Below are 55824 nucleotides of genomic sequence, written 5' to 3'. Positions count from 1 at the left end.
GTCTGGCAGTTCGTCCTGGTCGGCTACACCTTCTCGCTGGCGGGCCACGCCGCCGACCGCGGAGCCCGCGCGGGGGCCGCCGCCGACGGCGGCGCGGCCGCGTGCCACACCGCCGCGACCGAGGACCTGCCCAGCGCCTGGCACGGCACCGCCTCCTGCGGCCCGTCCGGCGACGGCCTGTGGAAGGCGAAGGTGACGGTGAAGGTCCCGGTGCTCATCCCCGGCGCCGTCGACTTCCCGTTCAGCGTGACGGGGACGGCGGGCGCGGTGGAGGAGGCGCGGGACCGGTGACCACGCGACGGCGAGACGAGGAGCGCGTGCGCGCGACGCGCGCTGAAGGAGCCCAGGGGGAGTTGGTGTGTGGGGAGCCTGCGCACGCGACTCCGGCTTGCGAGGATGCGGCGCGTAGGGGACCTGGGCACGCGGCATCGGCGCGTACGGGACCCGGGCACGCGGCATCGGCATGTACGGAACCCGGGCACGCGGCATCGGCGCGTACGGGACCGCCGCGCGCGCGACACCGCGTCGCGCCTGCGGCGGCTCAGTCCTGGGGTCCAGGAGTGGAGCCCCTGTTTGCGGGGAGGGGCGGGGCAGGGGAGAAAGCCCCCGCGCCCCGCATCCGCCGCACCCGGCGCCGGCCGTCCGACCGCGGCATCGTCTCCATCGAGTTCATCGGCTTCCTGCCGATCCTCCTGGCCGTCGCGCTCGGCGCGGTGCAGTTGGGGCTCGCCGCGTACGCCGCCCAGCAGGCCGGGACCGGGGCCCGGGCGGCGGCTCGTACGGCGTCGTCGGACGAGGCGGTGGCCAGCCCGGAGGGGGCGGGGCGGGCGGCGATCAGCGGGTGGCTCGCCGACGAGGCGTCCTTCAGCGTCAGTGAGAGCGGCGACGAGGCCCGCGCCACCGCGCGCGTGAAGATCCCCTCGGTCATCCCCGGCTTGGACTTCGGCACCGCCCAGCGCACCGCCGTCATGCCGCGCACGCCCGACACCCCGGCGGACGACGCGGCCGTCCCCGGCACCCCGGCGGACGACGCGGCCGTCCCCGACACCCCGGCGGACGGCACCGCCGGCGGCTACGCCATCGGCCCGGGCCATGGACGGAGCCGCCCGTGAGCCTCCGCGCGCGGATCGCCGCTCCCGAGACCCCGGCCGAGGGCCGTCAGGACGGCCACCTGGTCGCCGTCTACCGCATCATGCTGCTGGAGGAGATCGACCTCGCCGAGATGTCCTCGCTGGCCGCCGCCGAGCGGCGCACCCGGCTGGAGCGCGTCCTCGGCCACATCATCAGCCGCGAGGGCCCGGTGCTGTCCACCGCCGAGCGCGACCGGCTCATCCGCCGGGTCGTGGACGAGGCGCTGGGCCTCGGCGTCCTCGAACCGCTCCTCGAAGACGCCTCCATCACCGAGATCATGGTCAACGGGCCGGACCAGATCTTCGTGGAGCGGGCGGGCCGCGTCGAGCTGGTACCCGTACGCTTCGCGTCCGAGGAGCAGCTGATGCAGACGATCGAGCGCATCGTCTCCACCGTCAACCGGCGGGTCGACGAGTCGAATCCGATGGTCGACGCCCGGCTGCCGAGCGGCGAACGCGTCAACGTCATCATCCCGCCGCTCTCCCTGACCGGCGCGACCCTCACCATCCGCCGCTTCCCGCGCGCCTACACCCTCGCGGAGCTGATCGGGATGGGCACCCTGGACGAGCAGATGACGCTGCTGCTGGCCGCGCTGGTGCGGGCCAAGTTCAACGTCCTGGTCTCCGGGCCCACCGGCTCCGGCAAGACCACCCTGCTCAACGCCCTGTCCGGGCTCATCCCCGAGGGGGAGCGGATCATCACCGTCGAGGACGCCGCCGAACTCCAGCTCCAGCAGACCCACGTGGTCCGGCTGGAGTCCCGGCCGCCCAACGTCGAGGGCAACGGCCGGATCACCATCCGCGATCTCGTACGCAACTCACTGCGCATGCGACCGGACCGCATCATCGTCGGCGAGGTGCGCGGCGGCGAGACCCTCGACATGCTCCAGGCCATGTCCACCGGCCACGACGGATCGTTGGCCACCGTGCACGCCAACAGCGCCGAGGACGCGCTGATGCGGCTCCAGACCCTGGCCTCCATGTCCGAGGTCGCCGTCCCGTACCAGGCGCTGCGCGACCAGATCAACAGCGCCGTCGACTGCGTCGTCCAGCTCGCCCGGCACGCCGACGGCTCCCGCAAGGTGAGCGAGATCGCGCTGCTCGACAGCCACGGCCACGAGGAGTACCGGATCACCACCGTCTGCCGCTTCGACACCCAGCCGATCGGCGCCGACCGGGTCGTACACGGCCGGTTCGGGCACTTCCCGCTCCCTGAACGGGCCGCGACCCGGCTGCGCCTGGCGGGCGAGCCGGTCCCGCCCGCCTTCGGCGTCGCCGCCTCCCCGGCCCAGCTGACCACCCGCGGCGCGGGCCCGGCCGACGACCCGCGGCGCGCGGGAGGCCACCGTGGCTGACCTCGACCTCGCGTTCCGCACCCCGGGCGGGCGGTCATGACCGACCTCGCGCTCCTCACCCTGGGCGGCACCGTGCTGTGCGGCGCGCTGGCCGTCGCGGGAGCCCATCTGTACGCCGCCGGGCGCGCCCAGCGCCAGGCCCTCGTCGACCGGCTCTCCGACACCGGCCGGGACCCGGCCGGGCCGCAGCGCCGCTTCGCCGGCCTGGACCGGTGGCTGCGCGGCACCGGGCCCGGCCGGCGGCTGGCGCGGCGGCTGGCCGCCACCGGCCTCGACCTCACGCCCGGCGAGTTCGCCGCGTACACCGCGCTGGCGGCCGCCGGGCTGTGGCTGGTCGCCGCCGCCGCGCTCGCGGCCTTCTTCGGCCCGATCGCCGCGCTCGTCACCGTCTGGTCGGCTTTCGCCTATCTCAACTGGCAGCGGCAGAAGCGGATCGAGAGGTTCATCAACCAGCTCCCGGAACTGTCGCGCATCCTCGCCAACGCCACCCAGGCCGGGCTCGCGCTGCGTACCGCACTGGGCATGGCGGCCGACGAGATGGAGGCTCCGGCGGGCGAGGAACTGGCCAAGGTCGCCGCCAAACTCGCCGTCGGCCACTCCATCGACGACGCGCTGGGCGAACTCGCCGAGCGGCTGCCCTCACGCGAACTCGTCGTCCTGGTCACCACCTTGGTGCTGTCCAACCGTGCGGGCGGCACCGTCGTCTCCTCGCTGCGCAACCTCACACAGACCCTGGAGGAGCGCAAGGAGACCCGGCGCGAGGTCCGCACCCAGCTCTCCCAGGTCACCGTCACCGCCTACGTCGTACCGCTGATGGGTGTGGGCACCCTGCTGCTGATGGACAAGATCGCACCCGGCTCCATCGAGCGCATGACGTCCGACTTCTGGGGCCAGGCGGCGGTGGTCGTCGCCTTCGCGCTGTACGGCCTCGGCTTCTTCCTCATCCGCCGGCTGTCGAAGATCGACGTGTGAGGGAGACGACGGACCGATGACGGGACTGGGCTTCCTTCTCGCGCTGGCCATGGGCCTGTCCGTGGCGGGCATCGCCTACGGAATCGCGCTCTTCCGCAGCGAGGCCAAGCTGCCGCCCGACCTCGCGGTCGCCCTGGAGGTCGGCGCGACGCGCACCACCGCCGTCGGCTCGGCGCTGGACCGGTTGGGCATGCGCTGGGCCCCGCTGGTGCTGCGGCTGATGGGCGACAAGCGGGTGGCCAGGGTCCGCCGCCGGATCGACCTGGCGGGCAACCCCGGCGGCCTGACAGTGGACCGCTACGCCGCGCGCCGCGCGGTGTACGGGGCGCTGGGCTTCGGCGGCGCCGTGGTGATGCTGACGGAGGGCCAACTGCTGCTGTCGGCCCTGATGGTCGCCTTCGGGCTGTTCTGGATCGAGGTGGGCATCTGGGCGGCGGTCCGCGAACGGAAGGACGCGATCGAGCGAACCCTTCCCGACTTCCTCGATGTTCTGGCGGTCGTGGTCAGCGCGGGCCTGAGCTTCCGGCAGGCGCTGGACCGGGTCGCCGAGAAGTACGAGGGCCCGTGGGCGGACGAACTGCGCATCACCCTGCGCCAGATGGACATGGGCGTCAGCCGCCGCCAGGCCTTCGAGGAATTGCGCAAACGCAACGACTCCGAACAAGTCGCCCAGTTCGTCACGGCCCTCCAGCAGGGCGAGGAGCTGGGCGCGCCGATCGTCGACACATTGATCGCCATCGCGAACGACATGCGCCGTACGGACGCGCAGAACGCGCGCCGCCGGGCGGCCCGCGCCGTACCGAAGGCGACGATGGTCATCACCACCTTCATGGTGCCGGGGACGATGGTCCTCCTCGTCGCGGGCTTCTTCATCGGCTCCGGCACCGACTTCGGCTCCATCACGGGGGACTGACCGCACGAGGCCCGGTACGAGAGGAGACCCCACGATGCCGGAGAACTCCCAGCACATCTCCGCTCACCACGACCAGCTCGGCGCGACGGCGGCGGTCTCGAAAGTGTTGCCCTTGGGGCAAGAGTCTTCGCGTATGCAACGAGGTGTGACACAGTCGACCCCGCGCCACCCCGTACCGCCGGACCCGGGCGGCCCCGGGGAGCGGCCGGCCGTCGCGGGGAGGGGGTGAGAGGGGTGCGGGCATGCCTGGGGCACTGTTCCGCCACTGGTGTTTCGGCGTACGTTTCTCGTGCCGCGAGCGGCACCACGGGGGTTGAAGAGCCGGACCGGAGGGGGACGGCCACCCATGGAGGGGAACACGATGGGAAAGCGCGTTGTGGGGAACGACCGGGGACAGACCTCGATCGAGTACCTGGGCATCATCGCCGTGGTGGTGGCGATCATCCTGGTGCTGACGACGACGGACTTCGGCACCGCGATCGCGGACGCGATCACCGACCAGATCGCCAAGATCACGGGTTGACCCCGCAGGTGAGGACGGACCATCGGTACGGGGACGCGGGGCAGGCGTTTCCGATCTACATCACGGCGGTGGCCGGACTGCTCTTCCTCGCGCTCGTCTTCTTCGCGGTCGGCCAGGCCGGAGCCGCCCGCAACGGCGGGCAGACGGCCGCCGACGCCGCCGCTCTCGCCGCGGCCCAGAACTACCGCGACCAGCTGCGGACACGCCTCATCGAGTCCATCGGCTCCGGCGGCCGGGACTGGAGCGACATCCTGGGCGGGCGAGGGGTCCGGGCGGACGGCGCGTGCGACGACGCGCGGTGGTTCGCCGGCCGGAACGACGCGGAGGTGACCGCCTGCCGGCCGGGCTACCTGCCGGCGTCCTTCACCGTGACCATCAGGACCCGGCACACCGTGGGCAAGTCCGTGATCCCCGGTACGGAGCGCAAGCACGCGACGGCGAAGGCCAAGGCGGTGGTCGAACCGCGCTGCGCGCCCGGCGGCCCGGAGACGCTCCCGGCCCCGAAGACGGGCGATGAGGAGCGGGACGGCGACAAGGGCGAGAAGGGCAAGGGCAAGGAAAAGGACGACGGGGATACGGGCGAGGACGGGGAAGACGGAGATCAGGGCAAGGGTGAGGACGACGAGGACGCGAGGCCGCGGGTCGGCCTCAGGTGCGACGGCCGCGACGTGACCATCGACCCCGCGCGGCCCGACGCGTTCCCGGAGGCGAAGGACCTGTTCCGGGTGAGCCTCGCCGACTGACCAGCGAACGACGAGCAGCGAAGGACAGCCATTGATGAGCGTGCGGCGCGTGACGAGGGCTCGGACGGGCGCGGCTGCGGCGTTACTCGTGGCCTGCATGGCGTTCGCCACGGCCGGTTGCGGCGGCGGGGACGAGGACGCGGCGGAGAAGGAGACGCCGCGGCCGTCCTCCGACGCCACGGGACGCGAGGACGACCGCCCGAGCGAGCGGCCGGGCGAGACGCGGGACCAGGCGCCGGGGGACGAGTCGAGCGGGGCGATCGGCGAGGCCGAGGGGCCGGACGGCATCGTGTTGTCGATCCAGTCGGCCACCCGTGACGACGGTGGCTTCGTCACCGTCAGCGGCACGGTGGCCAACAACGGCGACCGGACCTTCAACGCCTCCCGGTGGCGCTCCAGCGAGACGGATGTCAAGTCCCGTTCCTCGATCTCGGGTGCCTCCCTGGTGGATCAGCGCGGCAAGAAGCGCTACCTGATCCTGCGGGACACGGACGGCGAATGCCTGTGTACGACGGGACTTGCCAATCTCAGGCCGGGCGAGAGCCGCCCCGTCTTCGCGCAGTTCCCGTCACCGCCCGCCGACGTCACCCGCGTCGACTTCCAACTGCCCACCATGCCGTCCATCAGCATTGAGATCGCCGGGTGAGCAGGTCATGACCAGGACCGAGGCCGTGACCCGGACCCGCGTGCGCCGTGGCACGGCCGTGGCCGTCGTCGCGTCCGCCGTGCTCGTCGTCGCCGTGGCCGCGCCCGGCCGCGCCGACAACGGCCCCGGCGCGCCCGCGGACACCACGCCCCCGGTGCGGATCGACGCCCGGGACCCCGATCTGCGGCTGGCCGAGGGCGCGACCCTCGCGCCCGGCCGGGTCCTCGACATCAAGTCCGTGGTAGAGACGGACGACGGCGACGAGCGGCGCGAGGACACCAACGCGAAGGTGAAGTTCGCCCTCCAGGCCGAGGTGCTCTTCGGCAAGGACAGCGCCGGGCTCAGCGGCGACGCCACCGCCCGGATCGCGGCGATCGCCGACGAGATCAGGCGGCAGGGCGCCACGAACGTCCGGGTCTTCGGCTTCACCGACAGCCTGGGCTCCTCGGCCCACGGCGACACGCTCTCGAAGAAGCGCGCCGACGCGGTGCAGCGGCAGCTCGCCAGGAGCCTCGATGCCACGGTGCGTTACGAGATCCGCGGGTACGGGGAGCTGTACCCGATCGCGGACAACTCCACCGAGCAGGGGCGCAGGAAGAACCGCCGGGTCGAGGTGAGCTTCGCGCGCGGCGCGTGAGCCGCGGGCGCGGGCCGGGGGCTGATCCGAGCGTTCTGTATCGATCGGTTCAAAACGTGGTACGGTCATGACATGGCCCGACCGAGGATGTTCGACGAGGAGCGGGCGGTCGACGCCGCGCTGGAGGCGTTCTGGGCCGCCGGGTACGAGGCGACGTCCACACAGGATCTGTGTGAGGCCACCGGCCTGGGGCGCAGCAGCGTCTACAACACCTTCAAGAGTAAGCACGATCTCTTCCGGCGCGCCCTGGCCCGCTACATGGAGCGCAGGAACGCGTGGCTGTTCGAACTGCTGGAGAGTGAACGGCCCCTGCGGGAGAAGGTCCGCACCCTGCTGTACGTCGTCGTCGACGAGGAGTGCGGGGAGGCGGCGGACCCGTGGGCCGCCGCCGGGCGCGGGTGCCTGGTCGTCAACACCGCCGTGGAGCTCGCCGATCGGGACCCGGAGATCGCGGAGCAGCTGCGCCGCGACTACCAGGCCCGGTTCACGGCGCTGCGGGCGGCGTTCGAGTCCGCGCGGCGGGACGGTGACATCGCGTCCGGCCGGGATCCGGGCGCGCTCGCGCACTTCGTCATCGCCGGCGTCGGCGGTATGCGCGTCTCCGCTCGGGCCGGTGCCGGGCGCGCCGAACTGACCGCCATCGCGGACACGGCCGTGGCTGCGCTCTAGTCCGTCCGGGCTCGACAGGGCCCGGGCTCGAAGCCATCCATCCTCCTCCAAGCCACCCGTCGTCCGGGCTCTGTGTCGTCCCCCAGTCCGCGGCCTTCGTGTGCCCATGTTTTGTACTGTCCGTTTCAAAACCTGTGAAGGATCGATCCGTGCCAGTCGCCGTCTACATACTCGGCCTGGGCATCTTCGCCCAGGGCACCTCCGAGTTCATGCTCTCCGGGCTGCTGCCCTCGCTCGCCGACGACCTCGGCGTCTCCGTCCCCGACGCCGGGCTCCTGATCTCCGCCTTCGCCGTCGGAATGATCGTCGGTGCGCCACTGCTGGCCGTCGCCACCCTGCGCTGGCCGCGCCGTACCGCCCTGGTGGTCTTCGAGGCGGTGTTCGTCGCGGGGCACGTGGTCGCCGCGCTCGCGCCCGGGTACGGGGTGCTCTTCGCCACCCGCGTGGTCAGCGCGGTGGCGTACGCCGGGTTCTGGGCGGTGGCCGCCGTCACGGCCGTGGGTCTGGTGCCCGCGAACGCCAAGGGGCGGGCCATGGCCGTCGTCTCCAGCGGGCTGAGCGCCGCGACCGTCGTCGGCGTGCCCGCCGGCACGTTCCTGGGCCAGCATGCCGGATGGCGCGCGGCGTTCTGGGCGGTGGCCGCGCTGACCGTCCTCAGCCTGATCGCCGTCCTGGCCGTACTGCCGGGCGGGCGCGGCGCCGAGGAGCCGCCACCCGCCCTGGGCCGCGAACTGCGGGCCATGCGCCGGGGACGCCTGTGGCTCGCCTTCGGCACGACCGCGCTGAGCTTCGGCGCCGTGATGGCCTCGTTCGGCTACCTCGGCGCGCTGTTGGAGGAGACCAGCGGCATCGCGGAGGGCTGGGTGCCCGCCGTGCTCTCACTCTTCGGCGTCGGCGCGTTCGCCGGGCTCTCCATCGGCGGGCGCATGGTGGACGCGCGCCCGTACCTCACCCATGTCATCGGGCTCACCGGCCTGGTCGCGGTCTCCGTGGCGCTCGGGCTCACCGCGACCAGCGCGTCCGCCGCCGTGACCCTGGTGTTCTTCCTCGGCCTGGCCGGGTTCATCACCCAGCCGGCGGTCTCCGCGCGGGTGTTCACGATCGCGGGCGACGCCCCGACCCTGGCGGGGGCGCTCAACACCTCGGCATTCAACGTCGGGATCACGGTCGCGCCCATGCTCGGCGGACTGGTCATCGGCGCGGGCCATGGCTACGCCTCGGTGGCCTGGGTCGGCGCCGGGCTCGCCGCGCTGGCACTGGTGGCCGTCGCGCTCGCGGCCCGGCTGGATGCCGGGGCCGGTTCGACGGAGACACGCACGCCCCGCCGCACCCCCCAGCGCGCCAACGCGCCCGCCTCGGCCTCCAGTACGTGACGTGAGCGCGGCCTGGGCAGGCCGACCCGGCCGGGGCGCATGGTCCGTACGGCGAGTACGGTCATCCGGCGGTCGAGATAGGCGACATCGATCGCGAAGCGCATCCCGAACGTGTGGACACCGCTCGCGGGGGTGAGGAGCAGCGCGCCGTCCAGGCGGTCACGGCCGAGCAGCCCGCGGCTGCGGGCGCGGTAGGAGGCGGCGACCTCCAACGAAACCCGCACGCCGCCAACGCCCGACCCCGCCTCACCGCCCGCCCCGGCCGCCTCGTGAACCACGGCCGCGCCGACTGCCGCGGCCGTCCGGCCCGGTGCGGATGTCCCGGCCGCCTCGTCCGTCCCTTCCGGTGCCGGACCTGGTATCCGCAGCACCGCCGCCCCGTCCCGCCACCGCCCCATACCGCCTCCGCTCCCGCTCGGCCATGCCCGGTGGATCATTCCCCTATCCCGCCCCTTCCCGGCTGAGTCTGACATGCGGCTACCGCCGCGTGGGGGGCTCCGCCCCCAGCCCCCGGCGCCAGACCTCGGGGCGGGCAGCCCCTGGCTTTCAGGGGCTGGGGGTGAAGTCTCAGCGTGCGGCCGCTGGGTGGCGGCTCCTCCTTTTAGTCATCGAGGCCCCGGCCCCTGGTAATGGAAGGGAAGGGGTGGGGCGGGGAGAAGCCCGCCGGAGGCGTCGCCGTGGGGCGGGGGTTTGGGGCGCGCCCCGCATCATCGAGCAGCAGGGGGAAGGGGCGGGGCAGGGGAGAGGGGCGCCCTTCCGTAGGCTCGGGCCGTGCATCCCCTGCTGACCCTCGCCGCCGCCCTGTACGGAGCCGCCGCCGGGCTCCTCGTGCCGCGCCCCCTGCACCGGCTCGCGGTCCAGCCCGGTGAACCCTGGCGCGGTGCCTGCCCCGACGGCCACGCGATCACCGGACCCGCGGGCGGCTGGTTCGGGCTCGCCAACTGCCGCGCCTGTCCCGCCGACGCGCGGGGCTACGGCGTGGCCGCCGTGTGGACCGCCGGCACCGCCGCGCTCGTGTGCGGCGGGCTCGCCGCCGCCGTCGGGCCCCGCCCCGAGCTCGGCGTATGGCTGCTGCTGGTGCCGCTCAGCCTGCTGCTGGCCGGAGTGGACCGGGCGGTGAACCGGCTGCCTGACGTGCTGACCCTGCCGATGGCGGGCGGTGCCGCGGCCCTGCTGGGCCTGGCCGCTCTGCTGCCGCACAGCGCGGGCTCGTGGCGCCGGGCCCTGCTCGGCGGAGTGGTGCTCGGCGGCGCGTATCTACTGCTGTTCCTGATCAGTCCCAGCGGCATGGGCTTCGGAGACGTCAAGCTGGCGCCGACTCTGGGTACCGCTCTGGGGTGGTACGGCTGGGATGTGCTCTTCCTCGGTGCCTTCGTCGGGTTGCTCCTCGGCTCCTTCTACGCTGTAGGCCTTGTGCTGACGCGGCGAGCGGGCCGTAAGACGGCCATGGCCTTCGGGCCTTTCATGATCATCGGGGCCGGTGCGGGACTGCTTCTCGGGGGTCTGGGAGCCGCCTGACGTCAGCACGCGGCGCGCGGTCACCCCTGTCGATGCACACAGCACTCTTTATGAAGGGTTATGGTGGAAGCCCCCCCTCGGGCCGGTCCGTATCCCCCCACGGACCGGCCCGCTTTATTTCCCGGGACCCTCTACCTGGCGGAAAACCTGCCCTAGACTGCCGCGCTGTCAAGGTGTGACGCGGCCGAGTGGCCGGAAATGATCTGGGGGAGAGAGCCATGGCATCGGGGGGATGGGGGCCGGGAGCCGGCCCCGGACAGCCTGGCGGCAACGGGCCGGGCGGGCAGGGCTGGGGCGATCCATACGGCCCGCCGCCCCCGGCGCCCCGGCCCGCGCCCCGGCGCCGCAGCCCGCTGCGGCACATACCCCTCGTCAACATCGCCGCCGCCGTCATGCGCTCCGCGCACCGCGTCGCCACCCGGCTCTTCGTCCAGGAGGGCGACGGCCAGATCGCGGACCGCACCGTGGAGCGGGTCCAGGTGGCCCGCACCGTGCTCGGTGTTCTCGCCAGCCTCGCGCTGATCTACGTCTACGGCGTGGAGGAGGACCGCTGGAAGAACGCGGCGGACGACAGCTTCGGCAACATGATCATGACCCCGGTCCTGCTGATCTGCACCGGACCGCTGGTCATTCTCGGATTCATCCTCTACGCGCCGCCCCACCTCCGGCCGCGGCTCCGCTCCCGGCTCGGTGCCCCGCTCAAGGCCGTCGGCTGGTATCTGCTGGCCATAGTCGTCTTCGGCACCGTCGTCTACCTGGCGGGCCAGACCGGTCTCTTCAAGGGCCTGGACGGCTGGCAGGCCGGGCTGGCGGCGGTCGTGGTGCTGGTCGTGGTGGTGTGGGGGCTGCCCTTCCTCTTCCTGGCGTCGCTGTACTCCGCCCGCAGCGCCTTCAACACCGCCCACGTCCACCCGATGCTGCCCGCCGTGGTCACCGGCGTACTGGTGTGGGTGCTCGCCGTGTTTAACGTGATCGTCAACGGCCTGCCGGAGGGCCCGCTGCCGGTCCAGCTCAGCTCCCTGCTCGGCGGCCCGCTCTCGGTGACCGCCGTCTCACTGTGGGAGCTGCGGCGGATGCGGACCCGGTTCGGCGTCACCGTTCGGGACTGAGTCCCCGAGGCGGAGTCCCCGGGCTGAGTCCCCGAGGCCGAGTCCCCGCCCGGACCGAGCCCGGACCGGGCCCCGGGCCGAGTCCCCGAGGCCGAGTCCCCGAGCCCGAAGCCGAATCCCCGGGGCCCGGGTCCGAGCGGCCCCGGCCCCCGCGGCCCGAGCCGGTCCAGCCACCCCGCACCCCGCGCCCCCCGCACCCGCCGCCGCTCAGCCCCGGCGGGCCCAGATGTTCACGCCCTCCGTCGTCGTCGCGAACGCGTCGATCTCCGCCAGTTCCTCGCCGGTCAGCTCCGGACCGCCCAGCGCGGCCACGTTCGCCTCCAGCTGCGCCACGCTCGACGCCCCGATCAGCGCCGAGGTCATCCGCTCGTCCCGCAGCACCCACGTCAGGGCGAGCTGGGCCAGCGACTGGCCGCGCCGCTGTGCGATCTCGTTCAGCCCGCGCAGCCGCCGTACGGTCTCGTCCGTCAGCAGCCCCGGGTCCAGCGACTTGCCCTGCGCCGCACGCGAGCCGGTCGGTACGCCGTCGAGGTACTTGTCGGTCAGCAGCCCCTGGGCCAGCGGCGCGAACGCGATACACCCCATGCCCTGCGCCTGGAGCGTGTCCAGCAGCCCGTCGTCCTCGATCCAGCGGTTGAGCATCGAGTACGACGGCTGGTGGATCAGCGCGGGCACGCCCATCTCCCGCAGCAGCCGGGCCGCCTCGCGGGTCTGGCTCGCCTTGTACGAGGAGACGCCCACGTACAGCGCCTTGCCCTGCTGGACGGCGGACGCCAGCGCGCCCATCGTCTCCTCCAGCGGCGTGTGCGGATCGAAGCGGTGCGAGTAGAAGACGTCCACGTAGTCCACGCCCATCCGCTTCAGCGAGGCGTCGAGGGAGGACAGCAGGTACTTCCGCGAGCCCCACTCCCCGTAGGGGCCCGGGTGCATCTCATAGCCGGCCTTGGTGGAAATCACCAGTTCATCCCGGTATGGACGGAAATCCTGCGCGAGCAGCTTGCCGAAGTTCAGCTCGGCGGAGCCGGCCGGCGGGCCGTAGTTGTTGGCCAGGTCGAAGTGGGTCACGCCCAGGTCGAAGGCCCGGCGCAGAATGGCGCGCTGCGAGGTCAGGGCGCGGTCGTCGCCGAAGTTGTGCCACAGGCCGAGCGAGACGGCGGGCAGCTTCAGCCCGCTGCGCCCGCTGCGCCGGTACGGCATGCTGTCGTAGCGGGTGGCCGCGGCTTGGTAAGGGGATGTCGTGTCGTTCACGGCGGAATCCTGTTCGAGTCGCTGTCGTAAGGACGCTATAACGTCACGACGCCAGGGGTTCGCCACTGCGCCCACCCCCGCAGTAGGGTGTCGCCCTTGGGGCGACCGCCATGGTGAGGCACGGAGGGGCTGGAAGACGTGAAGTTGCGCGACCTGGTGTACGGGCTCTACGCGCGCCGGGTGGAGGGCCGCCTCGACCACGACCAGGTGCCCAAGCACATCGGCGTCATCCTCGACGGCAACCGCCGCTGGGCGCGGGCCGACGGCCGCACCCTCGAACAGGGACACCAGGCCGGCGCCGACAAGATCCACGACCTGCTGGGCTGGTGCGCGGAGACGGACGTCGAGGTCGTCACGCTGTGGATGCTGTCCACCGACAACCTCAACCGGCCGGAGGAGCAGCTCAGCCCGCTGCTGGGCATCATCGAGGACACGGTGCGGAACCTGGCGGCGGACGGCCGCTGGCGCGTCCACCATGTCGGCACGATGGACCTGCTGCCCGCCCGCACCCAGCGGGTGCTCAAGGAAGCCGAGCAGGCGACCGACCACATAGGCGGCATATTGGTCAACGTGGCCGTGGGTTACGGGGGTCGGCAGGAGATCGCCGACGCCGTGCGGTCGCTGCTGCTGGACCACGCGGACAAGGGCACCACCTTCGAGGAACTCGCCGAGATCGTGGACGTCGACCTGATCTCCGAGCACCTCTACACCCGCGGCCAGCCCGACCCCGATCTGGTCATCCGTACCAGCGGTGAACAGCGCCTGTCCGGCTTCATGCTGTGGCAGAGCGCGCATTCCGAGTACTACTTCTGCGAGGTCTTCTGGCCCGCGTTCCGCAAGGTCGACTTCCTGCGGGCACTGCGCGACTACGCGGCCCGGCACCGGCGGTACGGCAACTAGCCGCCCTTACGCGGCGTTCGACGGGACTTAACCGAAAAGCCGCCTCGTGTCCCCCCTTGGGATGCCTTGAACGGGCTGGATTTTCCCACGCGTCATATGCCAGTGCATGGCGGCGAGCGTTCGAGGGAATACCCCCGTCAGGTCGACGCCCGCATGCACGGTCCACTGGGCGTCGAACTGCCAGCGGGCGGCATGGGGCCGTCCGCCCGGGAGGCCCTTTGCAGACGTCACGACAGTGCGGATCGTGCGGATGCCGCGGAGGGCCGGTGCCCCGGCCCTCGAAGGGCCGAAGGCCCGGTCCATTCCCCCGCGACGTCGTCGCGCACCTCTCCCGAGGGGGTCCGTCCACCCGTGGTGACCAGCACGAAGCGCCGTGAGCACGACCGGCGCACCTATGTCCTCGACACCAGCGTCCTGCTGGCCGACCCGAACGCAATGGTCCGCTTCGACGAGCACGAGGTCGTGCTCCCGGTCGTCGTGGTCACGGAGCTGGAGGCCAAGAGGCACCACCCGGAGCTGGGCTACTTCGCCCGGCAGGCCCTGCGCCTGCTGGACGAGTACCGTGTCCGCTTCGGCCGCCTCGACGCCCCCATCCCGATCGGCGACCTCGGCGGCACCCTGCGTGTCGAGCTCAACCACTCCGACCCGGGCGTCCTTCCCGCGGCCTTCCTGAACCATGGCGGCCGCCCGGGGGACAACGACTCGCGGATCCTCGCGGTGGCGAGAAACCTCCAGGCGGAGGGGTACGACGTCACCGTCGTCTCCAAGGACCTGCCCCTGCGCATCAAGGCGTCCTCGGTGGGGCTGCTCGCCGAGGAATACCGCGCGGAGCTGGCCGTCACCGACTCCGGCTGGACCGGCATGGCCGAACTGGGGGTCAGCGCCGACCAGGTGGACGATCTCTTCGCGACCGAGACCGGGCTCGTACCGGAGGCGTCCGGACTGCCCGTGCACACCGGGCTGGTGCTCCAGTCCGAGCGCGGCAAGGCGCTCGGCCGGGTCACCGCCGACGGGCGGGTGCGGCTGGTGCGGGGCGACCGGGAGGCGTTCGGCATCCACGGGCGCAGCGCGGAGCAGCGCATCGCGCTGGACCTGCTGCTGGACCCGGACATCGGGATCGTGTCGATGGGCGGCCGGGCCGGCACGGGCAAGTCGGCGCTCGCGCTGTGCGCCGGGCTGGAGGCCGTGCTGGAGCGGCGGCAGCACCGCAAGGTGATGATCTTCCGCCCGCTGTACGCGGTCGGCGGCCAGGAACTGGGCTATCTGCCGGGCACCGAGGCCGAGAAGATGAGCCCGTGGGCGCAGGCGGTCTTCGACACCCTGTCCGCGGTCACCACGGCGGACGTCATCGAGGAGGTGGTGGGTCGCGGGATGCTGGAGGTGCTGCCGCTCACCCACATCCGCGGCCGCTCGCTGCACGACGCGTTCGTGATCGTCGACGAGGCGCAGTCGCTGGAGCGCAATGTCCTGCTGACTGTTCTGTCCCGTATCGGGGCCAATTCCCGTGTCGTGCTGACCCATGACGTCGCCCAGCGCGACAACCTCAGGGTCGGCCGGTACGACGGGGTGGTGGCGGTCGTCGAGAAGCTGAAGGGGCACCCCCTCTTCGCGCACGTCACGCTCACCCGCTCCGAGCGCTCGCCGATCGCCGCGCTCGTGACCGAAATGCTGGAGGACGCCCACATCTGAGGCAGTTGGGGACGGAAGGCGCCGCGCGGAGGGCCAAGTAGCTTAGCCGCGCGGCGTCTTGCTGCGCCGAACTTTCCGGAAACCCGCAGGCGTAAACGGGGTGTGAGCTTTCCCACGCAACGGAGAATTGCCTCAGGGTGTCGCCATCCGGCAGGGTGTGGGTCCTGTCAGGCCCCGCATACGGCACTTCCACACCTCCAGGGGTGCGGAACCACAGCAGAACCAGAACTGAACAGAGTTCGCCGTATGCCGCCCGAGCACCATGCGGACCTCCCTTGGGGAGGGCCCACCGGGCCCGTGCTTTCTGTGACTGACCGCCCCCGACGCGTCATCAGGGGATCCGGAACAAGAGGAAGCCAGCGCCAGGGGCACGATTGCGTCCGCGAGGTCACCTAAGCGGGCGACGCTGGAAGGAAACCGTGTGAGCCGGATTTCGGTCCGGGGATTCGCAGTGGCTTCGGCCACCGCGGTCACCACTGTCGGCGCCGTTGTCGGTGTCGCCGCGGGCGGCGAGCAGGGCTCGTCCGACCCGGTCGAGGCGACTGCCGCCGACGCGTCACTCCTCGCGGAGATACCCACCGGGCAGCAGGCCCAGGTGCAGACAGCTTCCCTGACGCAGCAGGCGGACATCCAGTCCACCGCCGCCGACGCCGAGGCGCGGAAGGCCGCCGAGGAGTCCGCGCGCAAGCAGGCCGCGGAGGACGCCAAGGCGAAGAAGGAGGCCGCCGACAAGGAGGCCGCCGAGAAGCTCGCCGAGGAGCGCGCGAAGAAGAAGGAGGCAGAGCAGGCCGCGAGCCGCTCCGCCACTCGTGACGCCGACAGCTTCACGCCGCAGGCTTCGTACACCGTCGCCGAGGTCCAGGCCATGGCCCGCCAGATGGTGCCCGGCGACCAGTTCCAGTGCTTCAGTAACATAGTGAACCACGAGAGCACCTGGAACTACCGCGCCACCAACCCCTCTTCGGGGGCTTACGGCCTGGTGCAGGCGCTGCCCGGCTCCAAGATGGCATCCGCCGGAGCCGACTGGCAGACCAACCCGGCCACCCAGATCAAGTGGGGCCTGAACTACATGAACGAGCGCTACGGCAGCCCGTGCGGCGCCTGGTCGTTCTGGCAGGCCAACAACTGGTACTAAGGCCAACAACCGGTACCAGGCGACACGCCGGTACCGGCACCGTCGCGCGGAGCGTGACTCCGACCGTGGCGTTCCGACTTCGCGAAGCCCCCGACCTCATTCGGCCGGGGGCTTCGCGTGTCCTCCGGTAACGTTTCTTCGACGGCCGAGGGGGATGGGGGTAGGGGAAGACAAATGTCCAGATTGCCAGGGTTGGTCGGCAGGCTGGGGGGCGGTCTCACGCGGCTCGCCGAGCGCCTCGACAGGAAGGGCGACGCAACGGGCGGTGACGGCGGCCCGGAGTCCGGCCGGGCGGGACCGGAGGCTCCCGCGCCCGCGGTGGCCGACGGGACGACCGCGTCCGGCGCGGCGACCGCCACCGCCACCGTTCCCGCGACCGCCACCGCCGCCGACCCCGCGGCCACCACCGCGCCCGCGACCGCCGCCGGTCCGGCGACGGCTCCCGCGGACGCCCCGCCCGCCCGCCGCGTGCCCGCTCAGGTCCCCGTGCCGCCCGGCTACGCCCCGGCCGTCACCGCCAAGCCCGACCCGGTCTCCTCAGTGCCCTGGGGGATACGGGTCGCCGCCGAGGCCGGCTGGCGGCTGCTGGTGCTGGCGGGCACCGTCTACGTACTGATGCGCGTGATCAGCTCCGTCGAACTGGTCGTGCTCTCCTTCACCATCGCCCTGCTCATCACGGCGCTGCTGGAGCCCTCCGTCACCCGGCTGCGCCACCTCGGCGTACCGCGCGGCCTGGCCACCGCCATCGTCTTCGTCTCCGGCTTCGTCGTCATGGGCCTGGTCTGCTGGTTCGTGGTCTGGCAGGTCATGGAGAACCTCGACGACCTGTCCAAACAGGTCCAGGACGGCATCGACGAGCTGCGCCGCTGGCTGCTCAACAGCCCGTTCCATGTGACCGACAAGCAGATCAACGAGATCGCCAAGAACCTGCGCGAGGCGATCGGCGCCAACACCGAGGAGATCACCACCGCGGGCCTGGAGGGTGTCACCGTCATCGTCGAGGTGATGACCGGCATCCTGCTGGCGATGTTCAGCACGCTGTTCCTGCTGTACGACGGGCCGAAGATCTGGAACTGGGTGCTCAAGCTGGTCCCCGCCCCGGCCCGTGAGGGCGTCGCGGGCGCGGGCCCGCGCGCCTGGGCGACGCTGACCGCCTATGTGCGGGGCACGGTGATAGTGGCTCTCATCGACGCCATCTTCATCGGCGTCGGCATCTACTTCCTCGACGTGCCGATGGCGGTCCCGCTGGCCGTCTTCATCTTCCTGTTCGCCTTCATCCCGCTCGTCGGCGCCGTGATCTCCGGTGCGCTGGCGGTGGTCGTCGCGCTGGTCACCCAGGACGTCTTCACCGCGGCGATGGTGCTCATCGTGGTGCTCGCCGTCCAGCAGATCGAGGGCCACATCCTCCAGCCCTTCATCCTGGGCCGCGCGGTGAGCGTGCACCCGCTGGCGGTCGTCCTCTCCGTCGCGGCGGGCTCGCTGATCGGCGGCATCGGCGGCGCGGTGGTGGCCGTCCCGCTGGTCGCGGTCACCAACACGGTGGTCGGCTACCTGCGCGCGTACAACAAGGAGACGGCGATGCACGCGGTACCGGCGCAGCAGGGGGCACCGGCGGTGGAGGCCGCGCCGGAACCGTCCCCGCTGGAACCGTCCGCGCCGGCCCCGGCCCCGGAGGCCCCCCAGGGCTGACGGCGCGAGCCGCACAGGAACCGAAAGGGCCCCGCGAGGCGCAATGCCTCGCGGGGCCCTTGTCCGTACGGAGCGTACGGGGCGACTGCCGGGACTACTCGGCCAGGACGGCCTCGGCGTCCAGGGTCGCGCCGACCGCCTGCAGCACCGAGGCGATCTTGAACGCTTCCTGGATCGTCTCGCGGCTCACGTCGGCCTTGCGCAGCACCTGCTCGTGCGAGTCCAGGCACATGCCGCAGCCGTTGATCGCGGAGACCGCGAGCGACCACAGCTCGAAGTCGACCTTCTCCACGCCCGGGTTGCCGATGACGTTCATCCGCAGGCCCGCGCGCAGGTTGCCGTACTCCGGGTCCGACAGCAGGTGCCGGGTCCGGTAGTAGACGTTGTTCATCGCCATGATGGCGGCGGCGGCCTTGGCCGCGGTGTACGCCTCGGGCTTCAGGTTGGCCTTGGCCTCGGGCTCCAGCTCGCGCAGCACGCGCGGCGAGCGGGTGGCGATGGCGCAGGCCAGCACCGTGCCCCACAGCTGCTGCTGCGGGAGTTCGGAGTTGCCGATCACCGAACCGAGGTTCAGCTTGAGGTCCTTGGCGTAGTCCGGCAGCGCGGACTTCAGCTCATCGAGAGCCATGCTCACTCACCGGCCAGCAGCTTGACCGGGTCGAGGGTGTCCTCACCCTTGCTCCAGTTGCACGGGCACAGCTCGTCGGTCTGCAGGGCGTCGAGGACCCGCAGGACCTCCTTGGGGTTACGGCCCACGGAACCGGCGGTCACCATGGAGAACTGGATCTCGTTGTTCGGGTCCACGATGAACACGGCGCGCTGCGCGTAGCCGTCCTCGCCCTGGACGCCGCAGGCCTGCATCAGCTCGTGCTTGGCGTCGGCCAGCATCGGGAAGGGCAGGTCACGCAGGTCGGCGTGGTCCTTGCGCCAGGCGTGGTGGACGAACTCCGAGTCGCCGGAGACGCCGAGGATCTGGGCGTCACGGTCGGCGAACTCGTCGTTCAGCTTGCCGAAGGCGGCGATCTCGGTGGGGCACACGAAGGTGAAGTCCTTCGGCCAGAAGAAGACCACGCGCCACTTGCCCTCGTAGGTCTTCTGGTCGATCTGCGCGAACGCGTTGTCCGCGTCGAGGCTGACGCAGGCGGTCAGGTCGTACTCGGGGAACTTGTCACCGACAGTGAGCACGCGGTCTCCTAGCAGCGTAGAAAGTCCCTCGTTGCGGACTTTCCTGTGGGTTGGACGTCGACCACACTGCCACAGGAGGCATTGATCAGTGAAATAGCTAGACTTGGTGATGTTGATCGGAGGTGGTTATCAGTGGTTCAGAATCATGGGGCTGGGGGAGCCGCGGGAAAGCCGCGGACGCCCAGCCTGTCCCAGTTGCGGGCGTTCGTCGCCGTCGCCGAGCATCTGCACTTCCGGGATGCCGCCGCCGCCATCGGCATGAGCCAGCCCGCGCTCTCCGGAGCCGTCTCCGCCCTGGAGGACGCGCTCGGGGTGCAGCTACTGGAGCGTACGACGCGCAAGGTACTGCTCAGTGCGGCGGGGGAGCGACTGGCGGCCCGGGCCCGGGCGGTCCTGGAGGCCGTCGGCGACTTCATGGAGCAGGCCGAGGCGGCGCGGGCCCCCTTCACGGGTGTGCTGCGGCTCGGCGTCATCCCCACCGTCGCCCCGTATCTGCTGCCCACCGTGCTGCGGCTGGTGCACGACAGCTATCCCGACCTCGATCTCCAGGTGCACGAGGAGCAGACCTCATCGCTGCTGGACGGCCTCGCCCAGGGGCGGCTGGACCTGCTGCTCCTCGCGGTGCCACTGGGCGCGCCCGGCGTGACCGAACTCCCCCTCTTCGACGAGGACTTCGTCCTGGTCATGCCCAAGGGCCACTGGCTGGGCGGGCGCGGCGACATACCGCGTGACGCGCTGAAGACGCTGGACCTGCTGCTGCTGGACGAGGGGCACTGCCTGCGCGATCAGGCGCTGGACATCTGCCGCGAGGTGGGCCGTACGGAGGGTGCCCGCGGGACCACCAGCGCGGCCGGGCTGTCCACCCTGGTGCAGCTGGTCGCCGGCGGACTCGGGGTGACGCTGCTGCCGCGTACGGCGGTGCCGGTCGAGACGGGCCGCAGCGCGGAGCTGACCACGGGGTACTTCAGCCATCCGGCGCCGTCGCGGCGGATCGGCCTGGCGATGCGGACGGGGGCGGCACGGGCGGAGGAGTTCGGGGCGTTCGCGACCGCGCTGCGCGGGGCGTTGAAACCGCTGCCGGTTCGCTTCGCGTGCTAGCCCTGTCCGGTGCTCTTCCCCGGCCCTGCCCCCAGGAAAGGGGCGGGGCCGGGGAGTGACTCACTCCGTGCGGAGGCCGTCCGGGCGCATCATGCGCCACAGCGGCGGCAGGCTCACCAGGGTCACCAGCGCGATGACCCCCGCGCCGAACCCCGTCATCGTGGCCAGGCTCGACCAGTCCACGGCCACCGGCCTGTCGACCATCTTCAGCAGGATGGCGCCGAGTGCGAGCCCGCCCGCCACCGAGACCGCCAGGCCGATGACGACCGGCACCGCCGTCTGCCAGAGCACGGACCAGCTGAGCGTGGAGCGCCGCGTACCGAAGGCCACCAGGACGGACAGCAGGCGCTTGCGCTCACGCAGTTGCTCAAGGGTGGACACGATCATGCTGGCACCGATCAGGAGCAGCGTCGCCGTCGCGCCGATGAACAGACCGTTGCGGATCATGGAGAACTCGCGCTTCTCCGTGGTGCCGACGATCGAGTACCCGTCCAGCTTCCCGTCCACAGCGGCATCGGTGTTGCGCGCGTACTCGACCGCGTCCTTGGTGTCCGGGTCGAGCTCCAGCATCGCGGTCACGTACGGGTCGTCGAGCTCGGAGACCTTGAGGGCGCCCGGCGTGGCCAGGATGCCGTTGCGCATCAGGCCCGCCGGGTCGAGCTTGAAGCCCACCACACGGGCGGATTCGGGGATGGTCCACAGCTTCCGCTTGCCGCTCGGGGGCCCGTCGCCGTCCTCGCTGAGGAGGTTGACCCGGGCGCCGGGGACGGCGAAGGACCGCTCGTCCTCCGGGGCGTCGGACTCGTCGGTGAGGAAGACGTCGCCGTCCTTGCAGTCGCGCACCTGGGCGATCTCGCGCAGCGTGGGGCAGTCGCCGACCGTGAGGTTCTCGCTCGGGACGTCGTAGGCGACCTTCGCCTTGCTGGTGGGGTCGGAGACGTACGCCTCGACGACGCCGATGACGTCGCGGACCCCCTTGGTGGCGCGGAACCTCTCGATCACCTGCTGAGCGCGTTCGGCGTCGTGCACGGTGGTGACGGACTGGAACTGGGCGCGGGCCGGGTTCTGCCCGGTCTCCTCGGTGTTCTCGGCCTGCACGCTGGAGAACAGCATCTGCAGCGCGATGGCTCCCGCGACGGCCACGGTGATGCCGCTGACCGCCCGCGCGGCCGTGCCGCTGCTCAGCTGGAGGCGCCGGGTGGCGAGCTGCCAGGGGACCGGCCCGCCGCGGAAGCGCTCGACGGCCGCCTCGACCAGCCAGGGCAGCAGTGCGGTGGTGCCGACGAGCAGCAGCACGGCACCCGCGGCGACCTGGTAGTTCTCCATGTCGGTACTCGCGCCGAAGCCGCCTCCGGTCATCGGCAGCAGCAGCGCCAGGCCGCCGATCGGCAGGGCCAGCCGCCACCACAGCCGGCGCCTTCGGGGGCGGGCGCGCCGTACGACTCCGAGCGGTTCGATGACGACGCCGCGCATCGCGAACAGGGTGATGACCACGGCGGTGGTCGGGACGGCCAGTGCGATCAGCGCGGCGAGCGGCCCCGACGGCGTGACATCGGAGGGGAAGACGCTGACGTCCCACAGCGAGACCCCGCCGACGAGCTGCCGTACGCCGAGGAAGAGGGCGCCGCCGACCGCGAGGCCGAGCAGCGCGCCGAACAGCGCCTCACCGGCGGCGATCCGGCGCGTCATGTGGCCGTCGGCGCCCACCAGGCGCAGCGCGGCGAGCCGCCGGTCCCGGCGTTCGCCGCCGAAGCGCACGGCGGTGGCGATGAAGATGGCCACCGGCAGCAGCAGCACCACGCAGCCGATGACGATGAGGAGGACCAGGCCCGGGTCGAGCGCCTTGGAGCTGAGGTCCATGCCCCAGTGGTCGATCCGGCTCCCGGCGCCGGGTTCCCCGCCGGGCTGGCCGCCCGCGTAGAACCACAGCTCCTGCGGGCCGATGAGGCCCTCGTCGCCGATGGTCCCGACCACCCGGTCCTTGAACCGCTCCCGCAGCAGGCGTCCGCCATCGGAGTCGAGCAGTTCCTTGAGGGCCGGTGAGACCACCATCTCACCGGGGCGCGGCAGGGCGGACAGGCCCGGCGGAGCGGGGGCCTCGTCGCCCTCGGGCCATATCCGCATGCCCGATATCTCGGTGCCGTGGAAGGACGTGCTGGCATTTTCGATCAACAAAGTGCTGGTGCCGCGCTTGACGTCCCCCGGAGGGAAGGCGGCGCGACCGTCGCCGCGGGAGTCGCGCGCGGAGATGATGTTCGGCACGGACGTCGCGACCAGCAGCAGGGCGACACCCAGCCCGACGCCGACCGCGGTCAGGATCGTCCTGGCCCAGCCCTCCCGGCCGCCGGTCACCGCGAACCGGGCGCCCATGGCGAGGTCGGCGGCCCAGCGGGTGGCGCCTATCCGGCCGTCCCGGCCGTCGGACCGGGTGGGCGTGGCCACCGGGCCGCGGCCGGCCTCGGCGGCGGTCGCCGGGGCGCGGTCGGTGCCGGTCGCCGAGGTGTGGTCGGTGCTTGTCATCCGACGCCCGCCATGTCCCGCGCCTTGCCGTCCCGTACGACGACCTCGCGGTCGGAGTAGGCGGCCACGCGCGCTTCGTGGGTGACGAGGACGACGGCGGCCTGCGTGTCGCGGGCCGCGTCGGTGAGCAGCTGCATCACCCGCTCGCCGTTGAGGGAGTCCAGTGCCCCGGTGGGCTCGTCGGCGAACAGCACCCGCGGGCCGGTGACCAGCGAGCGGGCGACGGCGACCCGCTGCCCCTGGCCGCCGGAGACCTCGCCGGGCCGCTTGTCCGCGATGTCCTCGACCTCCAGGCGCTCCAGCCACGCGGCCGCGCGCGCCTCGGCCTGCTTGCGCTTGACGCCGGCCAGCCGCAGCGGCAGGGCGACGTTCTCCCGGCAGGTCAGTTCGGGCACGAGCTGACCGAACTGGAAGACGAAGCCGAACTCGCCGCGGCGCAGCGCGCTGCGCTCGGCGTCGGACATGGTCGACAGCTCGCGGCCGCCGTAGCGGACGCTGCCCGCGTCCGGCCGGACGATCCCCGCCAGGCAGTGCAGCAGCGTGGACTTGCCGGAGCCGGAGGGGCCCATGACGGCGACGACCTCGCCGGCGTGGATGGAGAAGTCCGCGCCGTCGAGTGCGGGGGTGGGGCCGTAGGACTTGCGCAGGCCCGTGGCGATCAGGAGGGAGCCGTCGGGGGTCATGCGCGCACTTCCTTCGCGAGCTGGCCGAGTCGGGCCGCGGTCAGCTCCAGCCAACGCAGGTCCGCCTCCAGGTGGAACAGCGCGTGGTCGCATATGAGCTGGTCGGCGAGGTCGCCGGACCGCTTGCGCTGGGTGAGGTCGCGCATCAGCCGCAGATGCGTGGCGCGCTGTACGTCGAGCAGGTCGGCGGCGTCGCGGCCGGTGAGCAGCGCCAGTACGACCTTGGTGTAGAGGGTCGACTGGAGGTAGGGCTCAGGGCGCTCGGGTTGCATGAGCCACCGTTCGACATCCGTGATCCCGGCGTCGGTGATGGCGTAGCGCTTGCGCTCGGGACCACCGCCGTGCTCGATGCCGTCGACCTCGACGAGGCCGTTCTTCAGCAGCCGGGACATCGTCGAGTAGACCTGGCCGTAGTGGAGGGGACGGTCGTGTCCGAAGCGCTCGTCGAACGCCCGCTTGAGGTCGTATCCGTGTCGCGGGCCCGCTTCGAGAAGCCCGAGCAGGGTGTGGCCTATTGACATGCCGGGGACTCTACACGACGCGTATACGTCATGTGTATAGACGGAGAGAATAGATCATTTATGCAGGTCAGGGTGGATGGGACGGGTGAAGGCCCTCCCGTCGGGATGGCGGGAGGGCCAGGCTCTCCTCAGTCGGCGGGCCCGGCGGAGGGCAGCTCGGTCGAGGACTGCTCGGCGGCGGACTGCCCGGTCGGGGGCTGCTCGGTGGAGCGCTCGTCGTCCGCCGGAGCGCGCGGCGGCCGCCCCCGGCGCGGCATCGGGCCCGCGTTCCCCGGCAGCCGGCCCGCCTCCGCGAGCGCCCTGCGTAACAGGAACTCGATCTGCGCGTTGGCGCTGCGCAGCTCGTCGTCCGCCCAGCGCGCGAGTGCGTCGTGTACGGCGGGGTCGAGGCGCAGCAGCACCTGCTTGCGCTGCCGCTGCCGGGCCCGGGGGCGCTCGTCCGTCATGGGCTGTCCGTCACTGGTAGAGGGTGCCCGTGTTGATGACCGGCTGCGGAGCCCGGTCGCCGCACAGCACCACCATCAGATTGCTGACCATGGCCGCCTTACGCTCCTCGTCCAGCTCGACGATCTCGTCTTCGGCGATCCGGGCGAGCGCCTGCTCGACCATGCCGACCGCGCCCTCAACGATCTGCCGGCGGGCCGCGACGACGGCGCCCGCCTGCTGCCGCTGGAGCATCGCCGAGGCGATCTCCGGAGCGTACGCGAGGTGGGTGAAGCGCGACTCGACGATGCGTACACCGGTGGCGGCGACCCGCTCCTGGAGCTCGGCGACGAGCTTGACGGTGATCTCGTCGGCGTCGCCGCGCAGCGACAGCCCGTCCTCCTCGTGGGCGTCGTACGGGTACGCGATGGCGATGTGCCGGACGGCCGCCTCGGTCTGGGTGCCGACGAACTCCACGAAGTCGTCCACCGCGAACATCGCCTTGGCGGTGTCGTCCACCTCCCACACCACCACGGCGGCCAGCTCGACCGGGTTGCCGTAGGCGTCGTTGACCTTCAGGACCTCGGTCTCGTGGGTGCGGACCCGCAGCGATATGTCCGCGCGGCTGGTGAACGGGTTGACCCAGCGCAGGCCCTCGGTGCGGAGGGTGCCGCGGTAGCGGCCGAAGAGCTGGACGACCTTGGCCTCGCCGGGCGCGAGGGTGTTCAGCCCGCACAGCAGGGTGAAGGAGGCCAGGATCGCCGCCACCCCGCCGGTGATGAGTGCCGCGTCCACCGTTCCGGCGAGGGAGGTGGCCGCGGCCAGGACGATGGCCAGGATGCCGGCGGCCAGGCCGAGCAGGCCGGCCAGCAGGGCCAGGCCACCGCTCGCGCTGGCCGCGGGCCGCTCCCGCAGTGGCGATTCCTGTGAGGCGTCGATGTCGGGCATGGGGTCCCCCCGTTTGGTCGGTGCGCTGAACCAGCAAATGGTCGGTGCGCTGGACTAGCAAAGTGATATCACTTTAACGCCTCGCACAACCTCGCGCGGCCCTCGCTCGTCAGTTCCCATGGCGCGGGTGTGGATTGTCACGTCCGGAAAAGCCTTGATCCATGGGCATTTGCCAGGAGTTGCGGGTTAGCTTCATGAGCTGGCTTGGGGGATGACGAGACTGGAGCGACAGGAGCGATGGGCCGAGCGGACGAGCGGCGGGCGCGGAAGAAGAGCGCACGCGGCGCCAAGAGAGCGGCGAAGAGCAAGAAGACCGGCATACGCCGGTTCTTCACCTGGAAGATGCTGCTCGCCTACTTCCTGTCGCTGTGCGCCCTCGTCGTCGGCGCCTTCATCGCGCTGTACCTGATCGTGGAAGTGCCCAACCCCAACAAGCAGGCCGAGGCGCAGAGCAACATCTACACCTACAGCGACGGCACCACCGTCCTGGCCCGTACCGGTGACGTCAACCGCGAGAACGTGCCGCTGTCGAGGATCCCCAAGGCCGTCCAGCACACGTTCGTCGCGGCCGAGAACAAGGACTTCTACACCGACTCAGGCGTCTCGGTCTCCGGCACCGCCCGCGGCATCCTCAACACCCTGCTCGGCAAGGGCAAGCAGGGCGGCTCCACCATCACCCAGCAGTACGTCAAGAACTACTACCTCAGCCAGGAGCAGACGGTCTCCCGGAAGCTGAGGGAGCTGGTGATCTCGCTCAAGGTGGACAAGAAGATGTCCAAGAACGAGATCCTCGAGGGGTATGTCAACACCAGCTACTACGGCCGCGGCGCGTTCGGCATCCAGGCCGCGGCCCGCGCGTACTACGGCGTCGACGTCGAGAAGCTGAGCGTCGAGCAGGGCGCCTACCTCGCGGCGCTGCTCCAGGCCCCCAGCAGCTACGACTGGCAGAACGCGGGTCCCAACGGCAAGCGGCTGGTCAAGGCGCGCTGGAACTACGTGCTGGACAACATGGTCGAGAAGGAATGGCTGAGCGCGGACGAGCGCAAGGACATGGACTTCCCCGTGCCGGACAAGCCCCGCGCGACCCCCGGCGTGGCGGGCCAGGCCGGCTATCTGGTCGAGGCCGCCAAGAAGGAGCTGATCAGCTCCGGTGCCATCTCCGAGCGGGAGCTGGAGGCGGGCGGCTGGACCATCAAGCTCAACATCGACAAGGACCGGCAGAAGGCCCTGGAGAAGGCGGTCAAGCAGCAGCTGACCGACGACCTGGACCCCAAGGCCCGCAAGGTGGACCGGCACGCCCAGGCGGGCGCCGCCTCCGTGGACCCCGAGACCGGCGCGGTCGTCGCGATGTACGGCGGCGCGGGCTGGCCCCAGCACTACACGAACAACGCCACCCGCGAGGACTACCAGCCCGCCTCCACCTTCAAGCCGCTGATCCTGGCGGCCGCCCTGCAGAACGAGTCCCTCACGCAGGACGGCGCCTCGATCCGGGCGGACAGCGTCTACGACGGCACCAGCCGGCGCAAGGTGGTCGGCAGCACCGTCGCCTTCGCCCCGCCGAACGAGGACAACGAGGACTTCGGCCAGGTCACCGTCCAGAAGGCGATGAACCACTCGGTCAACTCCGTCTTCGCGCAGATGGCCGTCGACGTCGGCCTGGACAAGGTCAAGAAGACCGCCGTCGACCTGGGCATGAACGCGGACGCGGGCGGCTTCGGCGAGACCCCCTCGATGTCGCTGGGCGTCATGGGCGCCAGCCCGCTGGACATGGCCGGGGTGTACGCCACCCTCGACAACCACGGCAAGAAGGTCACCCCCCAGCTGGTGAAGTCGGCACAGAAGGGCGACAACGAGCGCGCCGACCTGCCGGACCCGATCGGCGAGGAGGTCATCAGCCGGGAGGCGGCCGACTCGGTCACCTCCGTGCTGACCGGCGTGGTCGACGACGGCACCGGCTACGCGGTGCGCCGGACCGGCCAGGACGTCGCGGGCAAGACCGGTACCTCCGACGACAACAAGTCCGCCTGGTTCGTGGGCTACACCCCGGACCTGGTCACCGCGGTCGGCCTGTTCGGTGAGGGGGAGAAGGGCAAGCAGGTCACGCTGCGCGGCACCGGCGGCGGGGACCGCGTCAACGGCGGCGAGTACCCGGCCGAGATATGGGCCGCGTACATGAACGACGCGCTGAGCGGTGACGCGGCGGCGAAGTTCGACCTGGAGACGGACATGGGCGCGGCGGTCGCCCCGCCGCCGAAGCCCACCCCGACCCGTACCCGGGAGTCGGAGTCGCCGACCCCGAGCCCGACCCGGACCAGCCAGTCGCCGAGCCCGACCCCGACGCCGACCGGTAGTCCGTCGCCGAGCCCGACGCCGACCCCGACGGGAAGCCCGTCGCCGACCCCGACGCCGACGCGGCCCACGAGCCCGACGCCGCCGGACCCGGACGACGGCCTGCCGGACCGCTTCCGCGAGTAGCGGACAGGATGGGGGGCGCCGCGGGCGGCCCCCACCCTGCCGGGCGGCCCGCTCAGCCGCCGTTGACCGTGCCCGCGATGCGGTCGCCGATCTCCTTGTCGATGTTGCGCCAGTACTGGATCGCGCGGTCCAGGACCGCCCGGCTCACGCCCTGGAGCAGATGGCCGGAGACGTTGTTCACCAGCCGGGTCCGGGCGGCGTCGTCCAGCACCTGGCGGACCATCGTGCCCGGCTGGCCCCAGTCGTCGTCCTCGCGGTGCAGCTTGTACGCCTCGCGCACCATCTCGCCGGCCGCCTGCCAGCCCGCCGGGTCGCCGAAGCGGGCGGTGTCGGCCGCGGGGCCGCCGTGGGAGTTCGGGGCGTACACCGCGCCGGTGCGGGCCGGCTCGTAGCGCATCGGGCCGTCCTTGGCGTACGAACGCACCGGGGAGTGCGGGCGGTTCGGCGGCAGCTGCGCGTAGTTGGGGCCGATCCGGTACCGGTGGGTGTCGGGGTACGAGAACAGCCGGCCGAGCAGCATCTTGTCGGGGGACGGGCCGATGCCCGGCACCAGGTTGGACGGCTCGAACGCGGCCTGCTCGATGTGGACGAAGAAGTCCTCCGGGTTCCTGTCCAGCGTCATCCGCCCGACCTCGATCAGCGGGTGGTCGCCGTGCGGCCACACCTTGGTCAGGTCGAAGGGGTTGAAGCGGTAGTCCGGGGCGTCCTCGAACGGCATGACCTGCACGTACATCGTCCACGAGGGGGCGTTGCCGGAGGCGATGGCCTCGTGCAGGTCGCGCCGGTGCCGGTCGGCGTCCTCGCCCGCCAGCCGGTCCGCCTCCTCCTGGGTGAGGAAGTCGATGCCCTGGTCGGTCTTGACGTGGTACTTGATCCAGAACCGCTCGCCGCCGCCGTTGACCCACATGTACGTGTGCGAGCCGTAGCCGTTCATGTTGCGCCAGGTCTTCGGGATGCCCCGGTCGCCCATCAGCCAGGTGACCATGTGCGCGGACTCCGGCGACAGGGTCCAGAAGTCCCACTGCATGTCGTTGTTGCGCAGCCCGGTGGCCGGGTGGCGCTTCTGCGAGCGGATGAAGTCCTGGAACTTCTGCGGGTCGCGAACGAAGAAGATCGGGGTGTTGTTGCCGACCAGGTCGTAGTTGCCGTGGTCGGTGTAGAACTTCAGCGCGAAGCCGCGCGGGTCTCGCCAGGTGTCCGGACTGCCCTGCTCGCCCGCCACGGTGGAGAAGCGGGCCAGCATCTCGGTGCGCCTGCCGGGCTGGAAGAGGTCGGCCTTGGTGAACTGGCTGACGTCGTTGGTCACCTCGAAGAAGCCGTACGCGCCACCGCCCTTGGCGTGCACCACCCGCTCGGGCACCCGTTCCCGGTTGAACTGGGCCATCTTCTCGATGAGGTAGTGGTCCTGGAGCAGGATGGGGCCGTTGGGGCCGATGGTCAGCGAGTGCTCGTCACTCTCCACCGGGACTCCGGCGTTGTTGGTGGTGTAGGGGATGTCCTGAACGGAGTCGGCCATGGCGAGCGCCTCCCAGGCGGCGGGGATGGAGTCCGTTTTGTCCATCATTGAGTGAACTCTGCCCCTGGCTGCTCGGCAACCTCAACCGGTGCCCCCAAGCTGAGGACACCGGCGGCCTCCCAGGACACCGGCGACATCCCGGAACACCGCGGCGACCTCAGGACACCGGCGGCATCCCCAGCTCGAACCACACCACCTTCCCCGTGCTCAACCGGGTCGCACCCCACCGCCGCGCCATCCGGTTGACCAGGTACAGCCCGCGCCCGCCCTCGTCGGACGGGCGGGCCTGGCGCAGCCGGGGCAGTTGCGGAACGTCGTCCCCCACCTCGCAGCGCAGGACGTCCGTCCGCAGCAACCGCAGCGTGATCGGCCGCTCCGCGTACCGCACCGCGTTCGTCACCACCTCGCTGACCAGCAGCTCCACCGAGTCCGTGAGCTCGCCCAGCCCCCAGCGGTCCAGCGCCCGGCGCGTCAGCCGCCGCGCCTGGCCGGCCGTCTGCGCCTTCGGGTCCAGATACCAGTACGCCACGTCGCTCGGCGCGATCCCCTCGAACCGGGCCGCCAGCAGCGCCACGTCGTCGTCCCGGTCACCGGGCCCGAGCATGTCCAGCACCTCGTCGCACAGCGGCTCCAGCGGCGGCGGATTGGGGCCGGTGAGCCGGGCGGTCGCGGTCAGCCGCTCCCGCAGCTGCTCGATCCCGGTCCACACGTCCCGCATCCGGGACTCCACCAGGCCGTCGGTGTACAGCAGCAGCGTCGCGCCCGCCGGGGCGTCCAGCTCCACCGCCTCGAAGTCCACCCCGCCGACGCCGATCGGCGCGCCCGGCGGCACGCGCAGCACCTCGGCGCGGCCGCCGCGGTGCAGCAGCACCGGCGGCGGATGGCCCGCGTTGGCCACGACGATCCGGTGCGCGACCGGGTCGTACACCGCGTACAGGCAGGTCGCCATCCGGTCGGTGCCCAGCCGCTGCGCCTGCTCGTCCAGGTGGTGCAGCACCTCCTGCGGCGGCAGGTCGAGCCCGGCCAGGGTCTGCGCGGTGGTGCGGAGCTGCCCCATGATCGCGGCCGAGGTCATCGGGTGCCCCATGACGTCGCCGACCACCAGGGCGACCCGGTTGCCGGGCAGCGGGATCGCGTCGTACCAGTCGCCGCCCACCCGCGCCGTCTCGGCGGCGGGCAGGTAGCGGCTGGCCAGCCGCACCCCGGTGGGCTGCGGCAGCGAGTCCGGCAGCATGGTGCGCTGCAACTCGTCGGCGATGTAGACCTCGCGGCCGTACAGCACGGCCTTGTCCACGCCGAGCGCCGTGTGGGTGGCCAGCTGCGCGGCCACCAGCAGATCGTCCGGCTCGAACGGCGGCCGGTCCGGGCGCCGTACGAACACGGCGGCGCCGATGACGCGCCGGCGGCCGCGCAGCGGCGCCAGCACGGTGCGCTGCCCGGTCGCCACGGTCCGGCCGTCGCCCAGCAGCTCCGGCAGGGCGGCACGGGCGGCGGGGGAGTCCCCGAACACCGGCCGCACCCCGCGCAGCACCTCCGCCAGCGGCCCGCCCGGCTCCACCTCGCACAGCTCGTTGGCGGGCCCGCCCGCCATCACCGGCGACAGGTCCGGCTGCGCGGGCAGCAGCGGCAGCCGCACCCCGTCGGTGTCCGGCTCCTCCGGGATCCGGTCGGTACGCCGCAGCCGCAGTACGACCGGGCCGACCGGCCGCTCGTCCCCGACCGGGAGCGGGTCGCGCAGATAGACCAGGATCGCGTCGGCGAACGTGGGCACGGTGGCCCGGCACAGGCCGAGCACGATCTCGTCGAGGTCGATCCCGCGGGCGATCCGCCGCGTCGCGGCGCCCACGAACCGCAGCCGGTCCCCGCCCCGGTCGCGGGGTGCGGGGATCCCGCCGCTGCCGGGCGGTGGCGCGGTGCGTGAACTGTCGGGGTCGCCGGGCGCCGTGTCGCGCGGTGCGGGCACCCCGGCACCGGACGGTGGCGTAGTGCGTGAGCCGTCGGGGTCGCCGATTGCGGGCACCCCGCCACCGGGCGGCGGCATGGTGGGTGAACCGCCGGGGTCGCCGGGCGCCGTGTTGTGCGGTGCGGGGATCCCGCCGCTGCCGGGCGGCGGCGCGGTGCGCGAACTGTCGGGCCCGCCGGGTGCTGTGTCGCGCGGTGCGGGCACCCCGGCACCGGACGGTGGCGTAGTGCGTGAGCCGTCGGGGTCGCCGGGTGCCGTGTCGGTCCCGGCGCGCGGCTCACCGTGCGCGGCGGCACCCGTGTGCGCCCCGTGCCCCTCGCGCACGTGGCGCTGGCCGTGCCCTTCGCGGCCTTCGGGGCCGTCGTGTCCCTCGCGTCCGTCACGGCCCTCGGGCCCGTGGTGTCCGTCGCCTGCGCCGCGGCCTACGGGGCCGTGGTGCCCTTCGCGTCCGGGGTCCGCCGCATCCGCGGACCGGGGCCCGCCGCACGCCGCGCAGACGTCGCCACCCGGGCGGCGCGCGGCGCCGCCCTCATCGCCCGCGAGGGGACCGCCCGCACCAGGCCCGCCGGCCCCGGAACGCCGATTCCCGGAGGCGCGGTCGGCCGCCGCGCCCCGCGCCCCGGGGTGCTGACCGCCGGGCGCGTCGGCGCCTGTGCCGGATCCCCCGGCGGCGTCCGGCGCGCCGCCTGCCGTACCGGTGATGGCGGCGGCTGCCTCGGCGTCGCGTCCGCCGGGGCCGGACGCCGCTCCGGGAGCGTCCGGTGTCCGGGCGCCCTGGCCCTGGGCTCCCTCGCGCGCGGCGGTCGCCCGCGAGCCTCGGCCGCGGGGGCCACGGGTCCCGCCAGTGGTACGAGGAGAGGCCTCACCGTGCTCGTCGGCCGCACTGCCGACGGCATCGCCGCCCGCCCCACCCGGGCGCGGTACGCGGCGGGCGCGGCGGGAGCCGCCACCGCGCTCCGGGGTGTCCCCGGGGGGTGTCCGGCGGCGGTTCGGGGCGTCGTCGGGCGGCTGCGGTGTCCGGTCGGCCGGAGCGCCGCCGCCGCGGCGGCGGGTGGGGTCCTCCGCGGTCTCCGCGTCCCCGGTGTCGTCGGTCATCTCGCCGTGCCCCTGTCCCGCCGCCCGTGCGGCGGCCTCGCGGTCCGTGCCTCCTCCGGCTGCGGCTGGTAGGCCCCCCGGCCGGGGCGCACGGGTCGCGTGGCCGCGCCGGTCCGTACCACCCGCCGTGCCGCGGCTGCCGCCGACGGTCCCATCCGGGTGTCCGCTCGGCGTCGCGCCGGTCCTGGCGGCGGACGCCGGGTGCTGCCGCTCGTCGGCGCCGTCACCCGCTGCCGCGCGGTCGCCCCACGTCCCCCCGCTGTCCCACGCCGCGTGCTCGTCCCGCACGGCGGCGACCCGGCGCGGGCCACCCGCCACGGGGGCGCGCTCGGGGTCCCGTGACTGCTCGTCACCTGTGGCGGCGCGTTCGGGGTCCCGTGACTGCCCATCACCCGTAGCCGCGAACTCGGGGGCTCGGGGCCGCTCGTCACCCGTGGCCGGGCGTTCGGGGGATCGTGACTGCCCGTCACGCGTGGCCGGGCGTTCGGGGGCCCGCGACTGCCCGTCACCCATGGCCGTGCGCTCAGGCTCCCGTGACTGCCCGTCACCCGTGGCCGGGCGTTCGGAGGCCCGCGACTGCTCGTCACCCGAGGCGGCGCGCTCGGGGTCCCGCGTCCGCTCGTCACCCGTGGCGGCGTGCGCCCGCTCGTCGGCGGTGCCCTGCGGGGTCCACGTCCGCTCGCCGTCCGGGGCGCTGTGCTCCGGACGGGGCGCCGGGGCCGGGCTCTCCGACGCGGAGGCCGCCGGTGCGCCGGAGCCGGTTGGGCGGGCGCCTTCGCGGCGCGCCGGGGCAGGCCGCTGCAGCGCACCGCGCGGGTCCGGGACCGCGCCGTGCGCTTCGTCGTACCTCGCGGCACTCGGGTTGTCCGAGGCGCGCGAGGCCGCGGCAGGTGCGGCGGCCTGCCGTTCATTCGGGGGAGTCGAGTGCTCCGTCACGCGTGGGTTTCCATCCGTCCGGGGCTGTGCGCCCTTCTCGCTCGGGCGCACGCTGTGTCAGGCACGTCGTCGGCAGTGCAGGAAGAGCTGGATCTCCGGCGGTACGTCCGTACTCGCCGGGGCGTACGCGTGCGATTCCTCCCCGGTCACCTCGAAGCCCGCGTCACCGACGACCTGCCGCAGTTCGTCCCGCAGGTAACCGGATACCCGGATCGTGTTGCCCAGGAACGGGATCGCGAAGTCGTCCACGTCCGCTTCCACCATGGCGAGTCCCAGCAGTCCCTCGGGTCTCAGCAGCCCGTGCAGTGTCCGCAGCGCGTGCGGAATCTCCGCCCGAGGCAGCATCAGCAGCGAGAAGAACGCGGCGATTCCGTCGAAGCGTCCGAGGTCGTGCTTCCCGCCGGGGCCGTACCCGCCACCGGGGCGCAGATCGGCCAGGTCCGCCCGGTGGAAGGCGGCGCCCGGGGCGTTCTCCCGGGCCAGCTTCAGCATGCCCGGCGAGATGTCGATACCGACGACCTCGTGCCCGGAGTCCAGGAGCTGACGGACCGTGGGCAGGCCGGTGCCGCAGCCGACGTCGAGGACGCGGGAGCCGGGCGCGAGGGACTCGGCCAGCCAGTGGCCGACCGCGAGCTGGCCCTCCTTGTGCGGGAACGCCTCGTCGTAGCGGTCGCCGATGGCGTCGAACGCCTCCGCCTGACCGGCCCGGTCCAGCGCCAGCCGCCCGTACCCCTCGTACCCCGCGTACGCCCCGCCGTCGCCGCCGCCGGCGTCGTCGTAGTCGCCGTCACCACTCACGACTGAGCCCCTCCTGTGACCGTGCGTCAAATAATCCGCAACGCCCGTGAGTTGTGCCTGATGTCTCTTTTCCTGTCTGCGCAGCCTTCTGGACGACGATCCTACGTTTGGAACACAGGGGCGCAGCAAGAGGTTCACGACCCCGTTCACGACCCCATGTGCGCCGGCGTGCGGTCCCAGTCGGCGGGAAGCGCCGGAACGGACCAGCGCGGGTCCGGTCGCCAGTCCTCCCAGCCCTCCCGGAACGGCCTCCCCCAGGAGTCGATCATGCGGACGGCGGCCCGCCCCGCGGTCCGTACCCGCTCCGCCTGCTCCGGGGCCATCAGGCCCGCGCGCTGTGCGGCCGCGAACTCGTCCTCGTCCTTCCATTCCCAGCTGTGGTCCGGGTAGACCGCGATGTCCAGGAAGTGGTCCTCCGAGTCGACGCCTCCGCTCCAGCGCAGGCGCGGTTCCTCAAGGTTCACGTACCAGTTCTTGAAACGCCAGCCCGATTCCCAGAACAGCCACACCGACCACGGCTCGCCCGGCCGCGCCAGCTTGAGCACGCCGGTGCCCATCCACTGGCACGGCACGGTGGTGCGCGGCTTGGTGTAGCGGGTGGGCAGCGGCTCGCGGTGCACCCACGTCCCGTCGGCGAGCTGCGGCTTCACGCAGGCGGTGCCGGGCGCCAGCCAGACGGCGAGCAGGTCGGCGGTGTCCTGGACGACGGTGACCGGACGGCAGATGTGGATCCGGTCGATGGCGTTGCCGCGGTAGCGCCACAGGATGTGCTCCCCCGGCTCCCAGGGTCTGCCGCCGCCCGCCGTCTCCGTCGTCTCCACCGCATCCGCTGTCATGCGCAGATCTTAGGTGCGCCCACGTCGCCGCGCCGTGACGTAAACCGCAGATCCGGGTATCCCGGGGGTTACGGGCGGGGTCGGCGCGGTCTTCGGGGGCGGGTCGGCGCGGCCTCCGCGGGGTGGCCGTACCCGCCGCTCAGGGGCGGGTCATGCGCAGCACGTCCAGCGCCTCGTCCAGCTGCTCCCGTGTGAGCAGGCCGCGGTCGACGTAGCCGGACTCGATGACCACCTGGCGGATGGTCTTCCGCTCCGCCAGGGACCTCTTGGCGACCTTCGCCGCCTCCTCGTACCCGATGTAGCGGTTGAGCGGGGTGACCACCGACGGCGAGGACTCGGCGTACTCCCGGGCGCGCTCCGTGTTGGCGGTGATCCCGTCCACCGTGCGGTCGGCGAGCAGCCGCGCGGCGTTCGCCAGCAGCCTGACCGACTCCAGCACGTTCTTGGCCAGCACCGGCAGCATGACGTTGAGCTCGAAGTTGCCGGAGGCGCCGGCCCAGGCGACCGTGGCATCGTTCCCGACCACCTGGGCGGCGACCATCAGCACCGCCTCCGGGATCACCGGGTTGACCTTGCCCGGCATGATCGACGAGCCGGGCTGGAGGTCGGGGAGGGCGATCTCGGCCAGTCCGGTGCGCGGGCCCGAGGCCATCCAGCGCAGATCGTTGGAGATCTTCGTCAGCCCGACCGCGATGGTGCGCAGCTGGCCGGAGGCCTCCACCAGTCCGTCGCGGGCGCCCTGTGCCTCGAAGTGGTCGCGGGCCTCGGTGAGCGGCAGCCCGGTGGCGCGGGCGACCTCGGCGATCACGGCGGCGGAGAAGCCCGGCGGGGTGTTGATGCCGGTGCCGACGGCGGTGCCGCCCAGCGGCAGCTCGGCGAGCCGGGGCAGTGTGGCGCGCAGCCGCTCCACCCCGTACCGCACCTGGGCCGCGTACCCGCCGAATTCCTGACCGAGCGTCACCGGCGTGGCGTCCATCAGATGCGTACGGCCCGACTTCACCACGTCCGCGAACTCGGCCGCCTTGCGCTCCAGCGCCTCGGCCAGGTGCTCCAGGGCCGGGACCAGATCGCGGGTGACGGCGGCGGTGGCGGCGATGTGGATGGAGGACGGGAAGACGTCGTTGGAGGACTGGCTCGCGTTCACATGGTCGTTGGGGTGCACCTCGCGGCCCAGGCGCCCGGTGGCGAGCGTGGCGATGACCTCGTTGGCGTTCATGTTGGAGGACGTGCCGGAGCCGGTCTGGAAGACGTCGACGGGGAAGTGGTCGTCCCAGCGGCCCTCGGCGACCTCGGTGGCCGCCTCCCGCACCGCCTCCGCCAGATCCTTGTCGAGCACGCCCAGCTCCGCGTTGACCGTGGCGGCCGCCGCCTTGATCCGGGCCAGCGCCTCGATGTGCGCGCGCTCCAGGCGCTGCCCGCTCACGGGGAAGTTCTCCACCGCGCGCTGGGTCTGCGCCCGCCACTTGGCATCGGCGGGCACCCGCACCTCACCCATCGAGTCGTGCTCGATCCGGTACCGGTCGCCGTCGCCCTCGGTCTTGGTCGTCATCAATGACCTCCTCAAAAAGCTGAGCACTTGTCTTGTCCGACGTATTCCCAACCACCGCTACCTGCCAGTAAATACCCGGGGTAACACCGATACCGGGAAGGCAGCACCATGCATCGGACACGACACAGCGTGCGCTCCACCCTGGTGGCCGTCGCGGCCTGCGCGGCGGCCTTCGGCGGCGCCTACGCGGCACCCCAGGCGGCCGCCGACGACACCCGTGCCGCCGGTGGCACCCCCCGCGCCACCGCCACCGCGGCCACCCCCCTCCCGCCCGAGCTGGAGAAGATCCGCGCCGCGGAGGCGGCGAAGCTCTACGGGGACCCGGCCGAGCGCCCCCTCGACCAGCGCAGGACGTCCCTCATCTCCCTCGGCGACAGCGAGATCTCCGGCGAGGGCGTGGGCACCTACGAACCCGGCACCAACGGCCCCGACAACTGGTGCCACCGCTCGCCCGACGCCGCCGTCCACCGCACCGGCATCCCGGCCGACGTCACGTACAACGTCGCCTGCTCCGGCGCGTACACCGGGAACATCCGGATCGGCGGCGGCAAGCAGTACCCGGACGAGCTGGTGCAGAGCGACAACCTCGCCGTCAAGGCCCGCAACACGAAGATCAAGATGGTGCTGCTGGTCGCGGGCGCCAACGACGACCTCCAGTTCGGCCCGGTCATGACCGACTGCGTGGTGCGCTGGTTCACCCTCCAGGGCGCGTGCGAACCCAAGTACGCGCCCGGCTGGCAGGCCCGCGTCGACGCGCTGGTGCCCAAGGTCGAGGCGACCGTACGGGACCTGCGCACCGTGATGCGCGACGCCGGGTACGCCGAGGGGGACTACAAGCTGGTCGTCATGGGCTACCCGAGCCCCATCGGCCCCGACTTCGAGGACAACCCCGACTTCCCCGGCAAGCTGCCGGGCGGCTGCACCGGCCACACCTCCGACAGCGCGTGGGGCCGCAACACCGCAGTGCCCGCCTTCGAACGCGGCATGCGGCAGGTGGCGCGGAACACGGGGGCCGTCTACCTCGACAACTCCCGGCTCTTCCACGGGCACGAGGTGTGCAGCGACAACACCTTCGCCCGCGGCCTGTACGTCGACGTCACCAACCCCTTCCCGCCGGACGAGAACTCCGTCCGCCAGTCCTTCCACCCCAACGCCCGCGGCCACGCCGCCTTCGCCTCCTGCCTCACCCAGCTGTACAACTCGGGTCTGCGGGAGGCGAGCTGCGCGGACGCGGCCTCCAGCGGCAAACCGGTGCTCTTCGCGGGCGCCTGGGACGACAAGTACCGGCCACTGCGCAACGAGGCGACCGGCACCTGCCTGGACGCGACGGCCGCGGCCAGCCGCAACGGCACGGCGGTCGGCGGCTGGGACTGCCACGGCGGCCGCAACCAGGGCTGGTGGTACGACACGGCCCGCGGCTCCCTGCACACGGAGCTGAGCCAGGACCGGTGCGTGGACGTGCCGGAGGGGAAGTACGCGGCGGGCGCGGCGGTGGTCCTGTGGGACTGCCACGGCGGTACGAACCAGAAGTTCACCCGCGTCTCCGGAACCCTCCGCCCGGCGGCGGCGCAGGACCTGTGCCTGACGCTGGCGTCGGCGAAGGAGCGGCTGCGACTGCAGAAGTGCGACGGCGGGACGGCGCAGCGCTTCGCGTAGCCAGTACGGCTCGGCGAACCCGTACGGCCTCCCATAGGCGGTACGGGTTCGCCGTGACACGGGTTCCGCCCTGGGCCAAGTGGGGGTCCGGGGCGGAACCACCTGGGCAGGATGGGGCCATGACCACCCCCTCGCGCGCACACTCCTTCAACGCGGCCGCCGCCCAGTACGCCGCGAACCGGCCCTCCTACCCGGCAGCTCTCCTGGACGCCGTCGAGGAGATCACCGGACGCCCCCTCGCGGGCGCCCGGGTCGCCGACGTCGGCGCGGGCACCGGAATAGCCACCGCCCTGCTGCACGAGCGCGGCGCCGACGTCGTCGCTGTGGAACCCGGCGACGCCATGGCGGCCGAGTGCCGCCGCACGATTCCCGACGTACCCGTGATCCGGGGCGACGGCAACGCCCTGCCGCTCGCCGACGCCTCCCGCGACCTGATCACGTACGCGCAGTCCTGGCACTGGACCGACACCGGCCGCTCCGTCCCCGAGGCACTGCGGGTCCTGCGCCCGGGGGGCGCGCTCGCGCTGTGGTGGAACACCGCCGCCGCTGAGAAGCCCTGGGTCCTTGCCCAGAACGAGCGCATCGCGCGCCACTGCGGCGTGGGGCTGCCGTACGGGAAGCGCCCCGACGACGGCGATGCCGCCCGGCTCGCCGGCATCGCGGATCTCGACGTCACGCGGCGGCTGCTGCGCTGGAGCCGTACCGTCCCGCTCGACGTGCATCTGGCCAATATCACCAGTCATTCGGCGTTCCTCGTCCTGGGGAAGGCCGGGACGAGGGCCTTCCTCGCGGAGGAGCGCGGCCACCTGGGCGAGACCTTCCCGGACGGCATGGTGCAGGAGACGTATGTGGTGGACCTGCTGGTGGGCACACGCCCCTGACCGAGGGCTGACGGGGGGCCGAGGGGCGGCGCGTTCAGACGCGGAACGCGTCCACGTAGCGGCGCGGGTCACGCCGCAGATCCGTCTCCCAGCGGTCCCGGCACTGCTCGGCGAACGTCTTCCCCGTAGACAGCACCTCGTCCAGCGGATCCAGATAGAACACCACCTTCCGCGGCTCCAGACCGGCGGCCACCCGGGCCAGCAGACCGGCCCGGGCCAGCCGGAGCAGCTCCGTCGCGAGCTCGTGGACGCGGTCGCCGCCGAGCATGGTGCGCAGCCCCTCGGCCGGCAGCCTCGCCATCGCCGCGTCGTGCTCCGCCACGCTGTAGTGCCGCAGCAGCTCCCAGACCGCCGCCCGCGACGGCGGGTGGTACGCGAGCCCCACCCACAGCGCCGGTACGGCCGCGATGTGCGCGTACGGCGGACCGTCCCCGGCGCGCAGTTCCAAGGTCTGGCGGACCCTGACCACCGTCCAGATCTGCGACATGTGCGAGATCCAGTGGCCGTACGTCGGCATGGACCCGTCGTCGAAGCCGTGCCGCAGGATCGCGCCGAAGGGCCGGTCGGGGGCGGACCGGAACGTCCCGTCGGAGTCCGGGTAGTAGATCATGGGGACCCGCAGCGCCCAGTCGATGACGTCGTCGGCGCTGACGTCGCCGCGCAGCGCGGGCGGCAGGACGCCGCTGCGGCGCGGGTCCATCCGCAGCCAGCCCTGCGACCGGTGCGACAGCAGCCCGTTCGACCGGCCCTCCTTCAGCGGCGAGTTGACGAGCAGCGCGGAGACCACCGACGACGCGGCCACCAGCATCCGCAGCTTCTCGGTGAAGTCCTCGTCGGAGAGGTAGTCCAGGTGCACCTGCGCTGACATCGACATCGCCATGGTCTGCGGCCCCCCGCTGCCCGGGTCGCCGATGCGGGAGAAGAAGTCCCGCATGACGGCCCCGCGGACCTTCGGCACCCAGGGGACGGTCTCGACCCGGTCGAAGGGGAGCAGGGCGCCGGGCAGCAGAGCGAGCCCGAAGCGGCCCACGAGCTCCGACAGCCGCTCCAACATGCCGCGCATGGCGTCCACGGACGTGGCCAGCCCGTCGACCGGGACGGACGAGTACTCCAGCTGGCCGCCGTGCTCCAGCGTGATCTGTGCCCCGTCCGCCAGCTGCACGCCGGTCATCAGCCCGGCGTCGTACAGGCGCTCCCCACCCCACTCGGCGAGCACCGCCTCCAGGACGGCCTTGACCCCGTTCCTCCCCTCGTACGGGGCGGCGAGCCCGCTCTCCGGATCTACCACGCCGCTCTCGACCTCCAGCCCGATCCGCTCGGAGCCGGTCACCGACGGGGTGAAGAGGGACCTGAGGTCGTCGCGCCGCAGCCCGGCCCCGTTCACGGTCTTGTCAGACATGTGTACGCCCCTCGCGACGTCGTCGCCCACCAGCCTGACGCGGCGAGCCGCGGCGGGCCACTTGGCGGCACCCGTACGGAGGCCTCCCGGCGGGGGCGAGCCCCGCAGCCCCGTCTTTCCCGGGTTCCGGGGGCTGCGGGGGCCGAGGTGGGGGGGGAGAGCACCACCGGGCCGCGCTCTCTGCCATGGTGGCCGGGTGATCACCTGCGACCTCTTCACCGTCCACCGGCTGGAGCCGCACGCGCTCGCCGCCGCGCTGGCCGCCGTCCTGAACGTGCCGGTCGAGTCGGTGGACGTGGCGGACAAGGACGACGTCCGGGACGACCGCGACTGGGACGCCCCCGTCCTGTGCGACTACCGCTTCCTGCCCGAGGGCGACCTGGCCGTCATCCTCGACGTCTCCGTACGGGAATCAGTCGCCTCCGACCTCACCGAGCAGGCCCTCTGCGACCGGCTCGCGACGGCATCGGGGACTACGGTCGTCTACCCGGCCGAGTGGTTCCCGCCGAGCGCGTACTGGGCGGCCACGCCCGAGGGCCTGGTGACGCGGTGCCGTGTCGACGCGTCGGACGACGTGGAACCCGATGGACCCTCGTACACGGTCGACGCGGTGGAGCAGCCGGTGCCGCATCTACCGAGGGCCAGGGTGGAACCGCTGCCCGAGGGCCGCCGCGAGCGCCGGAACGCCGCGCAGGGCCTGGCGGGCACCACCTCGGCCAGGCTGCTCGGCCTGTACCACTGTCCCCTGGACGGCGACGGGACAGCGGCGGCGTCGCTGGAGGCGGTGGAGATCGTGCCGGGAGACGCCGATGCCGACGCCGACTCCGTCGTGTTCACCTCGTGGACCGACTGGACGCTGCGCGTCGGGCACGGCACCTGGCCCAAGGTTCCGTTCTGGTGCCACCAGGAGGACCGGTGGCAGTACCGGGACCTGCTGCCGAGCATCGGCGCGCAGGCCGAGCCCGGCGCCTGCCTGGCGGTGGAGGAGCTCACCGACGAGGCGGGCGAGGCGCGCGGGGCGGTCCTGCGGTTCGCGCGGGGCTCGCTGGTCATCACCGTCGGCGAAGCCGTCACCGTGTCATGGACCGAGGATTCGCAGGCCGTCGGCGGCGGCGGGGGACAGCATCGTGTCCCGTAGCCCGGCACGGGACAGCCACGCCACGGCTGAGGTGCTCTCGTCGGCCGCGGTGACGATCGGGGTGCCGGGCGCGAGGTCGACCGCGTAGAACAGCGCCACGAGGTGCCGCCGACGGCCGATCCGGTGCGCCGCGTACGTCCGCGCGTCCAGCAGCCGGGCGTCGAGGAGTTCCAGCCCGGTCTCCTCGAGCAACTCGCGCGCCAGGGCGTCCACGGGCTGCTCACCGGGGTCGATCCCCCCGCCGGGCAGATGCCAGAGCCCCGGCTCGAACACGGGGGAGGAGTCCGCGAGCCGGGTGAGCAGGATCCGGCCCTCGTCGGTGGCGAGCGCGTACGCGGAGACGCGGGTCTGTATGGTCACGCGCCGCCGCCCGAGCCCGCGAAGTCGCCCGCCTTCACGCCCGCGACGAACGCCGCCCAGGCGTCGGCGGGGAAGAGGAGGGCGGGGCCGTGGGGGTTCTTGCTGTCCCGGACGGGGACGATGCCGGGACAGTTGTGGGCGACCTCGATGCACTCGGCTCCGGCCTGGCTGCTAAAGCTGCTCTTACGCCACTGGGCGGCGCCGGGGAAGCCCTCCGCGACCTCGATGCACGCGGCTTCATTCCCGTCGCTGTAGCTGCTCTTGCGCCAGACAGCAGCGCTCAGGCTCTGGGTGATCAGCACGGTTTCCAGTCCTCCATTGCTGCTCGGATCATCGCCTCGGAGTCGCGCGGTGACAGGGCCATGGCCCGGAGCATCTCAAAGCTGTCCCGGCGTTCTGCCACCGCATTGGCGCCCTTGACCATGGCTCCCCAGTGGGCTCCCTCCCGGTAGGCGGCCAACGGCCGGTCGGGCACCGTGTAGAGCGACAGTGAACTGCCCATCTCTCCGTGCTCGCCCGCGGCGAACGGCAGGATCTGGATGGTGATGTGCGCTTGCGCCGCACACTTGACGAGTTTGGCCATCTGGCGGTGCATCACTTCGCGCCCGCCCTGCGGACGGCGCAACACGATCTCATCCAAGATGAACCAGCAGCGCGGTGGGTTGTATCCGCGGAGCAGCGCCTGACGGCCCATCCGGAACCTCACCATCGCCTCGATCTCCGCCTCCGGAGCGTAGGGCAGCCCGGCGTGAAACCCATGCCGCGCATACTCGGCGGTCTGGATCAGGCCCTTGACGAGGGCGTTCTCGTAAGCCTCGATGACGGTGGCCAGCTTCTCCACTGCGAAGACGGGGCGGTACTGGTTCGGGATGCGGAGCGGATCGTTCCTTGCCGCCGCGTACAGCCGCACGAAGTGCTTCCCCGTACCGAAGTGGGCATCCAGCTTCGCCGCAAGGTCCTCGTACGGCAGTGACTCCGCCTTCTCGATCCGCGCCAGGTGCGACTTGCTGTAGTTCAGCACATCGGCCAGCCCTCGCAGCGACTTGCCTTCCTTCTCGCGGTGACGCCGGACCTCCGCCCCGAAGTGGTCCCGCGCTGAGCGGTCCGGCGTGAGATCACCTGGCTGGAACGTCATCGGCCCATCCCTCCCTGTCCCCTGAGCAACCAGGGGACACATCTGCTCTGTTGAGCGTACGTCGGGTGCGGTCACGATGGGTGTACTCAACGTGATTGACCCCGGCGACCGTCGCACCGGCCCCGGGGCATGGCCACCAGCTGAATCCGCGAGGAGCTGATGACGTGTTCGACGCTATCGCCCGCTGCCTGACCCGCGTAAGGCGGTTCTTGGCCCTCCGTCCAGCCGGGCGGCACCGCGCACCTGGCGCTGCACACGTATGCCCCGGCCCCCGCGTCATCCTCGTATGGCCCTGGGACCCGCCCCAGCACCCCACACCCCGCCACCGGCGCAACCACATCCCGCCCATCGACGGCGACACCCTCGCCTTGGCGCGCCCGTACCTCGTCGCGTACGAGCTGCGGCTGCGCGAAGGGCTGGGCCGGTGAAGGACACGGACCTGGAAGCACAAGAGCCGCGCGGGCGGCTGCTCACCCTGCGCGTCTACCGGGTCTCCGGCGACGGCCGGGTGACCGAGAAGCGGCCGCCGGTGGAGTTCAGGCCCGGTGACAACCTGCCGCCGCTGATGTCCCACGTGTACCCGCCCTGCGGATGCGCCCGCTGTCGGCGGAACGGTCATAGGAACGGGTCATAGGAACGAGTCATAGAGGAGCCGCGTTCGACCAGCGGTTGTTGGCGATGAGCGTGTCCAGATCCGTCGGACGGGCGTGATCGCGCAGCAGGCGCTGGAGCGACCTGAGAGCGGGGGCGGGCGGCCGGGTGGCCGACCAGGCCAGTACCCCGATGCAGGGGGAAAGGCCGGTGACGGGGAGGTACCGCACGCCGGGCCGGGGCATGACGTGACGGTAGCTTTCGGGGACGAAACGGATGCCGTGTCCCATGCTGACGTGCGTGACGCAGGACTCCAGGGTGGTGGGGGCGTGGTCGGTGTACCTCACGGGCGTTCCGCAGGGGCGCGGGTCCGCGGCCCAGAAGGCGCGCGCCTCCGGGTCCACGTGAGGCGAGAAGCCGATCACGGGCAGGTCGGCCAGTTCTGCGAGGCTCACCGCCTCGCGGTCCGCCAGCGGGTGGGTGTCGGGCAGGCAGACGTACCGGGCCTCGGTGCCCAGCCGGAGCGTGTGGATGCCTTCGGGCGCGGGCCCGTAGCAGATGGCCGCGTCGATCCTCCCGTCCAGGAGAGCGCTCCCGTAATCGACATGGCCCACCTCGCGCCACTCGATGTCGGGGACCGGGTGCCGCTCACGCAACTGGTCCATGAGGATCCGCAGGCTCGGGAGGGCGGAGGTGTACGAACCGAGCACAACCCGGCCCGTGCGTGAGTGCGCCTCGGCCTCCGCGGCCTCGCGCAGGCTCCCGAAGGCGTCCACCACGGCTCGCGCCCGCGGCAGCAGTACCTCACCTGCCGGTGTGAGCTCGACCCGCCTCGTGGAGCGCTCCACGAGGGCGACGCCCAAGTGCTCCTCAAGGGAGCGGATCTGCCGACTGAGTGCGGGCTGGCTGATGTACAGCCGTTTTGCCGCACGGCCGAAGTGCAACTCCTCTGCCAGTACGAGCAGCAGACGCAATTGATGTGCACTTGGGTCCGCGGTCATGAATCCTCCCCCGTGCCGGGGCGGTTGGCCGTCCGCCGCCGACTGATGCAGCCGACGTTATCAGTGGCTCTTGCAACTGCATTAACAAGCCATTCTCATGTGAATGCGCGCCGGGGAGGATGGAACAGTCGCGGCCGGGTGGGACCGCCATAGGAGAGAGGCGGCCTTATGGGCGCAGGCGCACACATGGGGCGATTCACCGGTGTCGAGGCGCGGGGGCGGTTCCTGGACGCGTACGACCGGGCGATGGAGCACTGGCCGAGTCCGCGCGAGGAACGGGACATCGAGACCCGCTTCGGCAGCACCCGCGTCCACGTCCACGGTGAGGGCGACGGCATCCCGCTCGTCCTGCTGCCCGGCCAGAACGCGACACCGGCCGTCTGGGCCTCCAGCGTCGCCGCGTTCGCCGAGGGGCGTCCCGTGTTGGCCGTCGACCGCGTGGGGGAGCCCGGTTACAGCTCGCAGACGGCCCCGATCCGTACGGCGGACGACACGGCGGCCTGGCTGGAAGAGGTCCTCACCGGGCTCGGTGCGGACCGTGCCCACCTGGTCGGGCATTCCTACGGCGGCTGGGTGGCCCTCAACCACGCCGTACGGGCCCCCGGTCGCGTCGCCTCACTCACCCTGGCCGACCCGGTGGGAGCTTTGGCCCCGCTCAGGCCGGGCTTCGTCCTGGGTGCCGTCGCCGCCCTGCTGAGCGGCTCGGAGCGCTTTCAGCGCCGCTGGTTCACGAGGCTCGTCGGCGACCCGGGCGAGAGCCCCGAGGCGGCCGAGGCGCAGACGCGCGTGGTCCTGGAGGCGATGCGCGGCTACCGCGGGCGGCTGATCCCGCCGCGGCGAATCGGCGACGAGGAACTGCGCTCGGTGACCGCCCCCGTCCTGCTGCTGATGGGCGGTGACAGTCGCGCCACCGACGCCCGCCGCGCGGAGGCCAGGGCGCGCCGGCTCCTGCCGGACGCACGGACCGAGATCGTGCGGGGAGCCGGGCACGCGATCCCGGTGCGGGTGCTGAACAGCCGTGTGCCTGCCTTCGTGAGCGCCGTCGAGGCCCGCTCGGGCCGCAGCACGCAACGCCGTTGATCGCTTGTCGTCGCGTCAGGCCACCTTCCACCAGCGCTGATTGGTGGAGTGAAGGCCCTCTTCGGCCGTGGTGCGGGCGTGGGCGCGCAGGACCCGCAGGAGTGTGCCGAAGGCGGGGCTGAGGGGCCGGGTGGCCTGCCAGGCGAGCAGCGCCGTGCACGGGGTGAGGTCGGTGACGGGCAGGAAGCGGATGCCGGGCCGAGGCATCAGTTCCCGGCCGCTTTCGGAGACGAACCGGATGCCGTGCCCCAGGCTACGAGGGCGATGCAGGCTTCCAGTGTGGTCCCCGTCTGGTCGGCGTACCGTACGGGAGTTCCGTCGGGGCGTGGGTCGACGGCCCAGAACTCGCGCCATTCGCGGTCTATCTGAGGCGAGAAGCCGACGACGGGCAGGTCGGCCAAGTCGGCCAGGGTCACTGCCTTGCGGTCCGCCAGCGGATGGGTGTCGGGCAGGCAGACGAGGCGCCGTTCGGTCGCCAGCGGCAGTGTCTGGATGCCCTCGGGCATGGGGCCGTAGCAGAAGGCCGCGTCGACGTCCCCGTCCAGCAGCGCGCGTGCCTGATCGATGGGGCCCACGGTTCGCCACTCGACCTCGGGGACCGGATGACGCTGACGCAGCTCATCGAGGAGGATCCGCATCGCGGGAAGGCCTGAGACATAGGAACCCAGCACCACGCGGTCCGATGCCGGTGGACGCGCTTCCACCTCCGCGGCACCACGCAGACCGTCGACGGCCGACACCACGGCCCGTACGTGTGGCAGCAGCGCCTCCCCGGCCGCCGTGAGTTCCACTCGCCGCGTGGACCGCTCCACGAGGGGCACCCCCAGGTGCTCCTCAAGGGAGCGGATCTGCCGGCTGAGCGCGGGCTGGCTGATGTACAGCCGTTTTGCTGCACGGCCGAAGTGCAGCTCCTCCGCCAGCACGAGCAGTAGGCGCAACTGATGCGCACTCGGATCGGTCGCCATGATTCCCCCTGTCAGGACGGCCGACCACAGCCGTCCACCCCCATGCGGTCGAGGCTATCAATCGCTTTCATCGCCGCTTTGATGAGCTCTTCACGAACGACGGCTGGAGTCAAACGACGGCTGGAGTCACTAGGACGCGCGGCTCGTACGCAGCCGGTGGCCCTTGACGTCCGGGAGCCCGACGTGGAGCCGGTCGCGCTCGACGGTGCCGAACCACAGGTGCGGGACGCGTGCCTGGATCGCGGGGTCGAGGACGCGGCCCGAGCGCTTCCTTACGCCCAACCGGTACCGCAGCCGGGGGAGTCCGGGGCGCAGTGGTTCCTCGTCCCGTACCAGGGGCCACAGCACCGGGTGGTCGCGGTCGATGGGTCCGAGGGGGCACAGCTCGATGCTGTACTGCGTGGCGCCGCGCCCGGCCTTGCTCCAGAAGACCCCGACGCCCGCCAGGGAGTCCCAGCGTATGAGCGCGCCACCGTGCTGGTTGTGCAGCCACAGGCCGGTGCCGTCCACGTACACCACCGCGCCGCGCCCCTGCCAGGCCGCGGCGGTCATCGTGACACCGAAGAAGGCCAGGAAGCCCAGGATCGCGAGGCCGAAGAGTCCGCCGACGACCTGTCCTGCCGCGTGATGGGAGACGAGGGCGGTACAGACGCCGGCTACGCCACCCCCTCCCAGCACCGTCAGGGTGAGACTCATGGGCAGCGTGCCGCGCAGGTGGTGCGTGCCGAGCGGCACCTGCGTCGCGTCCGGGGCGGGGGCGGAGGGAGTGGGCATGGGGCGTCAGCCTAGCCGCCGCACCTCCGGGCCCGTGGACCAGTCCTCGTACGTGAGGACGTACTCCACCTCCCCCTGCTCGGAGCCGTCGATCGCCTCCGGCCAGTCCTGGAAGTACGTCCGCAGATACCGCAGGCCCGCCTTCTCCATCACGCGCCGCGATCCGGCGTTGACCGCCATGGTGTTCGCGGTCACGCGCCGTACGCCCAGCTCCGTGAAGCCCTTGCGGATGAGGGCGCGGGAGCCTTCCGTGGCGTAGCCGCGGCCCCACGCGGCCTTGTGCAGCCGGTAGCCGAGTTCGACCACCTCGCCGCCGCCGTCGTCGTCCACCGGCCGGAACTCGAACCAGCCCAGCCATGCCCCCGTACTCCGCTCCTCGGCGGCCCAGAACCCGGGCTCGCCGGTGCACGGGTGGATGTGGAGCAGGCGCGGGAGCGACCGGGTGCGCAGGGTCTCGCGGGGGACCGGGCGGCCGCCGTTGAGGTAGCGCATGACCTCGGGGTCGTTGTCGAGACCGACCAGGAGATCCAGATCGGCCTCGGTGAAGCGGCGCAGCCGCAGTCGCGGGCTCTCGAGGAAGGTGCGCATGGGGTGATCGTCACGGGTGGCAGCCCGGGTTGACCACCCAATATCGCGCGCTCGCATCAGCGACAACCGGGCCCGTCGGTGTGCGCCGTCTGGATTCCGATAGACATCAGATTGTGATCTGAGTACCTTGAGGGTATGAGCATCACGCACCCGGACCACCGATCGGAAGCCGTCACCTTCACCGACTTGTCGAGAAACCCCAAGGCCGTGGCGGAGAAGGCCGCAGCCCTCGGCGAGGTGCGTGTCACTCATCGGGACAGCGAGGACTTCGTCCTCACGACCGCCGCCCGCGCTGAGCAGAGGGAAGACAACCTGACCACGGCATCACGGCTGTTTCTTGCGCTCATGAAGCAGGACGACAGCGCCCGGACGCTGCTGCTCGCGCTCCCAGAGGTCTTCCCATGGGTTCGCCACCTGGACGCCGAAGAGGTGCGCGCCTTCACGGTCGAATTGGTCCAGGCTCTCTCGGACGCGGCTGAGCTGGGTGCGGAAGGGGCGGTGAACCGGGTGATCACGAGCTGGCGCGCAACCGCCCGGATCTACGCCGACCCTGAACAGCGCAAGGATGCGCTTCGACCTCTGGCGGGCGACGACCTTGGACCTGTCGAGGTCCGCGCGTGAGCCCCGAGAAGGGCGACCGAGTCAGCGTGCCGCCGCTCGACGGCTGGGATGTCGTTTACGGAACCAGCGACGCCGCGAACGGGTGGGAGGAACTGTGTCGCGTGGCGTTAGCGAACACCCACCGCTGCCTTGAGGCTCTACGCGCCGACCCGCGCTCCCACGCCGACTGGGATCGCCAGCACCAACTCAAGGGCAAGCTGGCGACAAGGGAGTGGAAGGGGAAAAGCCTGGACCAGTGGGAGTACGAGGTCACCAGCGGAGGCCGGGTGCGCTATCTCATCGATGACGGCAGGAAGACCGTCATCCTGGTCTATGCCTCGCCCCGGCACCCCAAGGACACCGAATAGGTCGGCGAGCAGACGGGCCCCGCCAGGCGGCGGGGCCCGTGGGCGGTCAGCTGCCCTGCCGCACCGGGATGTTCGTGACGAACGGCTGGGCAGGACCCGGGTCGGTGAAGAAGTCGTTGCCCTTGTCGTCCACCACGATGAACGCCGGGAAGTCCTCCACCTCGATCTTCCAGACCGCCTCCATGCCCAGCTCCTCGTATTCGAGGACCTCGACCTTCTTGATGCAGTCCTGGGCCAGGCGGGCCGCCGGGCCGCCGATCGAGCCGAGGTAGAAGCCGCCGTGCGCGGCGCACGCGTCCGTCACCTGCTTGCTCCGGTTGCCCTTGGCGAGCATCACCTTCGAGCCGCCCGCGGCCTGGAACTGCTCGACGTAGGAGTCCATGCGGCCGGCCGTCGTCGGGCCGAAGGAACCGGAGGCGAAGCCCTCGGGGGTCTTGGCCGGGCCCGCGTAGTAGACCGGGTGGTTCCGCAGATACTCCGGCATCTCCTCGCCCGCGTCCAGCCGCTCCTTGATCTTCGCGTGCGCGATGTCGCGGGCGACGACGAGCGTGCCGGTCAGAGAGAGGCGGGTCTTGACCGGGTGCTTGGTCAGCTCGGCCAGGATGTCGTCCATCGGCTGGTTGAGGTCGATGGAGATCGCGTCCAGGTCCGGGCCCGCGCCCTTGGTCAGCTCCTCGTCCGTGGTCTCCGGCAGGAAGCGCGCCGGGTCGGTCTCCAACTGCTCCAGGAAGACGCCCTCGGCGGTGATCTTCGCGACCGCCTGGCGGTCGGCGGAGCAGGAGACGGCGATGGCGACCGGGCAGGACGCGCCGTGCCGGGGGAGGCGGACCACGCGCACGTCGTGGCAGAAGTACTTGCCGCCGAACTGCGCCCCGATGCCGATCTTCTGCGTCAGCTCGAAGACCTTGTCCTCCAGGTCCTTGTCGCGGAAGCCGTGACCGAGCGGAGAGCCCTCCTCCGGCAGCTCGTCGAGGTAGTGCGCGGAGGCGTACTTCGCGGTCTTCAGCGCGTACTCGGCGGAGGTGCCGCCGACGACGATCGCCAGGTGGTACGGCGGGCAGGCGGCCGTACCGAGCGAGCGGATCTTCTCCTCCAGGAACTTCATCATGCTCGCCTCGTTGAGCACGGCCTTCGTCTCCTGGAAGAGGAAGGACTTGTTGGCCGAGCCGCCGCCCTTGGCCATGAACAGGAACTTGTACGCGCCGCCGTCGGTCGCGTACAGCTCGATCTGCGCGGGCAGGTTCGAGCCGGTGTTCTTCTCGTCCCACATGGTCAGCGGGGCCATCTGCGAGTAGCGCAGGTTCAGCTCGGTGTACGCGTCGTAGATGCCGCGGGAGAGGGCTTCCTCGTCGCCGCCCGAGGTGAGGACGTTCTGGCCGCGCTTGCCCATCACGATCGCGGTGCCCGTGTCCTGGCACATCGGCAGCACGCCGGCCGCCGCGATGTTCGCGTTCTTCAGCAGGTCCAGGGCGACGAACTTGTCGTTGGCGGACGCCTCGGGGTCATCGATGATCTTGCGGAGCTGGGCGAGGTGCGCGGGCCGCAGGTAGTGCGAGATGTCGTGCATCGCCTCGGCCGCCAGCTTCCGCAGCGCCTCCGGCTCCACCTTCAGGAAGGTGCGCCCGTCGGCCTCGAAGGTGCTCACGCCCTCGGAGGTCACCAGGCGGTAGGGCGTGGCGTCCTCGCCTAGGGGCAGCAGATCCGTATAGGCGAACGCAGGGAGGGTCGGGCGGGAGACAGGGGGCATTGCGGCCATTCCTCACTCGGCAGACGGCTACGCGGCTGGCGTCTTCGACAGCGCGTCCACCAGCGTAGAGCGCGGCGCGCGGGCCGTACTTGTGAGGTAAGGCTCAGTTCGCCCCCGGGAGGGCTCGGGTTGCCTGGGCTTCGATATCGGTCCTATCGCGATCTATCGCGTTTCGCTACGCTGGTCGGGTGGACGAGCAGCTGGCGCCTTTCGAGAAGTCCCCGAAGAGGGCCGTCGCGGAGGGCGACATCCGCGCCTCCGACGCCGACCGCGACCGCGTCGCGGACATGCTCCGCGAAGGGCTCGCGGAGGGGCGGATCGACCCGGAGGGGCACGCGGAGCGGATCGACGCGGTCTCCCGGGCCAGGACCCGCGGCGAACTGGAGCCCCTGATGCGGGACTTGCCCGCGGCGGCATCCGGTTCCGACTCGGCATCCGGTTCCGACTCGGCTCCCGGTTCCGGCTCCGCTTCCGGTTCTGGCTCCGCTTCTGGCTCCGCCGCCGGGTACGACGCCGCGCAGCCGCCGCCCGGTCCCGCACGCGGCGGTCCCGCCTCGGAGAATCTCGTGGCGGTGTTCGGCCGCTCGGCGCGTCAGGGGCGCTGGCGGGTCAGGCGGCGGACGAACGCCTTCGCGATGTTCTTCGGCGGGGTCGAGATCGACCTGACCCAGGCGATCTTCGAACAGCAGGAGATCGTCGTGAACGCCACCGCGATCTTCGGCGAGGTGGCCATCAAGGTCCCGGAGAACGTCTCGCTGCGCGGCGGCGGCACCGGGATCTTCGGCGGCTTCGACGTGTCGACGGGCGACGCGACCGACCCGGCGGCACCGGTGATCGTCGTGCGGGGCTACGCCCTGTTCGGGGGCGTGGAGGTCAGGCGGATACGCGGAAAGCGCCTCAAAAACCTCCGGGCCGGGTGACAGCGCTCTTGCGCCCTGGCGCACCGCGCCGTAAGGCCAAGGCCACGGTGTGCATAAGCACACGCACAGCGGGTAAGGCTTGGTGCATCGTCTCTGTACGGCCGATGGGGGTGTCAAGGGCCGTACCTCAGGAGGCGGGCAAGGGTGTCCACCGGAGCCGTCGTCAGGAGTAGACCGTGCTGCAACCGCATCAGCCCCTGCAGGACGCCGCAGCGCCCCCGCAGCGTATCTCCGCTCGGGACCAGGCCGGCCCCTGGCATTCAGAGGCGGTGTGCCGCCGGGACGAGGCCGGGCTGTTCTTCGCCCCGTCCAAGGAGCCGACGGCGGCGCGGCTGGCGCGGGAAGAGGCCGCGAAGCGGGTGTGCGCCCGCTGCCCGGTGATGATCGAGTGCCGGGAGCACGCGCTGCTCCAGCCCGAGCCGTACGGGGTGTGGGGCGGGCTGACCGCGGCCGAGCGCCGGGTGGTGCTGGCCCGCCGCCGGCGCCGGGAGGCGGAGCTGCAGCGCGCGGTGCGGGTCGCCGCGGCGGGCTGATCACGCGCGGGCGGCGTGACCGCCGCCGAACACGGGGCGGCGTGACGGCCGCCAAGACGCGAGGGCGGCGTGACGGCCGCCGAACACCGGGAACGGGCCGGACCCCGCGAACGAGGCGGGGGTCCGGCCCGTTCCCCGTAGGCGGGCGGTGTCTGAGGCTGGGGCTCCTGTGGCTTCCCGGCTTGCCGTGGTCGTCCCAGGCGTGGGTCTTCTTCCCCACCCCGCCCCTTCCCGGATTCGTCCTCAAAGGTGCTGGACGGGCTGGAAACCAGCCCGCCCGACACCTTTGAGGACCGGGGCCCGGGGCGGAGCCCCACCACGCGGCGGTACCGCACATCGGATGCGGCGTGCGGGCGGAGGCGGGCCAGGGAAGGAATCGCCCCGGCGGCCCGACGGCTGAACCGGCCACACCGCCACCGTCACTCCGCCGTCGGCCGGCCGGGAACGGGCGGCTTCCGTCGCGCAGCGGCCTCAGCGGGCGCGTTCGAAGTCCACCGACGCGTACGCCCGCAGCTTCGACAGCCGGTGCGTGGAGTCGATCTGCCGGATCGTGCCGGACTTGGAACGCATGACCAGCGACTGCGTGGTCGCGGTCTCCGCGCGGTAGCGCACACCGCGCAGCAGGTCGCCGTCGGTGATGCCCGTGGCGACGAAGAAGACGTTGTCCCCGCGGACCAGGTCGTCCGTGCCCAGCACCCGGTCCAGGTCGTGGCCCGCGTCGAGGGCGCGCTGGCGCTCCTCGTCGTCCTTGGGCCACAGCCGGGTCTGGATGGTGCCGCCCAGGCACTTGATGGCACAGGCCGCGATGATGCCCTCCGGCGTGCCGCCGACACCCATCAGCAGGTCCACGCCGGTGCCCTCGCGGGCCGCCATGATCGCACCGGCCACGTCGCCGTCGGAGATGAACTTGATGCGGGCGCCGGTCTCCCGGATCTCCTTGACGATGCCCTCGTGCCGGGGGCGGTCGAGGATGACGACGGTGACGTCCTCGGGGCTGGAGTTCTTCGCTTTCGCGACCCTTCGGATGTTCACCCCCACCGGCGCGGTGATGTCGACGAACTCGGCGGCCTCGGGACCGGTGACGAGCTTCTCCATGTAGAAGACCGCGGACGGGTCGAACATCGAGCCGCGCTCGGCGACGGCCATAACGGAGACGGCGTTGGCCATGCCCTTGGCGGTGAGGGTGGTGCCGTCCACCGGGTCCACGGCCACGTCGCACTCCGGGCCGGTCCCGTCGCCCACGCGCTCGCCGTTGTAAAGCATGGGCGCGTTGTCCTTCTCGCCCTCGCCGATGACCACGACGCCGTTCATCGAGACGGTGTGGATCAGCGAGCGCATGGCCTTGACGGCGGCGCCGTCCGCACCGTTCTTGTCACCGCGCCCCACCCAGCGGCCCGAGGCCATGGCGCCGGCCTCGGTGACCCGGACGAGCTCCAGGGCCAGGTTGCGGTCGGGGGCCTCGGGGCTGACCACGAGGGGAGACGGCAGGCTGTGCTCGGTCATCGGAGCGCACCTTTCTGTACGGCGACGGCCGGAATGAGGGTGCTCATGACTTTATCCGTTCATGGTGAATGTGAGCAGGGCGCCCTACGCATGAGCGGAAAGGCGAGCGGAACCTTGACGCCTTCCGGGCCCGTTTGCCGGGCGGTTCCGGCCATAGGGGACCATAGGCGCGTGGCAGATATGCGTGACAGGAAGCCGAAGACCCTGCGGGGCCTGGTGCAGTCGCTGGCGGTCGTCGTCGGCGTCGCCGGGGTCATCTACGTCTTCACCGCGTACGACGAGGACAAGGACCCGATCAAGACGGTCGACTACAGCGTGGAACTGGCGACCGTCCGGCGCGCGGCGCCCTACCCGGTGGCCGCCCCGGAGCGGGGTGGCCTGCCCGAGGGCTGGCGTGCGACGTCGGTGTCGTACGAGCCTCAGAGCAAGGTGGGCGCGGCCTGGCACCTGGGCTTCCTGGACCAGGACGACGAGTACGTGGCGGTCGAGCAGAGCGACGGCCGGCGCGTGACCTTCATCGATGAGGTCACGCAGGAGGCACGCAAGACGGAGAAGTCGCAGCGCATCGGCGGCAGGACCTGGCAGCGGTACACGGGTCCGAAGTACGACGCGCTGGTGCACGAGGGCGAGGGCGTGACCACGGTGGTCACCGGCACCGCCTCGTTCGCGCAGCTGACGAAGATGGCCGCCGCGCTGCAGACCGGGAAGGGCTGAGCGCGGCGGCCAGGGGACGGGGTCCTACGGGGGCATGGATCCCGCCTTCCGAGGCCCTGCGGGGTACGGGGCCTCGGAATGGCCACCGCATGGGGGCTGCGGGGCCGATCGGGGGGCGACGCCAGATCGTTTCGGCTCGGGCCTTTCGGCTCGGACCGCTTCGGCTGGGGCCGCTTCGGGGTTGACCCTGAGGGTCAGACCGTGGTGACGACCTGGTCGTAGGCGAGCCGCGGGGAGCGCGGGTACGAGGCGTTCTCGCCCGGCTTGCCGATGTTCACGACCATCAGCGGCGTGTGGTCGTCGTCCAGGAACTCCTTCTGGACGCCGGCGGGGTCGAAGCCGGTCATCGGGCCCGCTGCGAGCCCGGCGGCGCGCACACCGACGATGAAGTACGCCGCCTGGAGCGAGGCGTTGAGCGCCGCCGACTGCTCGCGGGCGCCGCGCTCGGCGAAGAAGACGTCCTTGGCCTGCGGGAAGTGCGGGAAGAGCGTGGGCAGCTCGCTGTGGAACTCGTTGTCCGCGGCCAGGATCGCGACCAGCGGTGCGGTGCGGGTCTTCTCCTGATTGCCCTCGGCCATGTGCGAGACCAGGCGCTCGCGGGCCTCCTCGGAGCGGACGAGGACGATCCGCAGCGGCGACTGGTTGAACGCGGTCGGCGCGTACTTCACCAGGTCGTAGATCGCCTGGACCTGCTCCTCGGCGACCGGCTCGGCGGTGAAGGTGTTGGCGGTGTGGGCTTCACGGAAGAGCAGGTCCTGGGCGGCTGCGTCGAGAGCGAGAGTCATGGCGAACCTTCTGGGTGCGTACGGGGTCGTTCTGACATCAACTACCGTACACCTCATGTATTAAGTTTCAACTAAATGGGGGGTGGAGTGGCCGGTGTCACAGTTCGTGATCAGCTCTCTGGCCCACCCGCTCAGTGTCCGCGCGCCCGCTCGGTGCCGCGCGCCGCTCGGCGCTGGCCCGCTCGCTCAGTGCCCGCGCACCGGCTCAGCGCTCGCCCGCTCGCTCAGTGCCGCGTACTCGCTCAGCGCTCGCCGTCGGCCTCCGTTTCGCCGCTCCCGGCAGGGGCGCCG

Annotated in this window: 56 protein-coding genes and 1 pseudogene (2 of these 57 cut by a window edge); 30 read left to right on the top strand and 27 right to left on the bottom strand. The window is 71.8% G+C overall.

Annotated features, from left to right (window positions below; all coding sequences use genetic code 11):
• From ACQUSR_RS11635 to ACQUSR_RS11585, 11 genes and pseudogenes are all read left to right on the top strand, one after another.
• Window positions 1-291, top strand: the end of a protein-coding gene (locus ACQUSR_RS11635) for an AAA family ATPase (protein ID WP_431042499.1). It extends 1923 nt beyond the left edge of the window; the window shows 291 of its 2214 coding nt (coding positions 1924-2214); its start codon lies beyond the left edge, outside the window; its stop codon occupies window positions 289-291.
• Window positions 292-560: 269 nt separating this feature from the next.
• Window positions 561-1112, top strand: coding sequence for a TadE family protein (locus tag ACQUSR_RS11630; protein WP_431042498.1), 552 nt, complete (start codon window positions 561-563; stop codon window positions 1110-1112).
• Window positions 1109-2485, top strand: coding sequence for a CpaF family protein (locus ACQUSR_RS11625; protein WP_431042497.1), 1377 nt, complete (start codon window positions 1109-1111; stop codon window positions 2483-2485). The genes ACQUSR_RS11630 and ACQUSR_RS11625 overlap by 4 nt, the downstream gene beginning before the upstream one ends.
• Before the next feature lie 36 nt (window positions 2486-2521).
• A complete protein-coding gene (locus ACQUSR_RS11620; protein WP_431042496.1) occupies window positions 2522-3457 on the top strand; it encodes a type II secretion system F family protein in 936 nt (311 codons plus the stop codon).
• A gap of 16 nt (window positions 3458-3473) precedes the next feature.
• Entirely contained in the window at window positions 3474-4370 is an 897-nt protein-coding gene (locus ACQUSR_RS11615) for a DUF5936 domain-containing protein (RefSeq protein WP_431042495.1), read from the top strand.
• Between the two features lie 361 nt (window positions 4371-4731).
• Window positions 4732-4893 (top strand): Flp family type IVb pilin, encoded by a 162-nt coding sequence (locus tag ACQUSR_RS11610; protein WP_431042494.1) that lies wholly within the window; start codon window positions 4732-4734, stop codon window positions 4891-4893.
• Window positions 4890-5636, top strand: a complete 747-nt coding sequence (locus ACQUSR_RS11605; RefSeq protein ID WP_431042493.1) for a pilus assembly protein TadG-related protein — start codon at window positions 4890-4892, stop codon at window positions 5634-5636. The genes ACQUSR_RS11610 and ACQUSR_RS11605 overlap by 4 nt, the downstream gene beginning before the upstream one ends.
• 97 nt (window positions 5637-5733) lie before the next feature.
• Window positions 5734-6282, top strand: coding sequence for a hypothetical protein (locus ACQUSR_RS11600; protein ID WP_431042492.1), 549 nt, complete (start codon window positions 5734-5736; stop codon window positions 6280-6282).
• Window positions 6283-6289: 7 nt separating this feature from the next.
• Window positions 6290-6919: an OmpA family protein gene (locus tag ACQUSR_RS11595; protein WP_431042491.1), complete on the top strand. Its 630-nt coding sequence runs from the start codon at window positions 6290-6292 to the stop codon at window positions 6917-6919.
• A gap of 72 nt (window positions 6920-6991) precedes the next feature.
• On the top strand, window positions 6992-7588 hold the full coding sequence (locus ACQUSR_RS11590; RefSeq protein ID WP_431042490.1) for a TetR/AcrR family transcriptional regulator: 597 nt from the start codon (window positions 6992-6994) through the stop codon (window positions 7586-7588).
• Window positions 7589-7797: 209 nt separating this feature from the next.
• Window positions 7798-8796: pseudogene (locus tag ACQUSR_RS11585) on the top strand (Cmx/CmrA family chloramphenicol efflux MFS transporter); the annotation flags it as partial.
• Between the two features lie 2 nt (window positions 8797-8798).
• On the opposite strand, the gene ACQUSR_RS11580 reads toward ACQUSR_RS11585, so the two are convergent.
• The gene (locus ACQUSR_RS11580; RefSeq protein ID WP_431042489.1) at window positions 8799-9359 is read right to left on the bottom strand and encodes a DUF192 domain-containing protein; all 561 of its coding nucleotides are present in this window, start codon (window positions 9357-9359) and stop codon (window positions 8799-8801) included.
• A 373-nt stretch (window positions 9360-9732) separates the two neighbouring features.
• Between ACQUSR_RS11580 and ACQUSR_RS11575 the strand changes: the two genes are divergently transcribed.
• Window positions 9733-10479, top strand: a complete 747-nt coding sequence (locus ACQUSR_RS11575) for a prepilin peptidase (protein WP_431042488.1) — start codon at window positions 9733-9735, stop codon at window positions 10477-10479.
• 218 nt (window positions 10480-10697) lie between these two features.
• Window positions 10698-11588 (top strand): hypothetical protein, encoded by an 891-nt coding sequence (locus tag ACQUSR_RS11570; protein ID WP_431042487.1) that lies wholly within the window; start codon window positions 10698-10700, stop codon window positions 11586-11588.
• A gap of 207 nt (window positions 11589-11795) precedes the next feature.
• On the opposite strand, the gene mgrA is transcribed toward ACQUSR_RS11570, so the two are convergent.
• Window positions 11796-12836 carry an L-glyceraldehyde 3-phosphate reductase gene (mgrA, locus tag ACQUSR_RS11565; RefSeq protein WP_431042486.1) on the bottom strand — a complete coding sequence of 347 codons (1041 nt, stop codon included), beginning with the start codon at window positions 12834-12836 and terminating at the stop codon, window positions 11796-11798.
• Window positions 12837-12974: 138 nt separating this feature from the next.
• On the opposite strand from mgrA, the gene ACQUSR_RS11560 reads away from it, so the two are divergent.
• The 4 genes from ACQUSR_RS11560 (at window position 12975) to ACQUSR_RS11545 (ending at window position 18249) form a co-directional block, all read left to right on the top strand.
• Window positions 12975-13736 (top strand): isoprenyl transferase, encoded by a 762-nt coding sequence (locus ACQUSR_RS11560; RefSeq protein ID WP_431042485.1) that lies wholly within the window; start codon window positions 12975-12977, stop codon window positions 13734-13736.
• 351 nt (window positions 13737-14087) lie between these two features.
• On the top strand, window positions 14088-15425 hold the full coding sequence (locus tag ACQUSR_RS11555; protein ID WP_431042484.1) for a PhoH family protein: 1338 nt from the start codon (window positions 14088-14090) through the stop codon (window positions 15423-15425).
• Between the two features lie 421 nt (window positions 15426-15846).
• Window positions 15847-16560, top strand: coding sequence for a transglycosylase SLT domain-containing protein (locus ACQUSR_RS11550; RefSeq protein WP_431042483.1), 714 nt, complete (start codon window positions 15847-15849; stop codon window positions 16558-16560).
• A gap of 174 nt (window positions 16561-16734) precedes the next feature.
• Window positions 16735-18249, top strand: coding sequence for an AI-2E family transporter (locus ACQUSR_RS11545; protein WP_431042482.1), 1515 nt, complete (start codon window positions 16735-16737; stop codon window positions 18247-18249).
• A gap of 94 nt (window positions 18250-18343) precedes the next feature.
• Here ACQUSR_RS11545 and ACQUSR_RS11540 read toward each other — a convergent pair whose 3' ends face one another.
• Entirely contained in the window at window positions 18344-18877 is a 534-nt protein-coding gene (locus tag ACQUSR_RS11540; protein WP_431042481.1) for an alkyl hydroperoxide reductase, read from the bottom strand.
• A gap of 2 nt (window positions 18878-18879) precedes the next feature.
• Window positions 18880-19434, bottom strand: a complete 555-nt coding sequence (locus tag ACQUSR_RS11535; RefSeq protein ID WP_431042480.1) for a peroxiredoxin — start codon at window positions 19432-19434, stop codon at window positions 18880-18882.
• 195 nt (window positions 19435-19629) lie between these two features.
• On the opposite strand from ACQUSR_RS11535, the gene ACQUSR_RS11530 reads away from it, so the two are divergent.
• The gene (locus ACQUSR_RS11530; protein ID WP_431042479.1) at window positions 19630-20532 is read left to right on the top strand and encodes a hydrogen peroxide-inducible genes activator; all 903 of its coding nucleotides are present in this window, start codon (window positions 19630-19632) and stop codon (window positions 20530-20532) included.
• Window positions 20533-20592: 60 nt separating this feature from the next.
• On the opposite strand, the gene ACQUSR_RS11525 is transcribed toward ACQUSR_RS11530, so the two are convergent.
• From ACQUSR_RS11525 to ACQUSR_RS11505, 5 genes are all read right to left on the bottom strand, one after another.
• On the bottom strand, window positions 20593-23052 hold the full coding sequence (locus ACQUSR_RS11525) for an FtsX-like permease family protein (RefSeq protein WP_431042478.1): 2460 nt from the start codon (window positions 23050-23052) through the stop codon (window positions 20593-20595).
• Window positions 23049-23735, bottom strand: a complete 687-nt coding sequence (locus ACQUSR_RS11520; protein WP_431042477.1) for an ABC transporter ATP-binding protein — start codon at window positions 23733-23735, stop codon at window positions 23049-23051. Before ACQUSR_RS11520 ends, ACQUSR_RS11525 begins: the two co-directional genes overlap by 4 nt.
• A complete protein-coding gene (locus ACQUSR_RS11515) occupies window positions 23732-24256 on the bottom strand; it encodes a PadR family transcriptional regulator (RefSeq protein WP_431042476.1) in 525 nt (174 codons plus the stop codon). The genes ACQUSR_RS11520 and ACQUSR_RS11515 overlap by 4 nt, the downstream gene beginning before the upstream one ends.
• A 128-nt stretch (window positions 24257-24384) precedes the next feature.
• Window positions 24385-24702, bottom strand: coding sequence for a hypothetical protein (locus ACQUSR_RS11510; RefSeq protein ID WP_431042475.1), 318 nt, complete (start codon window positions 24700-24702; stop codon window positions 24385-24387).
• Window positions 24703-24712: 10 nt separating this feature from the next.
• Window positions 24713-25627, bottom strand: coding sequence for an SPFH domain-containing protein (locus ACQUSR_RS11505; RefSeq protein ID WP_431042474.1), 915 nt, complete (start codon window positions 25625-25627; stop codon window positions 24713-24715).
• A gap of 237 nt (window positions 25628-25864) precedes the next feature.
• Here ACQUSR_RS11505 and ACQUSR_RS11500 point away from each other — a divergent pair, with 237 nt between their 5' ends.
• A complete protein-coding gene (locus tag ACQUSR_RS11500) occupies window positions 25865-28102 on the top strand; it encodes a transglycosylase domain-containing protein (protein WP_431042473.1) in 2238 nt (745 codons plus the stop codon).
• Window positions 28103-28154: 52 nt separating this feature from the next.
• On the opposite strand, the gene ACQUSR_RS11495 is transcribed toward ACQUSR_RS11500, so the two are convergent.
• The 5 genes from ACQUSR_RS11495 to ACQUSR_RS11475 all read right to left on the bottom strand — a co-directional run bounded on the left by ACQUSR_RS11495 (window position 28155) and on the right by ACQUSR_RS11475 (window position 36795).
• A complete protein-coding gene (locus ACQUSR_RS11495; protein WP_431047514.1) occupies window positions 28155-29618 on the bottom strand; it encodes a catalase in 1464 nt (487 codons plus the stop codon).
• Between the two features lie 157 nt (window positions 29619-29775).
• Complete coding sequence (locus ACQUSR_RS11490; RefSeq protein WP_431047512.1) at window positions 29776-31905, bottom strand: SpoIIE family protein phosphatase; 2130 nt, start codon at window positions 31903-31905, stop codon at window positions 29776-29778.
• A gap of 1764 nt (window positions 31906-33669) precedes the next feature.
• Window positions 33670-34410 carry a class I SAM-dependent DNA methyltransferase gene (locus tag ACQUSR_RS11485; protein WP_431042472.1) on the bottom strand — a complete coding sequence of 247 codons (741 nt, stop codon included), beginning with the start codon at window positions 34408-34410 and terminating at the stop codon, window positions 33670-33672.
• Window positions 34411-34556: 146 nt separating this feature from the next.
• Window positions 34557-35246 (bottom strand): cytidylyl-2-hydroxypropylphosphonate hydrolase, encoded by a 690-nt coding sequence (fomD, locus tag ACQUSR_RS11480; protein WP_431042471.1) that lies wholly within the window; start codon window positions 35244-35246, stop codon window positions 34557-34559.
• Between the two features lie 139 nt (window positions 35247-35385).
• Window positions 35386-36795, bottom strand: coding sequence for a class II fumarate hydratase (locus tag ACQUSR_RS11475; protein WP_431042470.1), 1410 nt, complete (start codon window positions 36793-36795; stop codon window positions 35386-35388).
• Between the two features lie 108 nt (window positions 36796-36903).
• On the opposite strand from ACQUSR_RS11475, the gene ACQUSR_RS11470 reads away from it, so the two are divergent.
• Window positions 36904-38451: a ricin-type beta-trefoil lectin domain protein gene (locus ACQUSR_RS11470; RefSeq protein ID WP_431042469.1), complete on the top strand. Its 1548-nt coding sequence runs from the start codon at window positions 36904-36906 to the stop codon at window positions 38449-38451.
• A gap of 119 nt (window positions 38452-38570) precedes the next feature.
• Window positions 38571-39332: a class I SAM-dependent methyltransferase gene (locus ACQUSR_RS11465; RefSeq protein ID WP_431042468.1), complete on the top strand. Its 762-nt coding sequence runs from the start codon at window positions 38571-38573 to the stop codon at window positions 39330-39332.
• Between the two features lie 34 nt (window positions 39333-39366).
• Here ACQUSR_RS11465 and ACQUSR_RS11460 read toward each other — a convergent pair whose 3' ends face one another.
• On the bottom strand, window positions 39367-40731 hold the full coding sequence (locus ACQUSR_RS11460; protein WP_431042467.1) for a glutamate-cysteine ligase family protein: 1365 nt from the start codon (window positions 40729-40731) through the stop codon (window positions 39367-39369).
• A 196-nt stretch (window positions 40732-40927) separates the two neighbouring features.
• Between ACQUSR_RS11460 and ACQUSR_RS11455 the strand changes: the two genes are divergently transcribed.
• Window positions 40928-41869: a hypothetical protein gene (locus tag ACQUSR_RS11455; RefSeq protein WP_431042466.1), complete on the top strand. Its 942-nt coding sequence runs from the start codon at window positions 40928-40930 to the stop codon at window positions 41867-41869.
• On the opposite strand, the gene ACQUSR_RS11450 is transcribed toward ACQUSR_RS11455, so the two are convergent.
• The 3 genes from ACQUSR_RS11450 to ACQUSR_RS11440 are packed head-to-tail and all read right to left on the bottom strand — an operon-like array spanning window position 41810 to window position 43439.
• A complete protein-coding gene (locus tag ACQUSR_RS11450; protein WP_431042465.1) occupies window positions 41810-42229 on the bottom strand; it encodes an NUDIX hydrolase in 420 nt (139 codons plus the stop codon). The genes ACQUSR_RS11455 and ACQUSR_RS11450 overlap by 60 nt on opposite strands.
• Window positions 42226-42531 carry a DUF397 domain-containing protein gene (locus ACQUSR_RS11445; protein WP_431042464.1) on the bottom strand — a complete coding sequence of 102 codons (306 nt, stop codon included), beginning with the start codon at window positions 42529-42531 and terminating at the stop codon, window positions 42226-42228. The genes ACQUSR_RS11450 and ACQUSR_RS11445 overlap by 4 nt, the downstream gene beginning before the upstream one ends.
• Window positions 42525-43439, bottom strand: a complete 915-nt coding sequence (locus ACQUSR_RS11440; protein WP_431042463.1) for a helix-turn-helix domain-containing protein — start codon at window positions 43437-43439, stop codon at window positions 42525-42527. Before ACQUSR_RS11440 ends, ACQUSR_RS11445 begins: the two co-directional genes overlap by 7 nt.
• 89 nt (window positions 43440-43528) lie before the next feature.
• Between ACQUSR_RS11440 and ACQUSR_RS11435 the strand changes: the two genes are divergently transcribed.
• The gene (locus ACQUSR_RS11435) at window positions 43529-43792 is read left to right on the top strand and encodes a hypothetical protein (protein ID WP_431042462.1); all 264 of its coding nucleotides are present in this window, start codon (window positions 43529-43531) and stop codon (window positions 43790-43792) included.
• Complete coding sequence (locus tag ACQUSR_RS11430) at window positions 43789-43998, top strand: hypothetical protein (protein ID WP_431042461.1); 210 nt, start codon at window positions 43789-43791, stop codon at window positions 43996-43998. Before ACQUSR_RS11435 ends, ACQUSR_RS11430 begins: the two co-directional genes overlap by 4 nt.
• A 7-nt stretch (window positions 43999-44005) precedes the next feature.
• Here the strand turns inward: ACQUSR_RS11430 and ACQUSR_RS11425 are convergent, their stop codons facing one another.
• Entirely contained in the window at window positions 44006-44956 is a 951-nt protein-coding gene (locus tag ACQUSR_RS11425) for a LysR family transcriptional regulator (protein WP_431042460.1), read from the bottom strand.
• 186 nt (window positions 44957-45142) lie between these two features.
• On the opposite strand from ACQUSR_RS11425, the gene ACQUSR_RS11420 reads away from it, so the two are divergent.
• A complete protein-coding gene (locus ACQUSR_RS11420; protein ID WP_431042459.1) occupies window positions 45143-46036 on the top strand; it encodes an alpha/beta fold hydrolase in 894 nt (297 codons plus the stop codon).
• A gap of 15 nt (window positions 46037-46051) precedes the next feature.
• On the opposite strand, the gene ACQUSR_RS11415 is transcribed toward ACQUSR_RS11420, so the two are convergent.
• The 4 genes from ACQUSR_RS11415 to ACQUSR_RS11400 all read right to left on the bottom strand — a co-directional run bounded on the left by ACQUSR_RS11415 (window position 46052) and on the right by ACQUSR_RS11400 (window position 48363).
• Window positions 46052-46243 carry a hypothetical protein gene (locus ACQUSR_RS11415; RefSeq protein ID WP_431042458.1) on the bottom strand — a complete coding sequence of 64 codons (192 nt, stop codon included), beginning with the start codon at window positions 46241-46243 and terminating at the stop codon, window positions 46052-46054.
• Complete coding sequence (locus ACQUSR_RS11410; RefSeq protein WP_431042457.1) at window positions 46243-47001, bottom strand: LysR family transcriptional regulator; 759 nt, start codon at window positions 46999-47001, stop codon at window positions 46243-46245. The genes ACQUSR_RS11415 and ACQUSR_RS11410 overlap by 1 nt, the downstream gene beginning before the upstream one ends.
• 129 nt (window positions 47002-47130) lie before the next feature.
• Window positions 47131-47775: a hypothetical protein gene (locus ACQUSR_RS11405; RefSeq protein WP_431042456.1), complete on the bottom strand. Its 645-nt coding sequence runs from the start codon at window positions 47773-47775 to the stop codon at window positions 47131-47133.
• 6 nt (window positions 47776-47781) lie between these two features.
• The gene (locus ACQUSR_RS11400; RefSeq protein WP_431042455.1) at window positions 47782-48363 is read right to left on the bottom strand and encodes a GNAT family N-acetyltransferase; all 582 of its coding nucleotides are present in this window, start codon (window positions 48361-48363) and stop codon (window positions 47782-47784) included.
• A gap of 135 nt (window positions 48364-48498) precedes the next feature.
• Here ACQUSR_RS11400 and ACQUSR_RS11395 point away from each other — a divergent pair, with 135 nt between their 5' ends.
• Together ACQUSR_RS11395 and ACQUSR_RS11390 are read left to right on the top strand one after the other, a co-directional pair.
• Window positions 48499-48984, top strand: coding sequence for a DUF6247 family protein (locus tag ACQUSR_RS11395; RefSeq protein ID WP_431042454.1), 486 nt, complete (start codon window positions 48499-48501; stop codon window positions 48982-48984).
• Between the two features lie 101 nt (window positions 48985-49085).
• Complete coding sequence (locus ACQUSR_RS11390; protein WP_431042453.1) at window positions 49086-49331, top strand: hypothetical protein; 246 nt, start codon at window positions 49086-49088, stop codon at window positions 49329-49331.
• Between the two features lie 46 nt (window positions 49332-49377).
• Here the strand turns inward: ACQUSR_RS11390 and ACQUSR_RS11385 are convergent, their stop codons facing one another.
• Window positions 49378-51078: a fumarate hydratase gene (locus tag ACQUSR_RS11385; RefSeq protein WP_431042452.1), complete on the bottom strand. Its 1701-nt coding sequence runs from the start codon at window positions 51076-51078 to the stop codon at window positions 49378-49380.
• 188 nt (window positions 51079-51266) lie between these two features.
• Between ACQUSR_RS11385 and ACQUSR_RS11380 the strand changes: the two genes are divergently transcribed.
• Both ACQUSR_RS11380 and ACQUSR_RS11375 read left to right on the top strand, forming a co-directional pair.
• Complete coding sequence (locus tag ACQUSR_RS11380) at window positions 51267-51998, top strand: DUF1707 SHOCT-like domain-containing protein (RefSeq protein WP_431042451.1); 732 nt, start codon at window positions 51267-51269, stop codon at window positions 51996-51998.
• A 176-nt stretch (window positions 51999-52174) separates the two neighbouring features.
• Window positions 52175-52531 (top strand): WhiB family transcriptional regulator, encoded by a 357-nt coding sequence (locus ACQUSR_RS11375; protein WP_431042450.1) that lies wholly within the window; start codon window positions 52175-52177, stop codon window positions 52529-52531.
• 471 nt (window positions 52532-53002) lie between these two features.
• Here the strand turns inward: ACQUSR_RS11375 and glpX are convergent, their stop codons facing one another.
• Window positions 53003-54034, bottom strand: a complete 1032-nt coding sequence (gene glpX / locus ACQUSR_RS11370) for a class II fructose-bisphosphatase (protein WP_431042449.1) — start codon at window positions 54032-54034, stop codon at window positions 53003-53005.
• A 180-nt stretch (window positions 54035-54214) separates the two neighbouring features.
• Between glpX and ACQUSR_RS11365 the strand changes: the two genes are divergently transcribed.
• The gene (locus tag ACQUSR_RS11365; RefSeq protein ID WP_431047510.1) at window positions 54215-54748 is read left to right on the top strand and encodes a DUF4245 domain-containing protein; all 534 of its coding nucleotides are present in this window, start codon (window positions 54215-54217) and stop codon (window positions 54746-54748) included.
• Window positions 54749-54942: 194 nt separating this feature from the next.
• On the opposite strand, the gene ACQUSR_RS11360 is transcribed toward ACQUSR_RS11365, so the two are convergent.
• Complete coding sequence (locus tag ACQUSR_RS11360; protein WP_431042448.1) at window positions 54943-55533, bottom strand: malonic semialdehyde reductase; 591 nt, start codon at window positions 55531-55533, stop codon at window positions 54943-54945.
• Window positions 55534-55775: 242 nt separating this feature from the next.
• Window positions 55776-55824, bottom strand: the 3' portion of a protein-coding gene (locus ACQUSR_RS11355; RefSeq protein WP_431042447.1) for an exodeoxyribonuclease VII small subunit. It continues 227 nt past the right edge of the window; only the last 49 of its 276 coding nucleotides appear in the window; its start codon lies off the right edge, out of view — the gene reads right to left on this strand; the stop codon is at window positions 55776-55778.

The organism is Streptomyces sp. P1-3 (assembly GCF_050613155.1).
GTDB lineage: Bacteria > Actinomycetota > Actinomycetes > Streptomycetales > Streptomycetaceae > Streptomyces.
The sequence above is the reverse complement of the archived record's forward strand: the minus strand, read 5'-3'. Positions and strand labels throughout refer to the sequence as shown.

Bases quoted from the DNA above. Each gene is read 5' to 3' on its own strand.
- ACQUSR_RS11620 (WP_431042496.1), top strand. From the start codon at position 2,522: ATGACCGACCTCGCGCTCCTCACCCTGGGCGGCACCGTGCTGTGCGGC.
- ACQUSR_RS11615 (WP_431042495.1), top strand. From the start codon at position 3,474: ATGACGGGACTGGGCTTCCTTCTCGCGCTGGCCATGGGCCTGTCCGTG.
- ACQUSR_RS11610 (WP_431042494.1), top strand. From the start codon at position 4,732: ATGGGAAAGCGCGTTGTGGGGAACGACCGGGGACAGACCTCGATCGAG.
- ACQUSR_RS11600 (WP_431042492.1), top strand. From the start codon at position 5,734: ATGGCGTTCGCCACGGCCGGTTGCGGCGGCGGGGACGAGGACGCGGCG.
- ACQUSR_RS11595 (WP_431042491.1), top strand. From the start codon at position 6,290: ATGACCAGGACCGAGGCCGTGACCCGGACCCGCGTGCGCCGTGGCACG.
- ACQUSR_RS11590 (WP_431042490.1), top strand. From the start codon at position 6,992: ATGGCCCGACCGAGGATGTTCGACGAGGAGCGGGCGGTCGACGCCGCG.
- ACQUSR_RS11580 (WP_431042489.1), bottom strand. From the start codon at position 9,359: ATGGGGCGGTGGCGGGACGGGGCGGCGGTGCTGCGGATACCAGGTCCG.
- ACQUSR_RS11570 (WP_431042487.1), top strand. From the start codon at position 10,698: ATGGCATCGGGGGGATGGGGGCCGGGAGCCGGCCCCGGACAGCCTGGC.
- ACQUSR_RS11545 (WP_431042482.1), top strand. From the start codon at position 16,735: ATGTCCAGATTGCCAGGGTTGGTCGGCAGGCTGGGGGGCGGTCTCACG.
- ACQUSR_RS11540 (WP_431042481.1), bottom strand. From the start codon at position 18,877: ATGGCTCTCGATGAGCTGAAGTCCGCGCTGCCGGACTACGCCAAGGAC.
- ACQUSR_RS11525 (WP_431042478.1), bottom strand. From the start codon at position 23,052: ATGACAAGCACCGACCACACCTCGGCGACCGGCACCGACCGCGCCCCG.
- ACQUSR_RS11520 (WP_431042477.1), bottom strand. From the start codon at position 23,735: ATGACCCCCGACGGCTCCCTCCTGATCGCCACGGGCCTGCGCAAGTCC.
- ACQUSR_RS11515 (WP_431042476.1), bottom strand. From the start codon at position 24,256: ATGTCAATAGGCCACACCCTGCTCGGGCTTCTCGAAGCGGGCCCGCGA.
- ACQUSR_RS11510 (WP_431042475.1), bottom strand. From the start codon at position 24,702: ATGACGGACGAGCGCCCCCGGGCCCGGCAGCGGCAGCGCAAGCAGGTG.
- ACQUSR_RS11505 (WP_431042474.1), bottom strand. From the start codon at position 25,627: ATGCCCGACATCGACGCCTCACAGGAATCGCCACTGCGGGAGCGGCCC.
- ACQUSR_RS11500 (WP_431042473.1), top strand. From the start codon at position 25,865: ATGGGCCGAGCGGACGAGCGGCGGGCGCGGAAGAAGAGCGCACGCGGC.
- ACQUSR_RS11495 (WP_431047514.1), bottom strand. From the start codon at position 29,618: ATGGCCGACTCCGTTCAGGACATCCCCTACACCACCAACAACGCCGGA.
- fomD (WP_431042471.1), bottom strand. From the start codon at position 35,246: ATGACAGCGGATGCGGTGGAGACGACGGAGACGGCGGGCGGCGGCAGA.
- ACQUSR_RS11475 (WP_431042470.1), bottom strand. From the start codon at position 36,795: ATGACGACCAAGACCGAGGGCGACGGCGACCGGTACCGGATCGAGCAC.
- ACQUSR_RS11470 (WP_431042469.1), top strand. From the start codon at position 36,904: ATGCATCGGACACGACACAGCGTGCGCTCCACCCTGGTGGCCGTCGCG.
- ACQUSR_RS11465 (WP_431042468.1), top strand. From the start codon at position 38,571: ATGACCACCCCCTCGCGCGCACACTCCTTCAACGCGGCCGCCGCCCAG.
- ACQUSR_RS11460 (WP_431042467.1), bottom strand. From the start codon at position 40,731: ATGTCTGACAAGACCGTGAACGGGGCCGGGCTGCGGCGCGACGACCTC.
- ACQUSR_RS11425 (WP_431042460.1), bottom strand. From the start codon at position 44,956: ATGACCGCGGACCCAAGTGCACATCAATTGCGTCTGCTGCTCGTACTG.
- ACQUSR_RS11420 (WP_431042459.1), top strand. From the start codon at position 45,143: ATGGGGCGATTCACCGGTGTCGAGGCGCGGGGGCGGTTCCTGGACGCG.
- ACQUSR_RS11415 (WP_431042458.1), bottom strand. From the start codon at position 46,243: ATGCCTCGGCCCGGCATCCGCTTCCTGCCCGTCACCGACCTCACCCCG.
- ACQUSR_RS11410 (WP_431042457.1), bottom strand. From the start codon at position 47,001: ATGGCGACCGATCCGAGTGCGCATCAGTTGCGCCTACTGCTCGTGCTG.
- ACQUSR_RS11405 (WP_431042456.1), bottom strand. From the start codon at position 47,775: ATGCCCACTCCCTCCGCCCCCGCCCCGGACGCGACGCAGGTGCCGCTC.
- ACQUSR_RS11400 (WP_431042455.1), bottom strand. From the start codon at position 48,363: ATGCGCACCTTCCTCGAGAGCCCGCGACTGCGGCTGCGCCGCTTCACC.
- ACQUSR_RS11395 (WP_431042454.1), top strand. From the start codon at position 48,499: ATGAGCATCACGCACCCGGACCACCGATCGGAAGCCGTCACCTTCACC.
- ACQUSR_RS11385 (WP_431042452.1), bottom strand. From the start codon at position 51,078: ATGCCCCCTGTCTCCCGCCCGACCCTCCCTGCGTTCGCCTATACGGAT.
- glpX (WP_431042449.1), bottom strand. From the start codon at position 54,034: ATGACCGAGCACAGCCTGCCGTCTCCCCTCGTGGTCAGCCCCGAGGCC.
- ACQUSR_RS11365 (WP_431047510.1), top strand. From the start codon at position 54,215: ATGCGTGACAGGAAGCCGAAGACCCTGCGGGGCCTGGTGCAGTCGCTG.
- ACQUSR_RS11360 (WP_431042448.1), bottom strand. From the start codon at position 55,533: ATGACTCTCGCTCTCGACGCAGCCGCCCAGGACCTGCTCTTCCGTGAA.